At 59.6% G+C, this 56681-nt stretch carries 54 protein-coding genes, 1 tRNA gene and 1 pseudogene (1 of these 56 running past the window's edge); 21 read left to right on the plus strand and 35 right to left on the minus strand.

Annotated elements, in window-relative coordinates; genetic code table 11:
• Positions 1-175: 175 nt before the first annotated feature.
• The 3 genes from nadA to M2400_RS12525 form a co-directional block, all read right to left on the minus strand.
• On the minus strand, positions 176-1234 hold the full coding sequence (nadA, locus tag M2400_RS12515; RefSeq protein WP_177046069.1) for a quinolinate synthase NadA: 1059 nt from the start codon (positions 1232-1234) through the stop codon (positions 176-178).
• A gap of 219 nt (positions 1235-1453) precedes the next feature.
• Positions 1454-3028 carry a lactate dehydrogenase gene (locus tag M2400_RS12520; RefSeq protein WP_259196825.1) on the minus strand — a complete coding sequence of 525 codons (1575 nt, stop codon included), beginning with the start codon at positions 3026-3028 and terminating at the stop codon, positions 1454-1456.
• Positions 3029-3156: 128 nt separating this feature from the next.
• Entirely contained in the window at positions 3157-4443 is a 1287-nt protein-coding gene (locus M2400_RS12525; RefSeq protein ID WP_177046067.1) for an OmpP1/FadL family transporter, read from the minus strand.
• Positions 4444-4825: 382 nt separating this feature from the next.
• Between M2400_RS12525 and M2400_RS12530 the strand changes: the two genes are divergently transcribed.
• Positions 4826-6784, plus strand: a complete 1959-nt coding sequence (locus M2400_RS12530) for a PAS domain-containing sensor histidine kinase (RefSeq protein ID WP_259196826.1) — start codon at positions 4826-4828, stop codon at positions 6782-6784.
• Here M2400_RS12530 and M2400_RS12535 read toward each other — a convergent pair.
• Entirely contained in the window at positions 6750-7676 is a 927-nt protein-coding gene (locus M2400_RS12535; RefSeq protein ID WP_177046063.1) for a LysR family transcriptional regulator, read from the minus strand. The genes M2400_RS12530 and M2400_RS12535 overlap by 35 nt on opposite strands.
• 108 nt (positions 7677-7784) lie before the next feature.
• On the opposite strand from M2400_RS12535, the gene lldD reads away from it, so the two are divergent.
• The 5 genes from lldD to pstB all read left to right on the plus strand — a co-directional run bounded on the left by lldD (position 7785) and on the right by pstB (position 12825).
• Positions 7785-8927 (plus strand): FMN-dependent L-lactate dehydrogenase LldD, encoded by a 1143-nt coding sequence (lldD, locus tag M2400_RS12540; RefSeq protein ID WP_177046061.1) that lies wholly within the window; start codon positions 7785-7787, stop codon positions 8925-8927.
• Between the two features lie 170 nt (positions 8928-9097).
• Positions 9098-10114 (plus strand): phosphate ABC transporter substrate-binding protein PstS, encoded by a 1017-nt coding sequence (gene pstS, locus M2400_RS12545; RefSeq protein ID WP_177046052.1) that lies wholly within the window; start codon positions 9098-9100, stop codon positions 10112-10114.
• A gap of 67 nt (positions 10115-10181) precedes the next feature.
• Positions 10182-11177 carry a phosphate ABC transporter permease subunit PstC gene (gene pstC / locus M2400_RS12550; protein WP_177078775.1) on the plus strand — a complete coding sequence of 332 codons (996 nt, stop codon included), beginning with the start codon at positions 10182-10184 and terminating at the stop codon, positions 11175-11177.
• The gene (gene pstA, locus M2400_RS12555) at positions 11174-12046 is read left to right on the plus strand and encodes a phosphate ABC transporter permease PstA (protein WP_177046048.1); all 873 of its coding nucleotides are present in this window, start codon (positions 11174-11176) and stop codon (positions 12044-12046) included. The genes pstC and pstA overlap by 4 nt, the downstream gene beginning before the upstream one ends.
• On the plus strand, positions 12046-12825 hold the full coding sequence (gene pstB, locus M2400_RS12560; RefSeq protein WP_177046046.1) for a phosphate ABC transporter ATP-binding protein PstB: 780 nt from the start codon (positions 12046-12048) through the stop codon (positions 12823-12825). Before pstA ends, pstB begins: the two co-directional genes overlap by 1 nt.
• 119 nt (positions 12826-12944) lie before the next feature.
• Here the strand turns inward: pstB and M2400_RS12565 are convergent.
• The 18 genes from M2400_RS12565 to M2400_RS12650 form a co-directional block, all read right to left on the minus strand.
• Positions 12945-13020 (minus strand) — tRNA-Lys (locus M2400_RS12565).
• A 63-nt stretch (positions 13021-13083) separates the two neighbouring features.
• Complete coding sequence (queC, locus tag M2400_RS12570; RefSeq protein ID WP_259196828.1) at positions 13084-13761, minus strand: 7-cyano-7-deazaguanine synthase QueC; 678 nt, start codon at positions 13759-13761, stop codon at positions 13084-13086.
• Position 13762: 1 nt separating this feature from the next.
• A complete protein-coding gene (gene queE, locus M2400_RS12575) occupies positions 13763-14410 on the minus strand; it encodes a 7-carboxy-7-deazaguanine synthase QueE (protein ID WP_177046036.1) in 648 nt (215 codons plus the stop codon).
• 164 nt (positions 14411-14574) lie between these two features.
• Positions 14575-15408, minus strand: coding sequence for a tol-pal system protein YbgF (gene ybgF, locus M2400_RS12580; RefSeq protein WP_177046034.1), 834 nt, complete (start codon positions 15406-15408; stop codon positions 14575-14577).
• A gap of 6 nt (positions 15409-15414) precedes the next feature.
• A complete protein-coding gene (pal, locus tag M2400_RS12585; protein ID WP_003209827.1) occupies positions 15415-15915 on the minus strand; it encodes a peptidoglycan-associated lipoprotein Pal in 501 nt (166 codons plus the stop codon).
• Between the two features lie 55 nt (positions 15916-15970).
• The gene (tolB, locus tag M2400_RS12590; protein ID WP_032881902.1) at positions 15971-17251 is read right to left on the minus strand and encodes a Tol-Pal system beta propeller repeat protein TolB; all 1281 of its coding nucleotides are present in this window, start codon (positions 17249-17251) and stop codon (positions 15971-15973) included.
• Positions 17252-17268: 17 nt separating this feature from the next.
• A complete protein-coding gene (gene tolA, locus M2400_RS12595) occupies positions 17269-18342 on the minus strand; it encodes a cell envelope integrity protein TolA (protein ID WP_177046032.1) in 1074 nt (357 codons plus the stop codon).
• Complete coding sequence (tolR, locus tag M2400_RS12600) at positions 18342-18794, minus strand: protein TolR (RefSeq protein ID WP_161635741.1); 453 nt, start codon at positions 18792-18794, stop codon at positions 18342-18344. Before tolR ends, tolA begins: the two co-directional genes overlap by 1 nt.
• Before the next feature lie 23 nt (positions 18795-18817).
• Positions 18818-19513 carry a protein TolQ gene (gene tolQ, locus M2400_RS12605; RefSeq protein WP_003209819.1) on the minus strand — a complete coding sequence of 232 codons (696 nt, stop codon included), beginning with the start codon at positions 19511-19513 and terminating at the stop codon, positions 18818-18820.
• A gap of 1 nt (position 19514) precedes the next feature.
• Entirely contained in the window at positions 19515-19970 is a 456-nt protein-coding gene (gene ybgC, locus M2400_RS12610) for a tol-pal system-associated acyl-CoA thioesterase (RefSeq protein WP_177046030.1), read from the minus strand.
• 139 nt (positions 19971-20109) lie between these two features.
• Positions 20110-21168, minus strand: a complete 1059-nt coding sequence (gene ruvB, locus M2400_RS12615; protein ID WP_071484352.1) for a Holliday junction branch migration DNA helicase RuvB — start codon at positions 21166-21168, stop codon at positions 20110-20112.
• Positions 21169-21780 carry a Holliday junction branch migration protein RuvA gene (gene ruvA / locus M2400_RS12620; protein ID WP_177078776.1) on the minus strand — a complete coding sequence of 204 codons (612 nt, stop codon included), beginning with the start codon at positions 21778-21780 and terminating at the stop codon, positions 21169-21171.
• 115 nt (positions 21781-21895) lie between these two features.
• A complete protein-coding gene (ruvC, locus tag M2400_RS12625; protein ID WP_003209812.1) occupies positions 21896-22420 on the minus strand; it encodes a crossover junction endodeoxyribonuclease RuvC in 525 nt (174 codons plus the stop codon).
• Positions 22421-22590: 170 nt separating this feature from the next.
• Positions 22591-23337 carry a YebC/PmpR family DNA-binding transcriptional regulator gene (locus M2400_RS12630; protein WP_010169954.1) on the minus strand — a complete coding sequence of 249 codons (747 nt, stop codon included), beginning with the start codon at positions 23335-23337 and terminating at the stop codon, positions 22591-22593.
• 151 nt (positions 23338-23488) lie between these two features.
• Positions 23489-25264: an aspartate--tRNA ligase gene (aspS, locus tag M2400_RS12635; RefSeq protein ID WP_177046029.1), complete on the minus strand. Its 1776-nt coding sequence runs from the start codon at positions 25262-25264 to the stop codon at positions 23489-23491.
• 108 nt (positions 25265-25372) lie between these two features.
• On the minus strand, positions 25373-25594 hold the full coding sequence (locus M2400_RS12640) for an FmdB family zinc ribbon protein (protein ID WP_003209804.1): 222 nt from the start codon (positions 25592-25594) through the stop codon (positions 25373-25375).
• Positions 25595-25803: 209 nt separating this feature from the next.
• Positions 25804-26157, minus strand: coding sequence for a ribbon-helix-helix domain-containing protein (locus tag M2400_RS12645; protein WP_177046026.1), 354 nt, complete (start codon positions 26155-26157; stop codon positions 25804-25806).
• Positions 26158-26371: 214 nt separating this feature from the next.
• Complete coding sequence (locus tag M2400_RS12650) at positions 26372-26845, minus strand: Dps family protein (protein ID WP_003209800.1); 474 nt, start codon at positions 26843-26845, stop codon at positions 26372-26374.
• A 428-nt stretch (positions 26846-27273) separates the two neighbouring features.
• Between M2400_RS12650 and M2400_RS33400 the strand changes: the two genes are divergently transcribed.
• Positions 27274-27876 carry a cold-shock protein gene (locus M2400_RS33400; protein WP_177046024.1) on the plus strand — a complete coding sequence of 201 codons (603 nt, stop codon included), beginning with the start codon at positions 27274-27276 and terminating at the stop codon, positions 27874-27876.
• A gap of 83 nt (positions 27877-27959) precedes the next feature.
• Here M2400_RS33400 and M2400_RS12660 read toward each other — a convergent pair whose 3' ends face one another.
• Together M2400_RS12660 and M2400_RS12665 are read right to left on the minus strand one after the other, a co-directional pair.
• A complete protein-coding gene (locus tag M2400_RS12660; protein WP_169386128.1) occupies positions 27960-28166 on the minus strand; it encodes a SlyX family protein in 207 nt (68 codons plus the stop codon).
• Positions 28167-28169: 3 nt separating this feature from the next.
• Positions 28170-28595 carry an HIT domain-containing protein gene (locus tag M2400_RS12665; protein WP_177046022.1) on the minus strand — a complete coding sequence of 142 codons (426 nt, stop codon included), beginning with the start codon at positions 28593-28595 and terminating at the stop codon, positions 28170-28172.
• 882 nt (positions 28596-29477) lie between these two features.
• Between M2400_RS12665 and M2400_RS12670 the strand changes: the two genes are divergently transcribed.
• Complete coding sequence (locus M2400_RS12670) at positions 29478-30749, plus strand: OprD family porin (protein ID WP_177046020.1); 1272 nt, start codon at positions 29478-29480, stop codon at positions 30747-30749.
• Between the two features lie 191 nt (positions 30750-30940).
• On the opposite strand, the gene M2400_RS12675 is transcribed toward M2400_RS12670, so the two are convergent.
• Both M2400_RS12675 and M2400_RS12680 read right to left on the minus strand, forming a co-directional pair.
• Positions 30941-31783 (minus strand): mechanosensitive ion channel family protein, encoded by an 843-nt coding sequence (locus M2400_RS12675; protein ID WP_177046018.1) that lies wholly within the window; start codon positions 31781-31783, stop codon positions 30941-30943.
• Between the two features lie 134 nt (positions 31784-31917).
• Positions 31918-32403, minus strand: a complete 486-nt coding sequence (locus M2400_RS12680) for a YajQ family cyclic di-GMP-binding protein (protein WP_093205682.1) — start codon at positions 32401-32403, stop codon at positions 31918-31920.
• A 125-nt stretch (positions 32404-32528) separates the two neighbouring features.
• Between M2400_RS12680 and M2400_RS12685 the strand changes: the two genes are divergently transcribed.
• From M2400_RS12685 to M2400_RS12695, 3 genes are read left to right on the plus strand one after another with little or no spacing between them, the layout of a single operon-like run.
• A complete protein-coding gene (locus M2400_RS12685; RefSeq protein ID WP_259196835.1) occupies positions 32529-33446 on the plus strand; it encodes a putative 2-dehydropantoate 2-reductase in 918 nt (305 codons plus the stop codon).
• Between the two features lie 46 nt (positions 33447-33492).
• Entirely contained in the window at positions 33493-35529 is a 2037-nt protein-coding gene (locus M2400_RS12690; RefSeq protein ID WP_177120680.1) for an ATP-binding protein, read from the plus strand.
• A gap of 2 nt (positions 35530-35531) precedes the next feature.
• On the plus strand, positions 35532-36110 hold the full coding sequence (locus M2400_RS12695) for a cob(I)yrinic acid a,c-diamide adenosyltransferase (RefSeq protein WP_063027599.1): 579 nt from the start codon (positions 35532-35534) through the stop codon (positions 36108-36110).
• 156 nt (positions 36111-36266) lie between these two features.
• On the opposite strand, the gene M2400_RS12700 is transcribed toward M2400_RS12695, so the two are convergent.
• The 3 genes from M2400_RS12700 to secA form a co-directional block, all read right to left on the minus strand.
• Complete coding sequence (locus tag M2400_RS12700; protein WP_259196837.1) at positions 36267-37211, minus strand: Nudix family hydrolase; 945 nt, start codon at positions 37209-37211, stop codon at positions 36267-36269.
• 152 nt (positions 37212-37363) lie between these two features.
• Complete coding sequence (argJ, locus tag M2400_RS12705; RefSeq protein WP_003209777.1) at positions 37364-38581, minus strand: bifunctional glutamate N-acetyltransferase/amino-acid acetyltransferase ArgJ; 1218 nt, start codon at positions 38579-38581, stop codon at positions 37364-37366.
• A gap of 122 nt (positions 38582-38703) precedes the next feature.
• Positions 38704-41439: a preprotein translocase subunit SecA gene (gene secA / locus M2400_RS12710; RefSeq protein WP_177046008.1), complete on the minus strand. Its 2736-nt coding sequence runs from the start codon at positions 41437-41439 to the stop codon at positions 38704-38706.
• 305 nt (positions 41440-41744) lie between these two features.
• Here secA and M2400_RS12715 point away from each other — a divergent pair, with 305 nt between their 5' ends.
• The gene (locus M2400_RS12715) at positions 41745-42200 is read left to right on the plus strand and encodes a DUF721 domain-containing protein (protein WP_177046006.1); all 456 of its coding nucleotides are present in this window, start codon (positions 41745-41747) and stop codon (positions 42198-42200) included.
• A 60-nt stretch (positions 42201-42260) separates the two neighbouring features.
• Here M2400_RS12715 and M2400_RS12720 read toward each other — a convergent pair whose 3' ends face one another.
• Positions 42261-43739: a helicase HerA-like domain-containing protein gene (locus M2400_RS12720; RefSeq protein WP_177046004.1), complete on the minus strand. Its 1479-nt coding sequence runs from the start codon at positions 43737-43739 to the stop codon at positions 42261-42263.
• Between the two features lie 196 nt (positions 43740-43935).
• On the opposite strand from M2400_RS12720, the pseudogene M2400_RS33550 reads away from it, so the two are divergent.
• Positions 43936-44967 (plus strand): annotated as a pseudogene (locus M2400_RS33550) (cache domain-containing protein); the annotation flags it as partial.
• A gap of 93 nt (positions 44968-45060) precedes the next feature.
• Positions 45061-45825 carry a methyl-accepting chemotaxis protein gene (locus M2400_RS33555; protein WP_371318589.1) on the plus strand — a complete coding sequence of 255 codons (765 nt, stop codon included), beginning with the start codon at positions 45061-45063 and terminating at the stop codon, positions 45823-45825.
• A 10-nt stretch (positions 45826-45835) separates the two neighbouring features.
• Here the strand turns inward: M2400_RS33555 and M2400_RS12730 are convergent, their stop codons facing one another.
• Positions 45836-46036, minus strand: coding sequence for a hypothetical protein (locus M2400_RS12730; protein ID WP_177046000.1), 201 nt, complete (start codon positions 46034-46036; stop codon positions 45836-45838).
• A gap of 86 nt (positions 46037-46122) precedes the next feature.
• Entirely contained in the window at positions 46123-46971 is an 849-nt protein-coding gene (gene purU, locus M2400_RS12735; RefSeq protein WP_177078786.1) for a formyltetrahydrofolate deformylase, read from the minus strand.
• Between the two features lie 351 nt (positions 46972-47322).
• Here purU and mvaT point away from each other — a divergent pair, with 351 nt between their 5' ends.
• Positions 47323-47697: a histone-like nucleoid-structuring protein MvaT gene (gene mvaT, locus M2400_RS12740; protein ID WP_005790963.1), complete on the plus strand. Its 375-nt coding sequence runs from the start codon at positions 47323-47325 to the stop codon at positions 47695-47697.
• A gap of 90 nt (positions 47698-47787) precedes the next feature.
• On the opposite strand, the gene sbcB is transcribed toward mvaT, so the two are convergent.
• The gene (gene sbcB, locus M2400_RS12745; protein ID WP_259196860.1) at positions 47788-49215 is read right to left on the minus strand and encodes an exodeoxyribonuclease I; all 1428 of its coding nucleotides are present in this window, start codon (positions 49213-49215) and stop codon (positions 47788-47790) included.
• Positions 49216-49404: 189 nt separating this feature from the next.
• Between sbcB and M2400_RS12750 the strand changes: the two genes are divergently transcribed.
• From M2400_RS12750 to M2400_RS12775, 6 genes are read left to right on the plus strand one after another with little or no spacing between them, the layout of a single operon-like run.
• Entirely contained in the window at positions 49405-50097 is a 693-nt protein-coding gene (locus M2400_RS12750; RefSeq protein WP_177045994.1) for an RDD family protein, read from the plus strand.
• Positions 50094-51074 carry a stage II sporulation protein M gene (locus tag M2400_RS12755; protein ID WP_259196861.1) on the plus strand — a complete coding sequence of 327 codons (981 nt, stop codon included), beginning with the start codon at positions 50094-50096 and terminating at the stop codon, positions 51072-51074. The genes M2400_RS12750 and M2400_RS12755 overlap by 4 nt, the downstream gene beginning before the upstream one ends.
• Positions 51061-52590, plus strand: coding sequence for a DUF4129 domain-containing protein (locus tag M2400_RS12760; protein ID WP_259196862.1), 1530 nt, complete (start codon positions 51061-51063; stop codon positions 52588-52590). The genes M2400_RS12755 and M2400_RS12760 overlap by 14 nt, the downstream gene beginning before the upstream one ends.
• Entirely contained in the window at positions 52587-53744 is a 1158-nt protein-coding gene (locus tag M2400_RS12765; RefSeq protein WP_259196863.1) for a DUF4350 domain-containing protein, read from the plus strand. Before M2400_RS12760 ends, M2400_RS12765 begins: the two co-directional genes overlap by 4 nt.
• Positions 53741-54721 carry a MoxR family ATPase gene (locus M2400_RS12770; protein WP_177045986.1) on the plus strand — a complete coding sequence of 327 codons (981 nt, stop codon included), beginning with the start codon at positions 53741-53743 and terminating at the stop codon, positions 54719-54721. Before M2400_RS12765 ends, M2400_RS12770 begins: the two co-directional genes overlap by 4 nt.
• 7 nt (positions 54722-54728) lie before the next feature.
• Entirely contained in the window at positions 54729-56060 is a 1332-nt protein-coding gene (locus M2400_RS12775; protein ID WP_259196864.1) for a DUF58 domain-containing protein, read from the plus strand.
• A gap of 27 nt (positions 56061-56087) precedes the next feature.
• On the opposite strand, the gene M2400_RS12780 is transcribed toward M2400_RS12775, so the two are convergent.
• Together M2400_RS12780 and M2400_RS12785 are read right to left on the minus strand one after the other, a co-directional pair.
• Positions 56088-56447: a PilZ domain-containing protein gene (locus M2400_RS12780; RefSeq protein ID WP_177045981.1), complete on the minus strand. Its 360-nt coding sequence runs from the start codon at positions 56445-56447 to the stop codon at positions 56088-56090.
• Positions 56448-56672: 225 nt separating this feature from the next.
• Positions 56673-56681 carry the 3' portion of a tol-pal system YbgF family protein gene (locus M2400_RS12785; protein WP_177045979.1) on the minus strand. The gene runs 366 nt beyond the window's last position, so the window shows 9 of its 375 coding nt (coding positions 367-375); the start codon falls outside the window, past its right edge; it ends in the stop codon at positions 56673-56675.

The following is a 56681-nucleotide window of genomic DNA, read 5'->3' on the forward strand; positions in this document are numbered from 1 at the left end:
GTCCCAGGGCATGATGGATTTCCGGCGAAATTGGCTCGCCGAAAAGTGTCCACCATGTCCCCGTACACCCGTCAACCATGTGTCCGGTCCGTACACGCTTTTCAAAAGTGACCCGCTGTAAGAGCGGAACCAATAGCGGCCGTTACCGAAGAAACGGATATGTACCCAACCCAGATCAAGCGTTCCCAGCCAACCTCAACCGCGCAGCCTGAGTAAAATCCAGCATCCGCTTCAGCGGTCTAACAGCCTGCGGAATCACCGACGGCTCAACAAAAATCTCATTACTCCCCTCACGCAAACACTGCAGCGTACGCTCCAGGGTGTTCATCGCCATCCACGGGCAATGCGCACAACTACGGCACGCCGCCCCATTCCCAGCCGTCGGCGCCTCGACAAAAATCTTGTCCGGACACAACTGCTGCATCTTGTAGAAGATCCCGCGGTCAGTAGCCACGATAAACGTCTTGTTAGGCAACCGCTGCGCCGCCGCAATCAACTGACTGGTAGACCCCACCGCATCCGCCAGCTCGATCACCGACGTCGGCGACTCCGGGTGCACCAGAATCGCAGCGTCCGGGTACAGCGCCTTCATGTCCTCCAACTGCTTGGACTTGAACTCTTCGTGAACGATGCACGCACCGTCCCACAGCAGCATATCCGCGCCGGTCTGACGCTGGATGTAGGTACCCAGATGCTTGTCCGGCCCCCAGATGATCGTCTCGCCGTTATCCATCAGGCTTTCAACGATCTCCAGCGCACAACTGGAAGTCACCACCCAATCGGCCCGGGCCTTCACCGCCGCCGAGGTATTGGCATACACCACCACCGTGCGCTCGGGATGCTGGTCGCAGAACGCCGAGAACTCATCCACCGGGCAACCAAGGTCCAGGGAGCACGTAGCTTCCAGGGTCGGCATCAGGATGCGTTTTTCAGGGGTGAGGATCTTGGCGGTCTCGCCCATGAAACGCACGCCAGCCACCAATACGGTCTTGGCCGGGTGCGCCGCGCCGAAGCGGGCCATTTCCAGGGAGTCGGAGACACAGCCGCCGGTTTCTTCGGCCAGGGCCTGAATCACCGGGTCGCAGTAGAAGTGAGCCACCAGCACCGCGTCCTGAGCCTTGAGCTCGGCGGCAATGGCGGCACGGTAGCCCGCCTCTTCCTCGGCACTCAGCACCTTGGGCTGCTTGGCGTCGAGATGGGCTTGGACCAGAAGGCGTTCGGAAATTTGCGTCATGTTCGCAAGACCTGCAGGCGCAGTTGCGCGAAAGTCGAGTGTACCACCGGCTCTGGAGCCTTTCGGGCGCCGCCGGACGAAGTGATTGTGTTCATCAAGCACGGTGAAGCTGCGCAAGGCTACAGAATATCGAATGGATTCAAAAGCCTAATCTGGGAATCGGCGAGGCATAAAAAAGGGAAACCCACGCCGGGGTTTCCCTTTTTTACAACGTCCGGTTTAGCGCGGCAACGCGCCAGGATCGTCTTGCAGCAACACGCCCTGATGCATGTTCGCCAGCGCACCCTTCAGGATGGTTTCATCGGCGCCCTGGACCCTCTTGCCCTCTCGCGCCGCGTATTCCAGCAATATCAGGTAGTCGCGATGGCTGCTGGCCTGGTTGGGCTCCAGGGTGTCCTTAACCAGATTAGCCATCTCGTAGCGCTGGGTGCGGGTGTTCTGGATGGCGCTTTGATCGACGGAGGCGTTGGTCAGGAATCCATCCTTGTAAGTGATATTCGCCGCACTGCTGGCCTTGTCGTCGACCTGTACATAGAGATAGTTCTGTGACTCCCGGCGGGTGTCGAAAGCCGGCGGCTTCCCGCCATTGAGGTCCCGATGGAAACTGGCTTTGAGGCTTGATTGCTGGACCTGATCGATCGTGCGATTCGAGATGTCACTGCCGCCCACGCGGGTTTTCTGGGACACCGTATAGGCAAACGTGTCGGTTTCCCCAGGGCGCGCCGGGTTGGGGGAGCTGGCCGTCTGGCTGATGGAGGCCTTGAAATCTGCCAACCCCGTCAACAGGCCTTGATCCGCGGCATTGCGGGTCAGCGCCTGTGGCGCTTTGACGCCCTGCGGGTAGTTGCTGTTCATGGCGGTAAACGCATCCTTGAACATCGCCATCAGGTCCGCATCGGCTTTGCCCCGCGCCTGGGCCTTGTCGAACTGGGCCAGGTAGCTTTTCAGCGCGATTGCCTGCTGCTTGGCGTTGCCGAGGATGCCGGCGTTTTTCAGGTCGACCGAGAGATTCACCTCTCCCGCCGGGCTTTTCATGCGGGTGGTACGGCTCTGGCTGTCCGCATGAAACGCGAGGGTGATGTCATCCACTGCCCCCACTTTCAATTTGCCGCTGAGGTCTACCGAGGACAACACACGGGAATCAAACTGCGTCAGCTTGCTCAAATCGAGTTTCGGCGGCTGGGCAGCCAGGCCGTCGATGGCGCCTTGGAAGGCTTCGCCCAACTTGGCGATCTCCTTGAGCTCGGCGGCGCTGAGGGTACCGCCGTCCACCTTGGCCTGCGCGGCCAGGCCACCGGGCTGGCTGGCCAGGCTGAAGGTGACGGTCTTGCCGCTGGCGGTCTTGACGGTAAGGCTGACCCGGTTATCGGCTTCGCTGTGCAGCAGCGCTTGCTGAACCTTGAGTTCGGCCGGGCTTTGGATCTTGGACGACGCGGTGCCGAGCGCCGACTGGGAAATGTCCGTACCGCTCTTGGCGAATTGCTCGATCAGGGTAGCGCCCAAGCCGCTGAACCCGGTGGCTCTGGGCGTTGAGTCGATATTCGCGCCAATCGCCCGTGTCACGGCATCCTGGCTGTCATTTTCCCAGACCGTGATCGGTTCATGGACGGGTAATTGGCCGTTTCGGGAATAGGTCTGGGCCTGGACATCAACCGCCACGTTGCCGAGGCTCACCACCGAGGAGGGCCGCACGAGCGTGGCGTCCGTTTCTGGCGTCAGCGTCGTCGCTGGCGGCGTAACGGCCGGCCGATTGATAAGGGCAATGGCTGAGCTGATGGGAGAAAGCGTAGTCATGACGATCCCTGTCTTGAGCTGGATTGCTCCTAATTTAACCAAGACAGGGAGGGTTTAATAGCGCGATTGATACAATTGCTAGCAAAGAGCCATGTCAGAAAAATGACTCTTTGCCCTCTTTCAGTGCATCAGAAGCGGTAAGTTACCGAACCGCCAAAGCCGTTGGCGCTGTTTTCATACTTGGCGTCGTAGGTCAGTGCCAACTGCGGATTATTGTCGCGGACCTTGATCGGCTCTTCCTTCAGGTAGGAATAAGCGACGTCGAAGGTCAGGTTATCGACTGGCGTCCAGCCGGCACCCAGGCTGAATACCGTGCGGTCGCCAGTAGGAATACGCACGGAACGGTCGGTGTTGTTGGTAGGTGTCTGATCCACCGAGAAGCCGGTACGCAGCACCAGTTGTTTGTTCAACTGGTACGACAGGCCAATGGCGTGGGACCAGGTGTCATGCCAGTTCTGCTGCTCGGTGATGGAATTCAAGCCGCCAAACTGGGCCGCAAGCGCCGACACACCGTCGTTGTTGACGGTGATCTTCTTCAACTGGCTCCAGCGGGTGTAGGTACTGCCCAGGTATAAGGTCCAGTCGTCGTTCAGTTGATGAGTGACCGAGAAGTCCACCGACGATGGCGTCGTCACGTTCAGGCTTGCGTCATAGCGTTGCGGGCCGCCATCAAAGGCATCGGAAACCAGGCCCGAGGCATTGGTCTTGCCGGTCAGGTGGTAAACCACTTGCGAGTGGTAGGTCACACCGAAGCGCGTACTCTCAAACGGTTGCACCAGGATGCCGGCGTTAAAACCGGTGGCGGTATCATTCCCCTTGATCTTGACCTGTTCACCGGCGCCGCCGCCCAGCGGCACGTTGGAATCCAGTTCACCCGAGATGCGGTTGAAGGTGGGCCCGAAGCCTACCGAGACCTTGTCGTTGAAGGCATAGCTGACGGTTGGCTGGACAGTGACGACCTTGATCACGCTTTTGCTGCCAAAGCCGTTGCCCTGGAAGGCGTTCTCATAATCGGTTTCGAGGCCGAATGGCGCATAAACACCCAGGCCGAACGCCCAGTGCTCATCAATCGGCGTCACCAGGTAGCCCATCGGCACGGCAATGCCAGGCACCATGTCGCCCTTGTCGGTGCCCGGGTTGTTGGCACCAAATTGTGAGGAACTGGCATTCTTGATGTTCGATTTGGCATCCAGGTAGGTCGCCCCGATGCTCACTTCATTCTGCTTGATGCGGGCCATGCCGGCCGGGTTGCCGTACACCGTGCTGGCGTCATCGGCGGAAGAGGAACGCCCGGCGTAACCGGTGCCCATTGAACTGATACTTTGTTCATTGAGGGCAAAACCACCGGCAAACAGGGAAGTGGAGGCAAGGGAGATCGACAGCGCCAAAGCGCTCTTGAAGAGTTTTTTATTCATTATTAGAACTCGAATTATTGGGCTGCACGAGGAAGCTACCAATCTTCGAGCGGGCGAATTATGAAGAGTTTTTCATGCGAATAATTGTCCTACAATTCTACTGATTTCAAAGACTTCGGCGGTTTTTACGGTATTTATTCAGACCTGAAAACCGGAATGTGACTGATGGGTTTTAACCTTGATTTCCTCGTGACCATTGACCATCTGGCCAGGCTTGAAACATTACAGGCGACTACCGCCGAAAAAGCGTCAAGTCGCTGGTGATAAAGATGTCGCAATGACATGATAAAGGCCATTTAACACGCGCGGCCGCACTCAAATGAATAGCACTGTCGGGAAGGGTTCAGAGACAAACAGCCCATCCGATTCGGGTGCGAGCGATTTGTCCGCCGCCGGCCTCAACCATAGCGAAGCCTTCACCGAACGGGTGCTTGCCAGCATCAACGACTGCATCAAGGTGCTGGACCTCGACGCACGCCTGACTTTCATGAGCGAAGGCGGCAAGCAGATCATGGAGGTCAGCGACTTCAATGCGATTCGCGGCTGCCCCTGGCCCGACTTCTGGCAGGACCAGGGCAACGTCGACGCCAAGGCCGCCGTTGCCGCCGCCAAGGCTGGGCGCAACGCCAGCTTTGTCGGCGCCGCCAATACCTTGGCCGGCAACCTGAAATGGTGGCACGTGAATGTCAGCCCGATCATGGGCAGTGACGGCCTGCCAGAGAAAATCCTCTGCGTGTCCCGGGACATCACGCCCCTGCGCGAAGCCGAAGAGTCCCTGCGCAAGCTCAACGAATCCCTGGAACAGCGGGTGGTGGAACGCACCCGCGACCGCGATCGCATCTGGCGCCTGTCGCCGGACCTGATGCTGGTGGCGCAACTCGACGGCGTGATCTCTGCGGTGAACCCGGCCTGGACCCGCATGCTCGGCCACGCCGAAGGCGACCTGGTGGGCAGCCAATTGCTCGCGCTGGTTCACCCCGACGACCTGGCCGTCTCGTCATCGGCCGTCAGCCGTTTGGGCGACGGTAAAAACTTCCCCAACTTCAAGAACCGCTACCGTCACCAGGACGGCAGCTACCGCATGATCGCCTGGACGGCCGTGCCCGACAGCGACTACATCCATGCCGTGGGCCGCGACATCCAGGCCGAGGAAGAAGCCAAGGAAGCCTTGCGCCTGTCGGAAGATGCCCTGCGCCAGTCGCAGAAACTGGAAGCCATCGGCCAACTTACCGGCGGTGTCGCACACGATTTCAATAATCTGCTGACGGTGATCAAGTCCTGCGCCGACTTGCTGAAGCCGCCCTCCCTGAACGAAGCGCGCCGCATCAAATACGTGGAAGCCATCGCCAGCACTGTCGACCGTGCAGCCCGCCTGACCGCCCAGTTACTCACGTTCGCCCGTCGCCAGGCCTTGCGGCCAGAGGTGTTCAACGTCGGCGAAAGCGTCATGCGAGTAGGCGAGATGATGGACAGCCTGACCGGTTCACGGGTCAAGGTGAGCATCCAGGTGCCGGACGATGCCTGCTTTATCAACGCCGATGAAAGTCAGTTCGATACAGCGCTGGTCAATATGGTGGTCAACGCCCGGGACGCCATGGCCGGCAATGGGCATTTGACGATCAGCGTCTCGACGGCAAGCTGGCTACCATCGGTTCGCGCGCATCCGGTGCGCATCGCCGATTACGTGACGATCGAACTGGCCGACACCGGCTCCGGTATTCCGCCGGAAAAACTCGACGCGATCTTTGAGCCCTTCTACACCACCAAAGGCATCGGCCAGGGCACGGGGCTGGGCTTGTCCCAGGTGTACGGTTTCGCAAAGCAATCGGGAGGCGAGATCCTGGTGCAGAGCGAGTGCGGCAAAGGCAGCAAATTTACCCTGTACCTGCCCAAGGTCGAGCCAAGTGCCATGCCGGTACTTCAAGACACCAGCGCCTCGCCCATCGTCTCGAACCTGGGCGTATTGATGGTCGAAGACAACGCCGATGTCGGCCTGTACACCTCGCAAACCCTGGAACAGATGGGCTTTCACGTGCTGTGGGTGCCCGATGCCCAAAGCGCGCTGGAAGCGCTGGCCCCCAACCCGGAAAGTTTTCAGGTGGTGTTTTCCGATATCTCCATGCCCGGCATGAGTGGCCTGGAGTTACTGGAGGCCATCGAAGCCCTGTATCCGTGGCTGCCGGTGGTGCTGACTACCGGCTACAACGACGAGTACGCGCGTATTGCCCAGGAAGAAGCCAGTCGCTTCGTCCTTCTGCAAAAACCCTACTCCACCGAGGCGCTGGCCCTGCTGCTGCAAAAAGTCGTCAAGAGTCGTCTGACGCTGATAGCCCAAGGCTAGGCCGGGTGCCGGGAACGTTACCCATTTCCAGGGCCAGATCCAGCCAGGCCCGTGCAGCCGGTGGCAAATGTGCCTGCCGTCGCCAGGCCAGCGCGATGTGCCAATCAGTCTGGGGCTCATCCAGCTGAATCAAGGCAATGCCGGCATGCAGGTGCTTGTAAGCCAGCATGCTCGGCAAAAACGCGACGCCCAGTCCTGCGGCAACCAGGTCGACGATAAAGTCGATCTGGGCGCTGCGCGCGGTGATGCGTGGGACTACGCCTCTGCGCTCACAGGCCGTGAGAATAATCCGGTTAAGCGCAAACCCGGCTTCGAACAGTATGAAGGGTGAGTCGGCGAGGTCGGAAAAATCGACGCTTTTACGTCCAGCCAATGGATGGTCGATCGGCATCACCACCATCAGCGGCTCCACCCGCACATCCTGATATTCAAATTCCCCCGCCACCGGCACCAGCAACGCGGCCACATCCACCTCACCGGCTTCCAGGCATTCGCCCAGCTTCTTGCTGCCGTGCTCGATCAGCTCGATCTCAATCTCTGGATAACGCTGTCGGTACAGGGCGAACATCGCCGCAAACAACACACCACTGCCCACCGGCGGCAAACCGATGCGCAATACACCGCGCTTGAGCCCCAGCAAGTCATTGATCTCGGCCACCAGGTCACTGCGCTCGGCGAGCAACACCAAGGCGCGACGGTAGGCGATTTCGCCAGCAGCCGTCAGCTCGCTCTTGTGGCCGATGCGATTGAAGAGCGGCGTGCCCAATTCATCTTCCAGAGTCTTGACCGCCTTGCTGACGGTAGACTGGGTAAGTGACACCACCTCGGCCGCCTGTGAGAAGCTGCCTTGGCGTACCACTTCGACGAAGGCCAGCAACGTGCGAAGGTTCATGAGTATTCCATTTGCGACTTGAATCAAGTTGGAAAAGTTGTTTTTACCATGAAAGGCCTTTGTCTATCCTCACCCCACCGTTTTCTTCATTCCGGGGCATCACTGTTCATGATCATTTCGTCCGCATCGGATTACCGCGAAGCCGCCCGCCGCAAACTGCCACGTTTCCTGTTCGACTACATCGACGGCGGCGCCTACGCCGAACACACCCTGCGGGCCAACAGCTCGGACCTGTCGGATATCAGCCTGCGCCAGCGCATCCTGCGCAACGTCGAGAGCCTGAGCCTTGAGACCACCCTGTTCGACCAGCCGCTGGCAATGCCGGTGGTGCTGAGCCCGGTGGGCCTGACCGGCATGTTTGCCCGGCGCGGCGAAGTCCAGGCGGCGAAGGCAGCCGCGAACAAGGGCATTCCGTTTTGCCTGTCGACCGTTTCCGTGTGCCCGATCGAGGAAGTGGCGTCCCAGAGCCCACAGTCCATCTGGTTTCAGCTGTATGTGCTGAAAGATCGCGGCTTCATGAAAAACGCCCTGGAACGGGCGCAGGCCGCCGGGGTGAAAAACCTCGTGTTCACCGTCGACATGCCCACCCCGGGCGCGCGTTATCGCGACGCCCACTCGGGGATGTCCGGGGCCTACGGGCCGCAACGCCAAATCCTGCAGGCCATGACCAAACCGGCCTGGGCCTTCGACGTCGGCGTGATGGGCCGCCCCCACGACCTGGGCAACATCTCCAAATACCTGGGCAAGCCCACCCAGCTGAAGGACTACATCGGCTGGCTGGCCAACAACTTCGACCCTTCCATCAGCTGGAAAGACCTGGAGTGGATCCGCGAGTTCTGGAAAGGCCCGATGATCATCAAAGGCATCCTCGACCCCCAGGACGCCAAGGACGCGGTGAGCTTCGGTGCGGATGGCATCGTCGTCTCCAACCATGGCGGGCGGCAACTGGATGGCGTGCTGTCCACTGCCAAGGCACTGGCGCCTATCGCACAAGCCGTGGGCAGCGATCTGACGGTGCTGGTGGACTCCGGCGTACGCTCGGGGCTGGACGTGGTGCGCATGCTCGCCCTTGGCGCCAAAGGCGTGCTGCTGGGCCGTGCACAGGCATACGCACTGGCCGCTGACGGGCAGCGCGGGGTGGAGAACCTGCTGGATATCTTCGCCAAGGAAATGCGTGTGGCGATGACGCTGACTGGGGTGACATCGATCGCCCAGATCGATGAGTCGATTCTGGTGCGCAGCCAGGGTTGATGAGTGCTGCGACCTCAGAATTCCCCCTTCTGAGGTCGCCGGCAGATATTTCTAAATGTTTCTTCATAAAGCCAAACGGTCATCAAACAGAAACATCCCGGGAATTAAATCGTCACGTCTTAGACAGGTGGACCCTTCCACTTACCCCCTTCTTTTGAGGTGTCGTCGTGATGTTGCTGACCAAAAAGAGTCTGTCAGTCTTGTTGACCGCCCTGTGCCTGAGTGGTGTCGCTCACGCCACTGACGTAACGGGCGCTGGCTCCAGTTTCGTCTACCCGGTGCTGTCCAAGTGGTCCCAGGAATACAGCAAGAGCTCCAGTGACCGGATCAACTACCAGTCCATCGGTTCCGGTGGCGGCATCGCCCAGATCAAGGCAGCAACCGTCGACTTCGGTGCCTCCGACGCGCCGCTGTCGGCCGATGAACTGAAGGCCGGCGGCCTGGGCCAATTCCCAAGCGTGATTGGCGGCATCGTGCCAGTGATGAACGTTGAGGGCGTCGCGGCCGGCCAGTTGAAACTCGATGGCGATGTCCTGGCGAAAATCTTCCTGGGCGACATCAAGGCCTGGAACGACCCGGCGATCGCCGCACTCAACCCTGGCCTGAAACTGCCGGGCGCGAACATCACCGTGGTCCACCGCTCGGACGGCTCGGGTACCTCGTACAACTTCACCAACTACCTCGCCAAAGTCAGTGACGGCTGGAAAACCAAGGTCGGTTTCGGCACCACCGTGCCATGGCCAGTGGGCGTGGGCGGCAAGGGCAACGAAGGTGTTTCGGCCTACGTGAAGCAGATCAAGAACTCCATTGGCTTTGTTGAATACGCCTACGCCCTGCAGAACAAAATGACCTACGCCTCGCTGAAGAACGCGTCGGGCAAGTTTGTCGAGCCCAACGCGAAGGCCTTCCAGGCGGCAGCAGATACCGCCGACTGGGCCAACGCCAAGGACTTCAACCTGATCATGACCAACGCCCCGGGTGAGAACGCCTGGCCGATCACGGCGACCACCTGGATCATCATGTACAAGCAGGCGAAGAACGCCGAGCAAAGCCAGGCGGCCTTCAACTTCTTCAAATGGTCGCTGGAAAAAGGTCAGCAGCAGGCCGCGGCATTGGACTACGTAGCGCTGCCCGATTCCCTCGTGACCCGGATCGAAGGTTACTGGAAGTCTGACTTCGCCCACTGATCCGCCCTCCCATGATCCCCTTGCCCAGGCAGCGTCGTGCTTGAGCAAGGGGATGAGCACATCCGATATGAATGAAACTGTCCAACCCCTGGCCATGACCACTCACGCGAGCGATGTATCGGGTGACAGCCGCGCCGCTCGTGATCAACGCAACGACCTGTGGTTCAAACGCTCAATGTTCGGCGCGGCCATGCTCGTCCTGCTGTTGCTGGCAAGTATTGCCGCCTCGACATTGTGGGGCGGTGGCCTGGCCTTCAAGACCTTCGGTTTCGGCTTTATTACCAGCACCGAGTGGGATGCGGTCAACAACCACTTTGGCGCCCTGGTGCCGATTTACGGCACGCTGGTCACCTCCTTCCTGGCACTGCTGATTGCGGTGCCGGTGAGTTTTGGCATCGCGATTTTCCTCACCGAAGTGGCGCCGCCCTGGCTGAGAATGCCAGTTGCCTCCGCCGTCGAATTGCTCGCGGGCATTCCCTCGATCATCTATGGCATGTGGGGATTGTTTGTTTTCGGGCCATTCATGGCCGAGTACCTGTCACCCTGGATCAACGACTACCTGGGCGCACTTCCATTGATTGGCTCGCTGTTCCAGGGGCCGCCACTGGGCATCGGGATGCTGACCGCCGGCATCGTCCTGGCGATCATGATTACGCCGTTCATTACCTCGGTGATGCATGAAGTTTTTCGCAGTGTGCCGACTCAATTGAAAGAGTCTGCCTACGCTCTGGGTAGTACGACCTGGGAGGTGGTGTGGGACATCGTCCTGCCCTACACCCGCTCGGCAGTGGTCGGCGGTGTGTTTCTCGGCCTCGGTCGCGCCTTGGGCGAAACCATGGCCGTCACCTTCGTGCTGGGTAACGCCCAGCAGTTCTCCGCGTCGCTGCTGATGCCCAGCAGCTCCATCGCCTCCGTCATCGCCAACGAGTTCAGCGAGGCCTATACCGACCTGCATCGCTCAGCGCTGATTGCCTTGGGCTTCCTGCTGTTCATCGTGACATTCGTGGTGCTGGCATTGGCGCGACTGCTGCTCATGCGCCTGTCCCGCAAGGAGGGCTTATGAATAGCAGCGAACGCCTGTACCGCAGGCGTGCCTTCAAGAACCGCGTGGCCATGGTGTTGAGTTGTGGCGCCACGGTCTTTGGCCTGCTGTGGCTGGCGTGGATTCTGCTGACCACCATCATCAACGGCTTCCAGGCGCTCAACCTGCGCTTGTTCACTCAGATGACGCCGCCACCCGGAACCGACGGCGGCCTGGCCAACGCCTTTTATGGCAGCGCCCTGATGTCCGGGATTGCGCTGCTGATCGGCACACCCATCGGGCTGATGGCGGGCATCTGGCTGGCTGAGTTCGCACGTCACTCGCGCCTGGGTACCACGGTGCGTTTCATCAACGACATCCTGCTGTCTGCGCCATCGATCGTGCTGGGACTGTTCATCTATACCGGCGTGATCCTGCCGCTGAACCTGCTGACCAATCACCAGGTCGGCTTCTCCGCCATTGCCGGCGCCCTGGCGCTGGCGCTGCTGGTGATCCCGGTGGTGGTGCGCACGACCGACGAAATGCTCCAGCTGCAACCCTCCACCATGCGCGAGGCCGCCCTGGCCCTGGGCGTGCCGCAATGGAAGCTGACGTTGCAGATTGTATTGAGAGCGGCCAAGGCCGGGGTGGTGACCGGCATCCTGCTGGCGCTGGCGCGGATTACCGGGGAAACCGCCCCGCTGCTGTTCACCGCCTTCGGCAACCAGTTCTGGAGCAGCAACCTGCTCAAGCCGATTGCCAGTGTGCCGGTGGTCATTTTCCAGTACGCCATGAGCCCGTTCGATGACTGGCACGCCCTCGCCTGGGCCGGTGCCCTGGTGCTGACGATGTTCGTGCTGGTGCTGAGCTTGCTGTCTCGCCTGATTCTTTTGCGCAATAGGTCCCACTGATGCAATCGACCCGACTTGAACCTGAAAAAACCAAAATCCGTGTGCGTGGCTTGGAGTTTTTCTACAACAACCAGCGTTCGCTGAAATCCATCGACATCGATATTCCGGAAAAACGCATCACCGCGATCATCGGCCCGTCGGGCTGCGGGAAGTCGACCTTGCTGCGGGTATTCAACCGTATCTACTCGATGTACCCGAAGCAGGAGGCGCGCGGCGAGGTGCTGCTGAACGGCGAGAACATCCTGGCTCCCGGCTACTCGATGAACCGCCTGCGCAGCCACGTCGGAATGGTCTTCCAGAAGCCGGTGCCGTTTCCGATGTCGATCTACGACAACATCGCCTATGCCGTGCGCCACCATGAAAAACTGACACGCCGGGAAATGGATGACCGTGTCGAGCAGGCCCTGCGCGGCGGCGCCCTGTGGGACGAGGTGAAAGACAAACTCAAGCAAAGCGCCCAGAGCCTGTCAGGCGGGCAGCAACAGCGCCTGTGCATCGCGCGCACCATTGCACTGCGCCCGCAAGTATTGCTGCTGGACGAACCGACCTCGGCGCTCGACCCGATTTCCACCGGGCGCATCGAGCAGTTGATCACCGAGCTGAAAGAGCACTACACGGTGATCATCGTGACCCACAACATGCAGCAGGCCGCGCGGGTATCGGACAGCACCGCGTTCATGTTCATGGGGGAGCTGATTGAGCACGGCAATACGGATGAGATCTTCACCAAGCCGAAGATGAAGCAGACCGAGGACTATATAACCGGGCGGTTTGGCTAGGTTTAAAGAAAAAAGCCGATCACTCCCTGCCTTGGGAGTGATCGGCTTTTTACCGGGCAAAAAAAAACCCGGAAATCCTCACTTGCGTGGGCCTTCCGGATTTTCTAAACCGCCAAAAATGGTGGGTCGTGTGGGATTCGAACCTACGACCAATTGGTTAAAAGCCAACTGCTCTACCAACTGAGCTAACGACCCGCTGTGTGGTGGCGCGTATAATACTGATTTCTAAGGATTATTCAACACCTTATTTGAAATAAATCAGAAATAACGCGTTGGGTCAGTAATTCCGGCCGCCTGGAAGCCTTCTGCACGCAGTCGGCAGCTGTCGCATTTCCCACAAGCACGACCGTCATTGTCTGCCTGATAGCAGGAAACAGTCAGCGAGTAATCGACGCCAAGTCCTACGCCAGCCTTCACGATATCGGCCTTGCTGCGGTTCTGCAGCGGCGCCAGGATGCGAAAGCCCTGCCCTTCTACACCGGCCTTTGTCGCCAGGTTGGCCATGCGCTCGAATGACTCGATGTGCTCGGGACGGCAGTCCGGGTAGCCGGCGTAGTCCAGGGCGTTGACGCCAATGAAGATGTCACGGGCATTGAGCACTTCGGCCCAGCCAAGGGCCAGGGACAGGAAAACGGTATTGCGCGCCGGCACATAGGTCACCGGGATGCCTTCGCTGGGGCCTTGCGGTACATCAATGGAGCTGTCGGTCAACGCCGAGCCGCCAATGCCGTCGAGGTTCAGGCCAATCACCTTGTGCTCCACCACGCCCAGGTCGCGCGCGACGCGGGCGGCGGCGTCGAGTTCGGCGCGGTGGCGCTGGCCGTAGTCGAAGCTCATGGTGTAGCAGCTGTAGCCTTCGGCCCGGGCCATGGCGACCACGGTGGCGGAGTCGAGGCCGCCGGACAGCAGGATGACCGCACGCTTTTGTTCAGTCATCTCAGCGCCCCGGCTCGTCGTTCCACAGGTATTTGTGCAGTTGCAGTTGCAGGCGTACCGGCAGGTTGTCCGCGACAACCCAGTCGGCCAGGTCGCGAGCATTCAGGTCGTGATGGCTTGGGGAAAACAGCACTTCGCCGGCGCGGCGGTCCAGACCATATTGGATCAGCTTGGAGGTCGCCCAGTCGTAGTCTTCACGGGAACAGATGACGAACTTGACCTGATCGTTGGGCGTCAGCAGCTCGATGTTCTCGTAACGGTTGCGGTGCACTTCCTTGGAGCCTGGGGTCTTCAGGTCGACGACCCGACTGACCCGAGGGTCGACCGCAGCAATATCCAGGGCGCCGCTGGTTTCCAGGGACACTTCGTAGCCGGCATCACACAACTGCTTGAGCAAGGGAATGGCGTTAGGCTGCGCCAGTGGCTCGCCACCGGTGACACAGACATAACGCGGCCGGTAACCGGCCACTTGCTCGAGGATGTCTTCAAGGGTACGCACGGTGCCGCCGCTGAAGGCGTAGGCGCTGTCGCAGTACTGGCAACGCAGCGGGCAACCGGTCAGGCGCACAAATACAGTGGGCAGCCCGGCAGTGCGCGTTTCACCCTGCAACGAGTAAAAAACTTCGGTGATACGTAATGTGTCTTGCATAGTCGCCACGGGCGTAACAGCTAAACAGGCTGTCCGCCTCCGTCAGGCACTTCAAGGAATTGCGCCAACGCGTAAATCCCAGGAAGCGTGTTTCATAAAAGGGCGTGGATTCTAACGAAAAAACCCGCGCAGGGCGCGGGTTTCTTCTGAACGGGTTGCGACGCTTACATGCGTTGCAGATCCCGCTGGGCCAACTGGGCAGCGGAGGTACCCGGATACTGGGCCACCACCTGCTGCAGAATGCCTTTGACCTTGTCGGTATGACCCAGGCGGCGTTCTACGTCAGCGAGTTTGTACAGTGAGTCCGGCACCTTGGCGTGCTTGGGGTACAGCTGGCTGACCTTGGCAAAGGCCTGGCCTGCGCCCTGCAGATCGCCCTTGGCCAGGTTCACCTCACCCAACCAGTACTGGGCGTTACCCGCGTACTGGCTGTTGGGGTATTTGCGCAGGAATGCGGTAAAAGCCTGGCTGGCCTTATCGAAATCCTTGGCTTTGATCAGGTCGAAGGCTGCGTCGTAATACAGCTTCTCCTTCGCCGGATCACCCGGTTCGCTGCTGGCGGCAGGGGCTTGGCTGGCAGCCGCGCCTGCTGCTGCACCACCGGCGGCCGCACTTGGCGCGCCACCGGCAGAAGAATTATCAGGAGTAGCGGCTGGTGTAACGCCGGCTCCAATGCGTCGATCAAGATCCTGGTATCGCTCCAGGCCTTCTTGCTTCAGCTGGTTCACTTGATTCTGCAGAACTTCAATCGTGCCTTGTTGCTGCGACAATTGATCCTGCATGCGTTGCAGCTGGTTGAACAGCTCGCCCTGTGCCGAAGGTGCGGCCGTAGCCGCACCCCCGACATAGGCGCCGTTCGTGCCATAACCCGCTGGCGGATAACTGCTCCCGCTATTGTTATAGCCAGAGTTGCTATCTTCCACAGGAACCGCAGCCCACACCGCAAGCGGTGCCAGGCTGAGAGCCAATACAGTTAGAGCACGACGGCACGTTCGCATGACGAATTACTTACGCAGTTCGACGCGACGGTTTTGAGCCCAGGACTGCTCGTCGTGGCCAGTAGCAACTGGACGCTCTTTACCGTAGGAAACCAGTTCCAGTTGGCCTGGAGCAACACCTTGCAGTACCAGGTAGCGCTGAACGGCTTTCGCACGACGCTCGCCCAGTGCCATGTTGTACTCACGAGTACCACGTTCGTCGGTGTTACCTTCCAGAACAACGCGAGCGCCGTTAGCTTTCAGGTCCTTCGCGTGAACGTCCAGAGCGCGCATGGCTTCTGGCTTCAGGTCCGAACTGTCGTATTCGAAGTAGAAAGTGGTGATAGCGCGCAGAGCAGCTTCTTCGCTCAGGGAGCCGTCAACTGCACCAGTGTTAGCGCCGTAACCAGCGTTTGGATCAACAGCTGCGCCTTCACCGGCATTGTCGCCGCCTTTAGACGAGCAACCAACGGCTACGGACAGAGCCAGAGCCAGAGCAGCAAACTTACCAAACTTCAGCATTTCCATCGTGAAACTCCTAATGAACCCCAGTGTGTTAAGTACTTCTTTTTGTAGCGCCGCGTCAGTTCAGGTAAGGGGACCAGGACGGTTCTCTGACTTCGCCTTGTGCGGTAGGAAGCGGGAGCCTTACGCGTCCATTAATGGACACGAGCATCAAGACTCCCCGGCCCTGCTGGCGGGTGGCGTAGATTACCATGGTGCCGTTGGGCGCAACAGTGGCTGACTCATCAAGGTTGGTATCTGTGAGGATTTTTACGGTTCCGCGCTGCAAATCCTGGGCCGCAACCCGGAAATTAGTGAAACCATCCTGACGGTGAATCATCACCAACGTCTTTTCATCGGCCGAAAGCTTCGGTGCAGCGTTGTAGTTACCAATAAAGGTCACACGTTCGGCGCCGCCGCCGTTGACGCTGGTTTTGTAGACTTGCGGCTTGCCGCCACGGTCGGAGGTGAAGTAGATGGTCGAACCATCCTTACCCCAGAACGGTTCGGTGTTGATGCCCGGGCCGCTGGTCACACGGCTCAGCTGGCGCGAGGCCATGTTCATCACGTAGATGTCCGGGTTGCCATCTTTGGACAGTACGAACGCCAGGCGCGAACCATCGGGCGACCAGGCTGGCGCGCCGTTCAGGCCTTCAAAGTTGGTGATCTGCTCACGGCGACCGGTATCGATGTGCTGAACGAAGATCCGTGGACGCTTCTGTTCAAAGGACACGTAGGCGATACGCTTGCCATCCGGTGCAAAGCGTGGCGACAGGATCGGCTCACGGGATTGCAGCAACGTCACTGCACGAGCGCCGTCATAGTCGGAACGCTGCAAAGTGTAACGAGTGTTGTCTACCGAAAAACGCTCGGCCGTTACATAAAGCAGGCGAGTCGAGAAGGCACCCTTGATCCCGGTCAGTTTTTCAAACGACTGGTCGGAGATGTAGTGCGCCATGTCCCGCAGTTGGTCCGTGGTGCCCGACACGCTGCCGGTCAGCACTTGCTGCTCGGTCGCGACGTTGAACAACGCGTACTGGATCTGCAGGCGGCCGCCGGCCGGCGTGATGCTGCCCACCATCAGGTACTGGGCGTTCAACGCTTTCCAGTCGCGGAAGATGACTTCGCTGGCCTGGGTCGGCTGGCTGATCATGTTGCCTTTGTCGATCGGTGCGTAGTAACCGGAGTTACGCAGGTCATCGCTGATGATCTGCGCCATGTCGTCCGGCAGCACGCTGCCGCCCTGCCAGCCAAACGGTACAACGGCGATCGGGGTGGCCCGATCGCTACCGCTGGTGACCAGAATGTTCTTTTCATCCGCCGCCGCTATCCCTGCCATGCAGCAAATAACGACAAGCATTCCTCGAAGAAGGTTTCTCACAAGGCTAGATCCTCAGGTGTGAATGTCATCTTGAATGAACGGTAGGGAGCGAAGTCGCTTGGTTTCATTCCCTGCATCTCGGTCAACCGGCCAATGTTCTTGACCGCTGCTACCGCCGAACTGTCGAACGAACCATCGCCACTGGACTTGGCCACGCTGACCGAAGTCACCGTACCGTCCGGCAACATGCCGATCTGCAGCACTACTGTCATGCCTTTGCGTGCCGAAGGAGGACGGGTCCACCCTTCTGCTGCCCGTGAGCGAATCAGGTCATCGAAACTGCCCGCGACTTCATCACCACGTTCATCGGCCAAGGCTTGCTGGCGCTGCGGCGTGTCGGAAAGCAAATCGGCCAAGGCCTGGGCCTTTTTGTCTTCGGTCGATTTACGTGCTGCTTCCTGAGCCTTTTTCTTGGAGGCATCGGCGGCAGCTTTCTTCTTCGCATCGTCGGCGATTTTCTTCTTCGCCTCGTCAGCTTCAGCTTTCTTCTTGGCGTCGTCCGCAGCTTTCTTCTTCGCGTCTTCGACGATCTTTTTCTTCGCGTCTTCAGCGGCCTTTTTCTTGGCCTCTTCTTCGGCAGCCTTCTTGGCTTCTTCTTCAGATTTCTTCTTGGCTATATCAGCCAATTGTTTCTCTTCGGCCTTTTTGGCTTCGGCAGCTTTATCGGCTTTCTTGGCTTCATCAGCCTTCTGCGCCTCTTCCGCTTTCTTCGCCTCGTCAGCCTTTTTCGATTCCTCGGCCTTTTGAGCCGCCTCTTCTTTCTTTTGTTCCGCAGCAGCCTTCACCGCTTCCTGCTCGACCTTCTTCTGTTCCATCTGCTCGACTTCAGTCTGGCGCGCAGCCGACTTCTGGGCCTCACCCGCAATCTTCTGATTGGTCTGGGTGGTGGCCTGGCTTTTCGATTTCAGCTGATACAGGGTCGCCTGCACGATCGGCTTGGCTGGCGGCAGGTCCGGGGTCATGGCAAAGCTGACGAACAGCAGGCCAAACACCAGGACGTGCAGGGCAATTGCCCAGACGCTAGGCCAGAAGAAGCTTTCCGAGGCGGACGGCTCTCGCTGTTGGTGCATCAGGGCGCCTCGGTAATCAAGCCAACATTACCGACTCCGGCCTTCTGCAGCCCGCCCATGGCGCCCATCACGGAGCCATAGTCGACAACCTTGTCGCCGCGGATGAACACCTGGGTGTGCTTGCCGCCTTCGTTGCCGGCGCGAATGATCTTGGTCACGGCATCAGTCATCTGCGGCAAGGTCATGGCCTTGTCCTGTTGTTTCTGAGTGTCGACTTCGCTGCCAAGGTTCCAGTAATAGGTCTTGTCAGCCTTGATCGAAATGGTCAGGACCTGGGTGTTGTTGTCCTGCGGCAAGGCTTCGCTGGAAACCTTGGGCAGATCAACCTTCACGCCCTGATTGAGCATCGGCGCGGTCACCATGAAGATAACCAGCAGCACCAGCATCACGTCGATGTAAGGCACTACGTTCATCTCGGCGACCGGCTTGCGCTTTTTGCGAGCTCGAGCGATTAAAGCCATTGGGAATTACCTGCTTATTCTTCGCTGGTGTGCACTTTACGGTGCAGGATCGCCTGGAATTCATCGGCGAAGGTGTAGTAACGGCTGATCAAGGTTTCGCCACGAGCGGCAAAACGGTTGTAGGCGATTACTGCGGGAATAGCTGCGAACAGGCCGATGGCGGTGGCGATCAGCGCTTCGGCGATACCCGGGGCCACGGTGGCCAGGGTCGCTTGCTGGGCCTGGGCCAGGCCGCGGAAGGAGTTCATGATCCCCCATACGGTACCGAACAGGCCGATGTAAGGGCTCACGGAACCTACGGTGGCGAGGAACGGCAGGCTTTGCTCAAGCTTTTCCTCTTCGCGGGAAATCGCGACGCGCATGGCACGGGCCACGCCTTCCATGACCGCTTCCGGGTCAACACCTGGCTGCTGGCGCAGACGGGAGAATTCCTTGAAGCCGGCGCGGAAGATCTGCTCGACGCCCGAATCCGGGTCCGGGTTGCTGCCCGCCTGGCGGTACAGCTTGGACAGGTCGATACCCGACCAGAAGCGCTCTTCGAAGCTCTCCAGGGCACGTCGACCGGCACGCAGCAAGTTGCTGCGCTGAAAAATCATGACCCAAGAGGTAACCGATGCGGCTACCAGGACCAGCATCACCAGTTGAACCACGACACTGGCATTGCTGACCAGGCTCCACATGGAGGAATGGTCGACGACGGTAGGTTCCACGCTAAATCTCCTGCTCTGAATGTTTACCCGCGCCGCTCACGCCGGCAAAGGCCGTGCGTAGAGTTTCGGGAATGGCCCGGGGTTTCAAACTATTGGTGCGAACACAGGCCACCAGGAACTGCCCCTCACAGAGCAGCGTTGCATCCGTAGCCCGCCTGACCTGCTGTTTAAAGCGCAGGCTGGCACGGTTCAATTCGGTTATTTCTGCGCTGACCAGCAGTTCGTCGTCCAGTCGCGCCGGCGCGTAGTAACGCGCCTCGCTGGAATGCACGACAAACAACAGGTCCTCCCCTGCAAGCGTGGATTGGGCAAAGCCCAGCTCCCGTAGCCGCTCGGTTCGAGCCCGTTCCATGAACTTTAGGTAATTGACGTAGTAAACGATGCCGCCAGCATCGGTGTCCTCGTAATAAACGCGACAGCGATGTGCGAACGACTGATCCCCGTTTTGCGCGCGCATACTCTAGTGCTTACTCCTCAGGTTGCCAATCCGGCCAGGCAACTGTTTTTCATTCTCTGGCACATTTCTAACGAAAGAATGACGACGCCAGCCACTAGGACAGCACAAACGCCGAATAAATCGAATCGCCAAGCCTTTTTTAATCGTCTACTGCATCGAGGAATTCGTCTACTACGGGCATCTCGCCCAATCGTGACGGAATGTTTAACCCAAAGTGCAGATAGGCATGCCGGGTGACCACGCGGCCCCTTGGTGTACGCATGATGTAGCCCTGCTGGATCAGGTACGGTTCCAGCACATCCTCAATCGTGTGCCGCTCTTCACTGATGGCTGCCGCGAGGCTGTCCACGCCCACCGGACCGCCGTCGAACTTCTCGATCATGGTCAACAGCAGACGCCGGTCCTGGTGATCAAAGCCGTGTTCGTCGACATCCAGCAGGTTCAGCGCCAGGTCTGCCACCGGCTTGGTGATATGCCCCTTGGCCCGCACCTCGGCAAAGTCGCGTACCCGGCGCAGCAAACGGTTGGCAATCCGTGGTGTACCACGGGCGCGGCGGGCGATTTCAAACGCGCCTTCCGGGTCCAGGGGCAAACCGAGGATATTCGCCGAACGGCTGACGATGGTGGCCAGGTCCGCCGTGCTATAGAACTCCAGACGTTGAACAATCCCGAAACGGTCTCGCAACGGGTTGGTCAGCATTCCCGCCCGGGTGGTGGCACCCACCAGCGTGAACGGTGGCAGGTCGAGCTTGATCGAGCGCGCCGCCGGGCCTTCGCCGATCATGATGTCCAGCTGGAAGTCTTCCATGGCCGGGTACAGCACTTCCTCGACGATGGGCGAAAGCCGGTGAATCTCGTCGATAAACAGTACGTCGTGAGGTTCGAGGTTGGTCAGCAGCGCCGCCAGATCGCCCGGGCGCTCCAGCACGGGGCCCGAGGTGGACTTGATCGACACGCCCATTTCCTGGGCGATGATGTTGGCCAGGGTGGTCTTGCCCAGCCCCGGAGGGCCGAAGATCAACGTGTGGTCCAGTGACTCGCTGCGCCCGCGCGCGGCCTGGATGAACAGCTCCATCTGCTCGCGCACGGTGGGCTGGCCGATGTATTCGGCAAGGCTCAGGGGGCGAATCGCCCGGTCCTGGACTTCTTCACGATCACGCGGGCCGGTGGCCGCGATCAGACGATCAGCTTCAATCACTTAAATCATTCCCTTCAGGGCGCGGCGGATCATGTCTTCGCTGCTCAGGTTCTTGTCCTTGATGGCCGACACGGCTTTGCTCGCCTCTTGCGGTTTGTAGCCCAGGGAGATCAGCGCACTGACCGCATCGCTTTCCGCGCTGGCCACCGGCGCACCCGGTGCGTCCGGCTGGTTAGGCACCAGGGCGAACATGCTCGGCACCACTTCCCAGGCCTTGAAGCGATCCTTGAGTTCCACCAGCAAACGCTCGGCGGTTTTCTTGCCGACACCCGGCACCTTGGTCAGCGCCGACGTATCCTGGGCCGACACACAGCGCACCAGCTCATCCACTTCCAGGCTCGACATCAACGCCAGCGCCAGCTTCGGCCCCACGCCATTGAGACGGATCAGTTCGCGGAAGAAATCCCGGTCACGCTTGCCAATGAAACCATAGAGCAATTGCGCATCTTCGCGCACCACCAGGTGGGTGTGCAGGGTCAGCGGCTCACCGACCGACGGTAGGCGGTAGAGGGTGGTCATGGGCACTTCCAGCTCATAGCCCAGCCCGTTTACATCCAGAATCAGGTGCGGCGGCTGTTTCTCAGCCAGGGTGCCGCGCAAGCGTCCAATCACGTTCGAATCCTTAAGAATCGGCTCAGATCAAGGCCTGGCCGGTAATAACGCGGGCATGTCGGCCGACAGCACAGGCCGTTCATGCACCCCACGCAGAATGATTGCGCTGATGCTATCAGAGACGCAGCCGGCCGCCACGACTGCGTGCCGTACCCAAGCCGTGCGGCATAAGGCTGGAACGGGTATGGGCGTGGCAGATGGCAATGGCCAGGGCGTCGGAGGCGTCGATTTGCGGCTTGGCGGTGAGTTTGAGCATGTGCATGACCATCATCATCACCTGCTCCTTATTGGCCGCACCGGTGCCGACCACGGCTTGCTTGACCTGGGTCGCGGTGTATTCAGCGATCTCCATGCCCTCCTCGGCACCGGCGACGATGGCCGCACCACGGGCCTGGCCGAGCTTGAGGGCCGAGTCGGCGTTTTTTGCCATGAACACCTTTTCGATGCCCATGGTGACCGGGCCGTAGGTCTGGATCACTTCACGCACGCCGCGATAAACGATCTGCAAGCGCTCGGCCAACTCGCCGGCGCCGGTACGGATACAGCCCGAGGCCACGTACACGCAGCCTCGCGGGGTCTGTTGGACCACGCCAAAGCCGGTGATTCGCGAACCGGGGTCGATACCTAGGATTAGAGTCATAACGCCTGCGAGATGGATTTAAAGCGGATGCGCCAGGCACATGGTTTGTGTAACAGCATAGAACCCTGTAGGCGCTGGCTTGCCTGCGATAAAGACACCTCGGTACATCAGTTACACCGAGTTGATGCCATCGCAGGCAAGCCAGCTCCCACATTGGATCTCCGGCGCTCTTAAGTGAGCTGTTCGGCAACCGACTCCGGGATATCGGCGTTGGAATAGACGTTCTGCACGTCATCCAGGTCTTCAAGCATATCGAGCATCTTGAGCACCTTCTGCGCCCCATCCAGGTCAAGCTCGGCACTGGTGGTCGGCAGCATCACGATTTCCGCGTCGGTGCCTTTGAAACCGGCTGCTTCCAGCGCGTTACGCACCGAGTAAAAGCCCGCAAACGAGGTAAACACGTCGATGGAACCGTCTTCGTTGGTCACCACGTCGTCGGCATCCGCCTCCATCGCCGCTTCAATCAGCGCATCCTCATCAACGCCCGGCGCGAAAGAAATCTGCCCCTTGCGCTCAAACAGGTAGGCCACCGAACCGTCGGTGCCAAGGTTGCCGCCACACTTGCTGAACGCATGGCGCACAGCCGCCGCGGTACGGTTGCGGTTGTCGGTCATGCACTCGACCATCACCGCCACGCCACCCGGGCCGTAACCTTCGTAGCTCAATTCGACCATGTCATCGGTATCGGCCGCGCCGGCACCACGAGCCACCGCGCGATCGATGATGTCACGGCTCATGTTGGCACCGAGAGCCTTGTCCAGGGCCAGGCGCAGACGCGGGTTGGAACCCGGGTCACCGCCACCCTGGCGCGCGGCAACAGTCAGCTCGCGAATCCACTTGGTGAAGATCTTGCCTTTCTTGGCATCCTGACGCTCTTTGCGGTGCTTGATGTTCGCCCACTTGGAATGGCCAGCCATAACACAACTCCGAAATTCTGTAGAAACCTGTCGATCCCGCCCCAGGCGGGACTTCCCTCTTAGACGTACAGCCCTTGTAACGCAAAGGCGCATCCGAAGATGCGCCCTTAGCTGACAATGTAAAACCTTATCGCGCTTTCACGCTGCGGCCTTACTCAGCCTTTGGTGTCTCGCGCAGACGGATATGCAGCTCGCGCAGTGCCTTGGCGTCCACCACACCCGGTGCTTGCGTCATCACGTCGGCAGCACTTTGGGTTTTCGGGAAGGCGATCACTTCACGGATCGACTGGGCACCGGTCATCAGCATCACCAGACGGTCCAGGCCGAAGGCCAGGCCGCCATGGGGTGGTGCGCCGTACTTCAGGGCGTCGAGCAGGAAGCCGAACTTCTCTTGCTGCTCATCTTCGTTGATGCCCAGCAGGCGGAAGACCGATTGCTGCATTTCCTTGCGGTGGATACGGATCGAACCGCCACCCAGCTCGGTGCCGTTCAGAACCATGTCGTAGGCACGGGACAGAGCGCCAGCCGGGTTGGCTTCCAGCTCTTGCGGCGTGCACTTGGGCGCGGTGAACGGGTGGTGCAGCGCACTGAAGCTGCCGTCGTCGTTCTCTTCGAACATCGGGAAGTCGACCACCCACATCGGTGCCCACTTGCAGGTCAGCAGGTTCAGGTCGTTACCGACCTTGATCCGCAATGCACCCAGCGCTTCGCTGACGATCTTGGATTTGTCGGCGCCGAAGAACACGATGTCGCCGTCGACCGCGCCAACACGATCCAGGATCACGTTGAGGTTGGCTTCGGGGATGTTCTTGACGATTGGCGACTGCAGGCCTTCAACACCCTTGGCGCGCTCGTTGACCTTGATGTACGCCAGGCCCTTGGCACCGTAGATACCGACGAACTTGGTGTAGTCGTCGATCTGCTTGCGCGGCATGCTCGCAGCGCCAGGAACGCGCAACGCGGCAATACGGCATTTAGGGTCGTTGGCCGGGCCGCTGAACACCTTGAAGTCGACATCTTTGAGTTGGTCTTCAACGTCAACCAGTTCCAGCGGGTTACGCAGGTCCGGCTTGTCGGAACCGTAACGACGCATGGCTTCTTCGAAAGTCATGTGCGGGAATTCGCCGAACTCCAGGTCCAGCACTTCCTTGAACAGGTTGCGGATCATCTGCTCGGTGATGCCCATGATCTCTTTTTCATCGAGGAAGCTGGTCTCGATGTCGATCTGGGTGAATTCCGGCTGGCGGTCAGCCCGCAGGTCTTCGTCACGGAAGCATTTGGCGATCTGGTAGTAACGATCGAAGCCGGCAACCATCAGCAGTTGCTTGAACAGCTGTGGCGATTGCGGCAACGCGAAGAAGGAACCGGCGTGGGTACGGCTCGGCACCAGGTAGTCGCGGGCGCCTTCCGGGGTTGCACGGGTCAGGATCGGCGTCTCGACGTCGAGGAAGCCGTTCTCGTCCAGGAAGCGACGGATGCTGGTGGTCATGCGCGAACGCAGGCGCAGCTTCTCGGCCATTTCCGGGCGACGCAGGTCGAGGAAGCGATAACGCAGGCGGGTTTCTTCGCCCACATCGGAGAACTCGTTCAGCGGGAACGGCGGGGTTTCCGACTCGTTCAACACTTCCAGCTCGTAGCCCAGCACTTCGATCATGCCCGACGCCATGTTGGCGTTGGTGGCACCGGCCGGACGCAGGCGAACCTTGCCGGTGATCTTCACGACGTACTCGCTGCGCACGCGATCGGCGGCGGCGAAGCTCTCGGCGCGGTCCGGATCGAACACCACCTGGGCCAGACCATCACGATCACGGATATCGAGGAAGATCACCCCGCCGTGGTCGCGGCGACGGTGAACCCATCCGCAAAGGGTGATTTCCTGACCTTCCAGGGTCTCGTTCAGTTGGCCGCAATAGTGGCTGCGCATCATGATAGTGGTTTCGCTTCTCGTAATTCGAAATTCGGTGGAGGCCTGCCTCATCACCGTACAGCTAAGTCAGGTGACGGATAATGCAGGAGCCTGCGCGTAGAGTTCAACTCAGTCTGCTTTGTCGCCGCCGGCCAGATTCTTCTTCGACCCGGTCTTGAAGTCGGTCTCGTACCAGCCATTGCCACTCAGGCGAAAGCCCGGCATGGACAACATCTTTTTAAGCTCCGGTGCCTGGCAGGCAGGGCAATCGACCAGCGGCGCGGCGCTGATCTTTTGAATGGCTTCCAACTGATGACCACAGGAAGCGCATTGATAGTCGTACATGGGCATGAAGATGTCTCGGCGATCAGATCACGGCATACGCCGCGCCCTGCCCTGACTCCAACCCTTGGGAAAGTCCCGGCATGCGCAGCAAAGCCCGGGATTATATCTGGTAAATCGAGGCTGTGCAGCCGTGGCGGCGCGCTGCTCTTTATATAGGTGCCTGCGACAGGCTCCTGCCGGGCGCCAGACCCGGGAGAAGCCCGGGCCCGACAGGATCAAGCCTGCCCCGGATGCACAGTGGGTGCGGTAATACGCCCTTTCAATACATGAACCACGCAAACCACCCTGACCAGGCCGCTGAAGTTCTTTACACCGCCATAACGCAAGTGCACTTCCCGGTCCACGTAAGACAGCAGCGCGCTGACCGAACAGGTATTGATCCTGGCTATCTCCGCAAGGATATTCCAATAAACCTCTTCGAGTCGCAAACACGTCGAAAACCCATTAAGCCGAACGGATCGGGACAATGGCCTGGCCAGGTTCATATCAAACCCTTTAGCAAAAGGATCCACCTTTATTTTGTGCAAGCCGCACGTTTCCATAACTCCATTACCTGTTCCGCGAGACATACACTTGACACTCCATTGCCTGACGGCCACCCATCAATCGTTGTTGTTGGCCGTTGGGCCTATAAAACATCAAGAAGACAAGTGCAGCCAGAAGACGGGGAGCCGAGCGCCGTAGGACAAGCCAACGCGCGTATCGGGAAGCTCGCAAGGGAAGGGAGTCGCAGAGGAACAAGCACGCGAGGGGCATCAGCTAGACGCCCACCCGCATCCGGTGTTACTTGTTTTCGAGCAGGGAACGCAGCATCCACGCGGTCTTTTCATGAACTTGCATACGCTGGGTCAGCAAGTCGGCAGTCGGCTCATCGCTGACTTTATCCAACAACGGGAAGATGCCGCGTGCGGTACGGGTAACCGCTTCCTGGCCTTCGACCAATTGCTTGATCATGTCTTCAGCGCTCGGTACGCCCTCTTCTTCCTTGATCGAAGAAAGTCGCGCGTATACCGAGTAGGCACCCGGTGCCGGAAAGCCCAGGGCACGAATGCGTTCGGCAATGGAGTCCACCGCCAGCGCCAGTTCGTTGTATTGCTCTTCAAACATCAAGTGCAGTGTACGAAACATGGGGCCCGTTACGTTCCAATGGAAGTTATGGGTCTTCAGGTAAAGTACATAGGTATCGGAAAGCAGTCGCGAAAGTCCATCAACGATTGATTTACGATCTTCTTCACTGATACCAATATCGATTGCCATGTTTTTCCCCTTCAATTGATAAAAAATTCATTGATCAGGTGCTGGACCACTCTAGCAAGAGTGCCGGCCTTGCGCAGCCCGCACGGGCCTCCCGAGGTGCGGCAAATCGCCCCTTGCAGAGCGAATCTACACAGCAGGCCGGGCTTCACGCCCAGCGAGAAAAATTACCCAACACCTGCGAAAAGGCCTGCACCTGTCTAGGACAAGCGTTTGCCGCAGAAATGCCGTGCCCCTTGTAACAGCCTGAAATGCTTGATTTGAGTAGGCACAGGCTTTGCTGTTAAATAGGCAGCGTGTCGCCACCGTTATTTTTCACGGCAGCGACATAGGCTGATACCCGCGCACGTGCCCAACGCCTCCCATTGTTCAGAAGCGAACCGTGCCAGTCAGCTCTTCCTTGTGATCCGTCTTAACGTGAGTTAATCAAAATGTTGAAAATCGTCCACCTGCTAACGGGCGCAGCAGCTTTGCTGCTGTCCTTTATACCCAGCCTGCGATCAGAAACCCTGCCTTACCTGCAACAACCTGACGCTCTCTACCTGACCTTCTTTGGTCTTCTTAACCTGACACTGGCTCCAGTCATTCCTTACTGGAACAAAGGCCCGCGTCATCAACTGCAAAACCTGGTCAGCGCCCTGCTGGTCCTGGCTGTTGTCGTGCAAACCCTCACCCTGCTGGCGCCTATGCCTGAAGTCGGTGGCCACCCGGCCGTCCTGCTCAGCCTGGCAATAGCACTGATTGCCATCGTTCTTCATCTGGCCATCAGTTTTTACCGCTCCTCCCCGGCCGCTGCGTCGCAAAGCTACGACATGACCAACCGGGATACCGGTACCGTCAAGTGGTTCAACACCTCCAAGGGCTTCGGCTTCATTTCCCGGGATTCGGGCGACGATATCTTCGTCCACTTCCGGGCGATTCGCGGCGAAGGCCATCGCGTCCTGGTGGAAGGCCAGCGCGTGGAGTTCTCCGTGATGAACCGTGACAAGGGCCTGCAAGCTGAAGATGTGATCGCCGCGTTGCCGCGTCGCTGATTCCAGCACCCCGAAAAAAGAAACCGCGATGCAGCCTGGCTGCATCGCGGTTTTTTTATGCCCGGGGATTTCCCCCTGCCTCATTAATAATGAGGCGGTGGCGCTTCTTCCTCGGAGGACTCGAACTGGCCGCCCATTTCTTCCTGGCGCTTGAGTAGCGCCGTCATCTGCATCTGCAGGCGTTCGACCGCCCGTTGCTGGGTAACCAGGATGTCATTGAGGGTCTCGATGGTGTCGTCTTGAAAGGCCAGGCGACTCTCCAGGTCCATCACACGGTCTTGAAGGTCCATGGCTCAAGCCTCCAGGAACGTAAAGTCAGCCGGCAGGATCTCGCGCAGACGTGCACGAATCACCGCCACTTGCTCGTCGCTGTAAGGCTTCGCCGGATGCTTGCCCCAGACCGGCGCCGGCCAGGCGGCGTCGTCGCGCTTGCGTACGATCACATGCACGTGCAGTTGGCTGACAACATTACCCAGGGCGCCAATGTTCATCTTGTCGGCGCCGAAGCCTTCATTCAGCAACTGCGCCAGCGCTGTGCTTTCCTGCCACACCCGCTGCTGGTCAGCGACATCCAGTTGAAACACTTCGCTGATAGCTTCTATGCGCGGCACCAGGATGAACCATGGGTAATTCGAGTCATTGGACAGCAGCAGCCGGCACAGGGGGAAATCCCCGATGGGCAAGGTGTCTTGTTGAAGACGTGGATCTAAGGCGAACACAGCAGTCACTCCCGTTCGGCGGGTCAGGTTTCAGGCGCCCAGCATACCTGCGAATGCCTGGCGCTTCACGGCGAATGCACCGGGCCAAATACGCGCCCTAACAGGACGCCACAAAAAAAAGCGCACCATTTCGAGACAGGCCAATATTTCGGCTACGCTAAATGACCAATGCAACCGAACCTGGTCAAAGTCGGAACACAGAACCCGCTTCAATACCCTGATCCAGAGGGCTTGCAAGGCACAAACAGAGAGTTGGAGCAAAAAACCCGGCCGGGAACAACTGCACCAAAATGACCCATTTGTGCCTCAAAGGGATCCGCCGACTACCCACCGAACGGGGTGAACCGGTAACGTTTTGCCCTGGTGCAGATTTTATGCACCACCGAACAGGAGTACAGCAGGCGAGTCAAGGCCAAACCAAACGGCGTAAAAAGCCCGTGCTTATGCGGTTTTTACAGGGCTTTGACAATTTTCACGAAAAAATCACATTCGGTTTCCGGTTTGTGCACGCTTGTTGCATTCACACCCATATGGTCGACAACAGCACCGGCGGGAAGCAGGTGTTTCGCGACAGAAAACAACAGCGGGTCAATGCTTTTCAGGGAAGTGTTAAAACTTTTAAGGGTGACTTTCCACCCTGATTCCAAGGTTTTAAAACAGTATTGAAGTTGTCAGTTCGGTTACATTCGGACTGTAAATTTGCGACATGGACATAGCAATTTACGACAGGCTCGTAAAGAAGCTGAAAGGATAGATGGGCAAGTATCGCCAATATTGTCAGCGTGATATAAGTTTGCGCCGACACAAAAAAGAAAGAGCCGCCCAGACAAAAATATAGGTGGGACGGCAGTACTCTTCCTAAAACCAAAGGAGCAAATCACGATGCGCGTGATGAAGTGGAGCATGATCGCCCTGGCTGTTTCAGCAGGCACCTCGCAGTTCGCAATGGCGTCCTCCCAGGACGATTCCAAGGGCTTTGTTGAAGACAGTACCTTCAGCATCAACACTCGCCTCCTGAACTTTAGCCGCGACTTCCGTAACAATGACACCGGCAAAAGCCGCGTCGACGAAACCGGCCTGGGCTTCAACGGCCTGTACCAGTCGGGCTTCACCCAAGGCACCATCGGTGTGGGTGTCGACGTGATCGGTCTGTTGGGCGTCAAACTGGACAGCGGCAAGGGTCGTTCCGGTACCGGCCTGTTTCCTACCGGCTCCGACGGTCGCTCGCAGGATGACTACTCCAAAGGCGGCGGCGCAGTTAAGTTCCGTATCTCCGATACGGTCCTGAAAATCGGCGACCAGTACACCACCGCGCCTGTATTCGCTTCCGACGACAGCCGTCTGCTGCCTGAATTGCCACAGGGTATCTCGCTTGTCAGCAACGAGATCAAAGGCCTGAAACTTGAAGGCGGTCACTTCACGTCGAGCGTGGCGCAAGCCCAGACCTACCGCGACAGCCTGGGCCTGACAAAAACCGACTTCATCGGTGGCGTCTACGCCCTGACTCCAGAAGTCAGCGCCAGCCTCTACTACGCGAAGACCGAAGACTACTGGAAGAAAACCTACGCCAACCTGAACTGGACCCATGCGCTTAGCAATGAACAGTCCCTGGCGGTCGACTTCAACATCTACAGCACCAAAAGTGATGGCGCTGGCCTGCAACGGGCTGAGAAAGACGGCACCACCAAACTGGATAACCGTGCATACAGCTTGCAAGGCGCGTACACCATCCAGGCTCACACCTTTACCCTGGCCTACCAGAAGGTTAGCGGTGACGGTGACTACGGCTACGGCGTAGACGGCGGCGGCACGATCTTCCTTGCCAACTCCATCGCTCGTTCCGACTTCAACGCTGAAGACGAGAAGTCCTTCCAGGCTCGCTACGACCTGAACATGGCGACTTTCGGCGTACCAGGCCTGAGCTTCATGACTCGCTACGTTAAAGGTACCGGCGCCAACACCGCCGACACCTCGAACGGTAAAGAGTGGGAACGTGACATCGAAGCCAAGTACGTGATCCAGAGCGGCCCAGCCAAAGACCTGAGCCTGCGCGTGCGTCAAGCCACTTATCGCTCCAGCGATGGTGTGTACTACGGTTCGGCGTCCATCGACGAACTGCGTCTGATCGCACAATACCCGCTGAACATCTTGTAATTGGCAGTTTGATTACAACGATGACTTAGGGCTTCGGCTCTAACTAAAAAGCCGCTCACTTGTTCGCAAGTGAGCGGCTTTTCTATTGCAACTTGATCTCAACAACCACATAACTAGCAAGCTAACTATCTAGTTTAATCCTACACATCAAACCTGACACATCGGACAAGTTTGATCCGCAAGTCACACCCTCACTTCGTAGCGCTTTCCTGCATTACTCGAATAACCCGCTGGGGAAACGGAATATCGATTCCCGCGCCTTTCAAACGATCACGTGCCAGTTCATTGAACATGAACATCACATCCCAATAATCCGAAGTCTTGGTCCAGACTCGCAGGGAAACGGTGATTGAACTGTCGCCCAGGGTCGAAACCACGGCTGCCGGCGCAGGATCAGCCAGTACCCGTGGGTCCTTGGCCAGTTCCAGCAGCACTTCGCGCGCTTTCTGCAGGTCGGCTTCGTAGTCGACACCCACATCAAACACCACTTTGCGGGTCGGCTGACGGTTGGTGTTGGTGATGAGGCCGTTGGACAGGCTGCCGTTCGGGATGATCACCGTCTTGTTGTCGCCGGTGCGCAACACGGTGTGAAAGATCTGGATGCTGTCGACGGTACCGGAAGTGCCCTGGGCTTCGATCCAGTCACCAATGCGGAACGGACGGAACAACAGAATCAGCACGCCGCCGGCGAAGTTCGCCAGGCTGCCTTGCAATGCCAGACCGATGGCCAGGGTAGCGGCGCCAATCGCGGCAACGAACGATGTGGTTGCGACGCCGATCATCGAGGCCACGTTGACCACCAGCATGACCTTGAGCGCAATGTTCGCAAGGCTGGTAATGAAGTGTTGCAACGCCAGGTCAGCATTACGCAGTGCCAGCAAACGCCCCACTCGGTGGGTCAAGACGTTGATCAGCCACCAACCGATGGCCAGGGTGACCAAGGCCAGCAAAAACCGGCTGCCGTATTCCATGATCATCGGTAACCACGACTCCGAGGTCTTGATCAGGTGATCCACTTCAGCGTTCAAATCCATCTACATTCTCCTGTTTACCGGATGCTCGGCATATTGAGTGGCCATAAATGCAATGAGCCCCGTAGGGCTCAATGGTGGGCGCAGGCTCTGGGGCGTGGGACGTCAAAAACGCCCGCAGGTTCCCCAAAGAGCCATCAGTCGCGGAAGTTATTGAACTGCAGCGGCATGTCGAAAGTCTTGGCGCGCAAGGCGGCAATGGCCTCTTGCAAGTCATCACGCTTCTTGCCGGTGATACGCACCTGCTCGCCCTGGATCGCGGCCTGGACCTTGAGCTTGGCGTCCTTGACATGAGCGACGATTTTCTTCGCCAGCTCCTTGTCGATGCCTTCTTTGAACACGACTTCCTGTTTCATCAGCTTGCCGGAGGCATAAGCGTCCTTGATTTCAAGGCACTGTGCATCGATCTTGCGCTTGACCAGCGACAGCTTGAGGATCTCAATCATCGCTTCAAGCTGGAAGTCGGCTTCTGCGGTCAGGTTGACGGCGAGGTCTTTTTCCTTGAACTCGAAGCTGCCCTTGCCCTTCAAGTCATAGCGACGATCCAGCTCCTTGACGGCGTTCTCGACGGCGTTGGTGAGTTCGTGCTTGTCCAGTTCGGATACCACGTCGAACGACGGCATGTAATTTCTCCAATAAAAAGGGGCGCGGCTCAGTAGAGATGGAGCACGCCCAGGCTAAAATGCCCGGGCATTATAGCGGTTCTTTCGCCTCGTTCACTGCGGGCAGCCTTACGGAGTAAAAACTGATGTCGACCACCTGGCATGTCCTCGGTGCTGGCAGCCTCGGAACACTCTGGGCCACCCGCCTGGCCCGTGCCGGGCTGCCCGTACGGCTGATCCTGCGGGACCACGCGCGGCTGGCGAGCTATCAGGCGGCTGATGGACTGACCCTGGTTGAGCAAGGCGTGGCCCACACCTACCCGGTCGTTGGCGAAACCTGCGACAGTCCTGGGCCGATTCATCGCCTGCTGGTGGCGTGCAAAGCCTACGACGCCCAAGAGGCCGTCGCACAGCTTGAACACCGGCTGGCGCCCGACGCCGAACTGATCCTGCTGCAAAACGGCCTGGGCAGCCAGGACGCGGTCGCCGCCCAACTGCCCCAAGCCCGCTGTATTTTTGCCTCCAGCACCGAAGGCGCGTTTCGCGAAAGCGACTGGCGGGTAGTGTTTGCCGGCCACGGTTATACCTGGCTCGGGGACGCGAGCCACCCTACTCCACCGATATGGCTGGATGACCTGCAAGCCGCCGGCATTCCCCACGAGTGGAGCACCGATATCCTCACCCGCCTGTGGCGCAAACTGGCGCTGAACTGCGCAATCAACCCGCTGACCGTGCTGTATGAATGCCGCAATGGCGACCTGCAAGCCCATCAATGCGAGGTCGCCACCCTGTGCGCCGAACTCGCCGAGCTGCTTGAGTGCTGCGGCCAACCGGCTGCCGCACAGGATTTGCAAAACGAAGTGGAGCGTGTGATCCAGGCCACCGCAGCCAATTACTCGTCGATGTACCAGGACGTGGCCAGTGGCCGACGCACCGAAATCAGCTACCTCCTGGGGTACGCCTGCCAGGCGGCGGCTCGCCATCAACTGAGCTTGCCGCACCTGCAGCAACTCCAGGTGCGATTGGTACAGCGACTGTCTGCACGCGGATTGCCCAGCGACTGAAGCACGCGCTACCCTGCCTGCTTGTTCCTTTGCAGCGAAAACCTTGATGCCACTGCGCCAGCGTCTCGAAAATCTACCGGTTGGGCAGAAACTGCTGGCGGCCCTGCTGGTTTTGTTGACCACCGTGTTGCTGGTGGCCAACCTGACCTTTATCAGCGCCGCCTACTGGATCTCCCAGGAAAGCATGGCGCCCCAGGCCTTGCAGGCCATCGGTCGGCTGGTGTCCAACCCGTCACTGTCTGCCGAGGCGCTGGACTCACCGCTCAAGGCACAAACCCTGCTGGATGAACTCACCAGTTATTCGCCATTACGGGCTGCGGCCTTGTATGACGGCGACGGGACACGCCTGGCCCAGTTGCAACACGCCAATCGCCTGCACCTGCCAGACAATTACCAGGAGATTGAAATCTGGCGCGCCACCGAGTTTCGCAGCAATCAAGTGATCACCATTCCCCGGGCCGGCCAACCGTCCGGGCATCTGTTGCTGGTGGCCAGCAGCGAACTGCCGGTGGCGTTCTACACCGGCACCTTCACCGCCAGCCTGGGCATCCTGATTTTCAGCGTACTGCTATGGCTGGTGATTGCCCGGCAGATCAAGCGCCTGATTACCCGGCCGATCCATGAGCTGGAAGAGTTGTCGCGCCAGGTCACCCGGGAAGAGAACTACGCCCTGCGCGCCGGTCGCGGTAACCATGACGAAATCGGCAGCCTGGCCGAAGCCTTCAATACCATGCTCTCGCGCATTGAAGCCCGCGAACAGCAACTCAAGCGCGCGCGGGACGATTCCCAGGCCGCCTACGATCAAGCCCAGGGCCTGGCGGAAGAAACCCGCCACACCAACCGCAAGCTGGAGCTGGAAGTGCAGGTGCGCAGCAAGATCGAGAAAAAACTCACCGGTTTCCAGAATTACCTCAACAGCATCATCGACTCGATGCCCTCGGCGCTGATCGCCCTCGATGAACAGCTCTACGTCACCCAATGGAACCAGGAAGCCAGTGCGCTTTCCGGCACCCGCCTGGACGAGGCGCTGAACCAGCCGATCTTCCTCGCCTTCCAGCCGCTCAAGCCCTTCCTGCCGCAGATCAAGGCCACAGTGGAGCAACACACCGTGGAACGGATCGAGCGGGTAACCTGGGTCAAGGATGACGAGGCCAAACACTACGCCCTGACGTTCTACCCGCTGATGGGCGGTGCCGGGCGCGGCGTGGTGATCCGGATCGACGACATCACCCAGCGCCTGTCCCTGGAAGAAATGATGGTGCAGTCCGAGAAGATGCTCTCGGTCGGCGGCCTGGCCGCCGGCATGGCCCACGAAATCAACAACCCGCTGGGGGCGATCCTGCATAACGTGCAGAACATCCGCCGCCGGCTGTCCAACGAACTGCCTAAAAACCTCGAGCATGCCGAGCAGGTGGGCATTGACCTGGACACGGTCAACCGCTACCTGCAAAGCCGCGAAGTGCCGCAATTGCTCGATGGCATCCAGCAAGCCGGCGCCCGAGCGGCAAAAATCGTCACCCATATGCTCAGCTTCAGCCGCCGCAGCAACCGCCAGATGGCGCCCTGCGACTTGCCGGCCTTGATCGACCAGGCGGTGGAAATTGCCGGCAACGATTTCGACCTCACCGTCGGCTTCGACTTCAAGGGCCAGGCGATCATCCGCCAGTTCGATCCGCAGTTGGGCCCGGTGCCCGGCACCGCCAACGAACTGGAACAGGTACTGCTCAACCTGCTGAAAAACGCCGCCCAGGCGATTCACCAGCGCGAAGACGACAGCGAGCCCGGGCGCATCATCCTGCGTACCCGGCTCAACCCGCCCTGGGCGGAAATCCAGGTGGAAGACAACGGCATCGGCATGAGCGAAAACGTGCGCAAACGCACCTTCGAACCGTTCTTCACCACCAAGGAAATCGGCCAGGGCACGGGGCTTGGGTTATCGGTTTCGTATTTCATCATCACCAACAATCACAAGGGGCAGATGGAGGTCCAGTCGACCCTCGGCCAAGGCACCTGCTTCACCCTGCGGCTACCTTTGGCGGGCAGCCAATTGCCCCCCAACGAACTCACTCAACTGGAGCGCTAACCATGGGCTTTCGCCTGTCGAAGATTTATACCCGTACCGGCGACAAGGGCGAAACCGGCCTGGGCGACGGCCGCCGCGTGCCCAAGGACCATCCACGGGTGGAGGCGATTGGCGAAGTGGATGCGCTGAACAGCCAGCTAGGCTTGTTGTTGGCGGGCCTTGAGGAACAGAGCGGGCAACATCCGGCGCTTAAGGACGTGATCGAAGTACTGACGCCTTGCCAGCATCGACTGTTTGATCTGGGCGGTGAGTTGGCGATGCCCGTGTATAAGGCGCTGAATGCGGCGGAAGTCGACCGTCTGGAAGCGGCGATCGATCGCTGGAATGAAGAGGTCGGGCCGCTGGAAAACTTCATTCTGCCGGGCGGTTCGGCGTTGATTGCCCAGGCCCATGTATGCCGCAGCCTGGCCCGCAGTGCAGAACGGCGGTGTCAGCACCTGAATGCGGTGGAACCGCTGGAAGGCGTGGGGTTGGCGTATATCAACCGGCTGTCGGACTTGCTGTTCGTGGCGGCCAGGGTGATTGCCAAGCGCCAGGGCGTTGCGGAGATTTTGTGGCAGGCGGCCGCAAAGCCGCACTAATGCTTACTGACTGATTGAACCTGTGGTGAGGGAGCTTGCTCCCGCTGGAGTGCGAAGCGCTCCCAATATTTTGGGTCTGCTGCGCAGCCCAGCGGGAGCAAGCTCCCTCGCCACAACAAGCTGCCTTGGCCATTGGCCATTGGCCGAGGTTATGCCTCAAACCTCAGGCCAGAACGCCCGAATCCCCGCCACACCTTGAGCCCCGGCTTCCCAGGCCTTTTCCAGCTCGGCAGGCCCAACCCCACCGAGCAAGAATACCGGCTTGCTGAAACCGCTGATCAACTGCTGCGCCTGCTCCCAACCCAACGGCTGCGCGTCAGGATGAGTCTGCGTCGGCTGCACTGGCGACAGCGTGACGAAATCCACGTCCATCAACTCCGCCAACGCCAGCTCTTCAGCATTATGGCAAGACGCCGCCAACCAACGATCCTTGGGTAAAGGTCGCCCCTTGCTGGCGTACTTGCGCAGTTGCGCCGAGGTCATATGCCAACCGGCCGCGGGGAAATCCCCCAGCCACTCAAACGGCCCCTTGAGCATCAACTGAGCCTTACCCGCACACAGGCCCACGGCGTCCACCGCCAGGTCACGGTACTTGGGGTCGTAACCGTTGGGGGCACGCAACTGAACCAGCTTGATGCCGCCCGCGATGGCTTTTTGAATACCGCGCAACAGCACCGGGGTTTCCAGCTCACCGGGCGTGATGAGGTACTGCGTCGGCAACCGCGCCGCCGCAACGATCGGCGCATTGGCCGCCGGAAACTCATAGTTCGGCAGGTCCCGCGGGGCGACCCATTCAAGGGGCTGGCCTTCGGCACCGTGGGGCTCGCCGGTAAAGGCCGAGACTTCCCAGACATCCAGCAACACCTGCTTGTCCGGGTAATCATGTTGCACCTTGATCAACGGGCGAGCCGTGGTGACCTGGATGCCCAGCTCTTCCTGCAATTCACGGGACAGCGCGGTAGCGACCGATTCATCGGCCTCCACCTTGCCACCGGGAAACTCCCAGAGGCCGCCCTGATGCTGGGTATCGGCGCGGCGCGCCAGCAGAATCCTGCCGTCGACACCCCGGATGACCGCTGCTGCTACATGAACTCGTTTCACCGCACTGTTCCTCTAAACGTAAATCCACCTGTAGGAGCGAGCTTGCTCGCGAAAGTCGTTAACGATAACGCGGGCTTGCTGGTTCAAAGAGGCGCCCTCTGGTTTTTCGCGAGCAAGCTCGCTCCTACAGTGATACCCGCCATACCTGTGTATCAGGTGCGGTATTCCGCGTTGATCTTCACGTACTCGTGGGACAGGTCAGTGGTCCAGATGGTTTCGCTGCACTCGCCGCGACCCAGCTCGATACGGATGGTGATTTCTTCCTGCTGCATCACCGCAGAACCCTGGGCTTCGGTGTACGTCTCGGCACGGGCGCCACGGCTGGCGATGCACACTTCGCCGAGGAACACGTCGATCTTGCTCACATCCAGGTTCGGCACACCGGCACGGCCAACAGCAGCCAGGATACGGCCCCAGTTCGGGTCAGAGGCAAACAGCGCAGTCTTGATCAACGGCGAGTGAGCCACGGTGTAGCCCACATCCAGGCATTCCTGGTGGTTGCCGCCGCCGTTGACTTCAACCGTCACAAACTTGGTGGCGCCTTCGCCGTCACGCACGATGGCCTGGGCCACGTCCATGCAAACTTCAAACACCGCCTGCTTCAAGGCTGCGAAATACGCGCCGTTGGACGAGGTGATTTCCGGCAGGTCGGCCTGGCCGGTAGCGATCAACATGCAGCAATCGTTGGTCGAAGTGTCGCCGTCGATGGTGATGCGGTTGAACGACTTGTTGGCGCCATCGAGCATCAGGTTTTGCAGCACATCGCGGGAGACTTTGGCGTCGGTGGCGATGTAGCCGAGCATGGTCGCCATGTTCGGGCGAATCATGCCGGCGCCTTTGCTGATGCCAGTGACGGTAACGGTCACGCCTTCGTGCACAAACTGGCGGCTCGCGCCTTTTGGCAGGGTGTCGGTAGTCATGATGCCGGTGGCCGCGGCCGCCCAGTTATCCACCGACAGGTCATCCAGTGCAGCTTGCAGCGCGCCTTCGATTTTCTCTACCGGCAGCGGCTCACCGATCACGCCGGTGGAGTACGGCAGCACCTGGCTGGCGTCCACGCCGGTCAGCTCGGCCAGCTTGGCGCAGGTGCGGGCAGCGGCAGCCAGGCCTGGCTCACCGGTGCCGGCGTTGGCATTGCCGGTGTTGGTCAGCAGGTAACGCACCGGGCCTTCAACCCGCTGCTTGGCCAGGATCACGGGAGCTGCGCAAAACGCGTTCAGGGTGAACACACCCGCGACGGTCGAGCCTTCGGCACAGCGCATCACCACCACATCCTTGCGCCCCGGGCGCTTGATGCCGGCCGAAGCGATACCGAGTTCAAAACCGGCAACCGGGTGCAACGTGGGCAAAGGACCAAGACCAACAGCCATGAATGCGCTCCTAAAAATATTGGATGTGTACCCCGTCGCTATCGACGGTGATGAAATGGCAAAACGCCGCGACGGCTGATGCCGGTCGCGGCGCGGGGGTGTTGCAGCGTCAGGCGAAAATCTTAGTTGATTTCGCCGTGGCAGTGTTTGAACTTCTTGCCCGAACCGCACCAGCACAGCTCGTTGCGACCCAGCTTCTGCTCATTGCGCACCGGGGCTTGGGCCAGGGCCACATCGACCTCTTCGCCCAACACTTCCGGAGCCTCAAGACCAGGCGCTTCGTCGTGCTGGAACTGCATGCGCGCAGCCAGTGCCTCGGCTTCCTGGCGCAGGCGAGCCTCTTCCTCGATCGGGTCTTCGCGACGCACCTGAACGTGGGACAGCACACGAATCGAATCGCGCTTGATCGAATCCAGCAGCTCGGAGAACAGCGTGAACGACTCGCGCTTGTACTCCTGCTTCGGGTTCTTCTGGGCGTAGCCACGCAAGTGGATGCCGTGACGCAGGTGGTCCATGGTCGACAGGTGGTCTTTCCACAGGTCGTCCAGCACGCGCAGTACGATTTGCTTCTCGAAGGTGCGCAGTGCTTCAGCACTCGCCTGCTCTTCTTTTTCGTTGTACGCGGCCAGCAGCTCGGTCATGAGCTTCTCGCGCAGGGTTTCTTCGTACAGGTGATCGTCTTCGTCGAGCCATTGCTGGACCGGCAAGTCGACACCGAAGTCGCTCTTCAGCGCCGCTTCCAAGCCGGCAACATCCCACTGCTCAGGCAGCGATTGTGGCGGAATGTGTGCGCTGACGGTGGCGTTGAGCACGTCCTGGCGGAAATCGGCAATGGTCTCGCCGATGTTGGTGGCGGCCAACAAACTGTTACGCATGTGATAAATCACTTTACGCTGTTCGTTGTTGACGTCATCGAACTCGAGCAGTTGCTTACGAATGTCGAAGTTGCGGCCTTCTACCTTGCGCTGGGCCTTCTCGATGGCGTTGGTCACCATGCGGTGTTCAATCGCTTCACCGGACTGCATGCCCAGGGCTTTCATGAAGTTCTTCACCCGGTCCGAGGCGAAGATGCGCATCAGGCTGTCTTCCAGGGACAGGTAGAAACGGCTGGAACCGGCGTCGCCCTGACGACCGGCACGACCACGCAGCTGGTTGTCGATACGGCGCGATTCATGGCGCTCGGAAGCGATCACCTGCAAGCCACCGGACTCCAGCACTTGCTGGTGACGCTTCTGCCAGTCGGCCTTGATCTGTGCGATTTGCTCAGGCGTTGGATCTTCCAGGGAAGCCACTTCCACTTCCCAGTTACCGCCCAACAGGATGTCGGTACCACGACCGGCCATGTTGGTGGCGATGGTCAATGCACCCGGGCGACCGGCCTGGGCGATGATCTCGGCTTCTTTTTCGTGGAACTTGGCGTTGAGGACCTTGTGCTCGATGCCTTCCTTGTTCAGCAAGCTGGACATGTGCTCGGAAGTTTCGATGGTGGCCGTACCCACCAGCACCGGACGGCCCTGGGCCATGCATTCCTTGATGTCGGCGACGATGGCCGCGTATTTCTCGTCGGCGGTCAGGAACACCAGGTCGTTGAAGTCTTTACGCGCCAGTGGTTTGTTCGGCGGGATAACCATTACCGACAGACCGTAGATCTGGTGGAATTCGAACGCTTCGGTGTCGGCTGTACCGGTCATGCCGGACAGTTTGTTGTACAGACGGAAGTAGTTCTGGAAGGTGGTCGAGGCCAGGGTCTGGCTTTCAGCCTGGATGTTCAGGACTTCCTTGGCTTCGATCGCCTGGTGCAGGCCTTCCGACAAACGGCGGCCCGGCATGGTACGACCGGTGTGTTCGTCGACCAGTACGACCTGGCCGTCCTGCACGATGTATTCAACGTTGCGATGGAACAGCTTGTGAGCGCGCAGGCCTGCATACACGTGGGTCAACAGGCCCAGGTTGTGCGCCGAGTACAGGCTCTCGCCTTCAGCCAGCAGGCCGATCTGGGTCAGCATGTCTTCGACGAACTGGTGACCGGCTTCGTTGAGCTCGACCTGACGGGTCTTCTCGTCGATGGTGAAGTGACCTTCTTTGGTCACCACGCCTTCCACTTCCTCGATGTGTTGCTCAAGGCGCGGGATCAGCTTGTTGATCTCGGTGTACAGGCGCGAGCTGTCCTCGGCCTGACCGGAAATGATCAGCGGGGTACGGGCTTCGTCGATCAGGATGGAGTCGACTTCGTCGATCACGGCAAAGTTGAGTTCGCGCTGGAATTTTTCTTCCATGCTGAACGCCATGTTGTCGCGCAGGTAGTCGAAACCGAATTCGTTGTTGGTACCGTAGGTGATGTCGGCAGCGTAGGCGGCGCGTTTCTCTTCCGGCGGCTGGAACGGCGTGACAACACCGACGGTCAGGCCGAGGAATTCATACAGCGGACGCATCCAGTTGGCATCCCGGCGAGCCAGGTAGTCGTTCACCGTCACAACGTGCACGCCCTTGCCGGACAGTGCGTTGAGGTAAACGCCCAGGGTTGCCACCAGGGTCTTGCCTTCACCGGTACGCATTTCGGCAATCATGCCTTCATGCAAGGTCATGCCGCCGATCAACTGGACGTCGAAGTGGCGCATGCCCATGACACGCTTACCGGCTTCGCGGGCGACCGCAAAGGCTTCGGGAAGCAGCTTGTCGAGGGTTTCACCTTTGGCTATGCGGGCCTTGAACTCTTCGGTCTTGGCGCGCAATTGCTCGTCCGAAAGGGCAACCATCTGCTCTTCGAAGGCATTGACCAGCTGCACCGTCTTGAGCATGCGTTTGACTTCGCGCTCATTCTTGCTTCCAAAAAGTTTCTTTAACAAAGGCGCAAACATATCGGCAGGTTCTTCCACACATAGGGATGGAGGGCGCCCCGTGAGTCGCCCGAGCAGCCCTCACGGCCGCATGCGAACGAGCATTCTACCCGGAAACGTGGGTGAGGAAAGTGGCGTTATTCCACGATGCTGGCACGGCGCTCTTAGAGGGCTTGTTTAAAATAAGGGCTTTTTGCTGAACTTCAACCCATTCGGGTAATAAGTTACTCGTTGATTTAATGGATAAACTGCCGGCAATGCAATGGCCGCGGCGTCGCAGACGCTTTCTGCTACCATGGCGGCTCTGTTACTTAAGGTGTCCAGTCATGGCATTTCGCCCTCTTACGGCCCGTGCTCCCGCCGTGTTGCTTCGCGAAGCCAAGCCTTTAAAAGCCATCTTCGGCCATGCGCAACGTCTTGGTCATCTGCAACGCCTGGTAGAAAGCCAACTGCAACCCGCCGCCCGCGAACACTGCCATGTGGCCTCGTGGCGCGAAGGCAATCTGCTGCTGATCGTCACCGACGGTCACTGGGCGACACGCCTGCGCTATCAGCAAAAGCGGCTGCAGCGCCAATTGATGGCTTTCGACGAATTCGCCAGCCTGACGCGCATTCAGTTCAAGGTACAGCCGCCCACCGTGCAGCAAGGTGCGGTGGGGCATACCATGGACCTGTCGGAAGTTGCGGCCGAAACCATTCAGGCCACCGCAGACGGGATTACCGATCCGAACTTGCGCGCTGCGCTGGAGCGGCTGGCTGCTCACGCCAAGCCCAGAACCTGACACCTTACACAAAACTCATTGTGGGAGCGGGCTTGCTCGCTCCCACATTTGACCGCGTCGCTATTTACGCTTGCTGCCGCCCAACAAAGACCCCAACAACCCGCGCACCAACTGCCGGCCCATCTGATTGGCCGCCTGCTGCATCGCTGATTTCAGCGCCTTGCCTGCCGTAGTCCCCAGGAACGCACCAGCCTTGTCGGTGAAGCTCGGTTCTTCAGCCGCGGGCGTCGCTTCGGCTTGCGGCCCCAGGTCCTTGCGGGCCATCAACACTTCGTACGCCGACTCCCGGTCTATCGGCTTGTCATAGCGCCCCAGCAACGGCGAACCGGCAATCAATGCTGCCCGCTCGGCTTCGCTCAGCGGCCCGATCCGCGATTGCGGCGGCGCCACCAGTACGCGTTGGACTACTTCAGGCGTCCCCTTTTCCTGCAAGGTTCCCACCAATGCCTCACCTGTACCCAACTCGGTCAGCACCGCCAGCGCATCAAACGCCGGATTGGGTCGGAAGCCATCGGCCACGGCCCGCAGAGACTTCTGCTCTTTGGTGGTGAACGCCCGCAGCCCATGCTGGATACGCAAGCCCAACTGCGCCAGCACGGTGTCCGGCAAGTCTCCCGGAGACTGGGTGACGAAATACACACCGACGCCTTTCGAGCGAATCAGCCGCACCACTTGTTCCAGGCGATCCTGCAGGGCCTTGGGGGTGTCGGCGAACAACAGATGCGCCTCATCGAAAAACAACGCCAGCAGTGGCTTGTCGGCATCACCGCGCTCCGGCAATTGCTCGAACAGTTCGGCCAGCAGCCACAACAAGAACGTCGCATAGACCTTCGGCGCCTCATGCACCAGGCGGCTGGCATCCAATAGATGAATACGCCCGCGCCCATCACTGGCCGGTTGCAGGATGTCTTCCAGTTGCAGCGCCGGCTCGCCGAACAACGCTTCGGCGCCCTGCTGCTCCAGCACCGCCAGGCGCCGCAACAGTGCCTGGCTGGAACCGGTGGTCATCAAGGCCGCGTCCTCCCCCAGCAGCTCCGGGTGATAGCGCAAATGATTCAGCAGCGCCTTGAGGTCCTTGAGGTCCAGCAACAACAAGCCTTCGCGGTCGGCCACCTTAAAGGCGGCGTAGAGGGCCGATTGCTGGCTGTCGGTGAGCTCCAACAGACTGCCGAGCAACAGCGGGCCCATTTCACTCATGGTGGTACGCAACGGATGGCCGGACTGGCCGTGGATATCCCACAACGTCACCGGATAAGCCTTGGGCGTGTAATTAAGGAACGGCATGCCGGCAATGCGCTCGGCGACCTTGCCCTGAGGGTTGGCCGCCGCGCCCAGGCCACACAGGTCGCCCTTGATGTCGGCGGCAAATACCGCCACGCCTGCATCACTGAAGGCTTCCGCCAGGCGCTGCAAAGTGACGGTCTTGCCGGTACCGGTGGCACCCGCGATCAGCCCATGGCGGTTGGCCAGGCGCATCGCCTGGGCGATCGGCTGGCCTTCGAGATCTGCACCAATAATGAGTTGCGAGGAGTCAGGCATTTTGTCACCCATGGTTAATCTTTAGCACTGCATGGTCGATACAGTTAACGCGAGAGACCCAAAAAGTCTTAGAAAAATGGGCCGGATAATTCCTGCAGGAGCAGATGGAAATATCACACTTTTTTTGACGCAGCCATTTTGCGCGCCTCAAAAGGACGCGCATCGGATATTAAGACCATAGCGGACACCACAAGCCATGAATAAAAATCTGCGTTTCAGCCATAAAATCCTGCTTGCCGCCGCTCTTATCGTCATAGCCGCCTTTGCGTTGTTTACCCTCTACAACGACTACTTGCAGCGTAATGCGATTCGCGACGACCTGAACAACTACCTGCATGAAATGGGCGATGTCACCGCCAGCAATATCCAGACCTGGCTGGCCGGGCGCATTGTGCTGATAGAAAGCGCCGCGCAGAACATCGCCATCAACCCCGACTCAAGCACCGTCGCCAACCTTCTGGAACAGAAAGCCCTGACGTCTTCATTCATGGCGACCTACCTTGGCGACAGCAAAGGCGGCTTCGTGATCCGCCCCGACACCAAGATGCCCGACGGCTTCGACCCGCGTGTGCGCCCCTGGTACAAGGGCGCCCAGAGCAGCAACGGCTCAACCCTCACCGAACCTTATATTGATGCGGCCACCGGCCAGTTGATCATCTCCATCGCCACCCCCAGCAGCAAAGCGGGCCAGAACGTCGGCGTGGTGGGCGGCGACCTGAGCCTGCAAACCCTGGTGGACAACATTGGCGCCTTGAACTTCGGCGGTATGGGGTATGCCTTCCTGGTCAGCGCCGACGGCAAAGTGCTGGTGCACCCCGACAAAAGCCTGGTGATAAAAACCCTGGCCGATGTCTATCCGAACAACACCCCGAAGATCAGCAGCGACTTCAGCGAGGTCGAGGTCAACGGCAAAACCCGTATCGTCACGTTTACCCCGATCAAGGGCCTGCCCTCGGTGAACTGGTACCTGGGCCTATCGGTGGATAAAGACAAATCCTTCGCAATGCTCAGCGAATTCCGCACCTCGGCGATCATTGCCACGATCATCGCGGTGGTCATCATCATCGCCCTGCTGGGCATGCTGATCCGCATCCTCCTGCAGCCACTGCACATCATGACCCGCGCCATGGAAGACATCGCCGACGGAGAAGGCGACCTGACGCGCCGCCTGACCATCCAGAACCATGACGAGTTCGGTGTACTTGGCAGCGCGTTCAATCGCTTCGTGGAGCGCATTCACACCTCGATTCGCGAAGTGTCCTCGGCCACCGAGCAGGTCAATGAAGTGGCCCTGCGGGTAGTCAGCGCCTCCAACTCCTCGATGGTCAATTCCGACGAGCAGGCCAACCGTACCAACAGCGTCGCCGCCGCCATCAACGAACTGGGGGCCGCCGCTCAGGAAATCGCCCGTAACGCCGCACAAGCCTCCAACCAGGCCAGCGATGCCCGGCACCTGGCAGAAGACGGCCAGCAGGTGGTCGAGCGCAATATCAAGGCAATGAACCAGTTGTCGCAGATGATCAGCGCCTCCAGCACCAATATCGAAGCGCTTAACAGCAAGACGGTGAACATCGGGCAGATCCTGGAAGTGATCACCAGCATTTCCCAGCAAACCAACCTGCTGGCCCTCAACGCGGCGATTGAAGCAGCTCGGGCCGGGGAAGCCGGGCGCGGGTTCGCGGTGGTGGCCGATGAAGTGCGCAACCTGGCGCACCGCACCCAGGAGTCGGCGCAGCAGGTGCAGAAGATGATCGAGGAGTTGCAGGTCGGCGCCCGGGATTCGGTCAGTACCATGAGCGAAAGCCAGCGTCACAGCCTGGACAGTGTGGAAATCGCCAACCTGGCGGGCGAACGCCTGAACAGCGTGACCCAGCGAATCGGCGAAATTGACGGGATGAACCAGTCGGTGGCCACCGCCACCGAGGAACAGACCTCCGTGGTGGAGTCGATCAACATGGACATCACCGAGATCAACACCCTCAATCAGGAAGGCGTGGAAAACCTGCATTCGACCTTACGGGCCTGCTCCGACCTGGAACAGCAGGCGGCGCGGCTGAAACAGCTGGTGGGCAGTTTCCGGATCTGATCCGGCCGGGTCAGTCGCTGCCTTGCGCAGTGGCTGACGTCTTTTCTTCCGGTGACTCGGACGTTTCCTGCAACTGCTCCCACAACTCGACGGCGCCAGGAAACTCGGTGCCGTCCTCACTGCTCAGGTCATCCGGGTCATAGCGACTCAAACAACCTTCTCCCAACGTCGCGGGGGCTTTGGAAGTGGCTTTATCCAGCGGATCACTCATTCTCCAATCCTCACCTGTCGCCAAAGAAAAAGGGCCTGTCGCGATTTAACGCCCAGGCCCTTCATTCTTCAATCAAAACACTTCAATCAGAAGACGACAGTCTTGTTGCCGTGCACCAGCACCCGGTCTTCCAGGTGATAGCGCAGGCCGCGTGCCAGCACCATCTTCTCGACGTCACGGCCAAAACGCACCATGTCTTCGATGCTGTCGCTGTGGCTGACGCGCACCACGTCCTGCTCGATGATGGGGCCCGCATCCAACTCTTCGGTGACGTAATGGCACGTTGCGCCGATCAGCTTCACACCTCGCAGGGACGCCTGGTGATACGGCTTGGCGCCTACAAACGAGGGCAGGAAACTGTGGTGAATGTTGATCACCTTGCCGGCATATTCGCTGCACAGGTCCGGCGGCAGGATCTGCATGTAGCGCGCCAGTACCACTACGTCCGCGTCGTGCTGCTTGACGAGGCGCGAGACCTCGGCAAACGCCGGTTCCTTGTCCTGCGGGTTGACCGGGACGTGGTAGTACGGGATGCCGTGCCATTCGACCATGCTGCGCAGGTCGTCATGGTTGGAAATCACGCAGGAGATTTCGCAGTCCAGCTCGTCGCTGTGCCAGCGGTGCAACAAGTCAGCCAGGCAGTGGGACTCACGGCTGGCCATCAGCACCACGCGTTTTTTCTGCTCTGTGTCGGTGATGCGCCAGGTCATCGAGAACTCTTCAGCGATCGGCGCAAATGCCTCGCGAAATGCTTCAAGACCAAAGGGCAGCGTGTCGGCACGAATTTCGTGACGCATGAAAAACCAGCCGCTGAGATTGTCCGAGTGATGGCTCGCTTCGGTGATCCAGCCGTTGTGGGAAGCCAGAAAGTTACTGACCTTGGCAACGATGCCAACCCGGTCCGGGCAAGCAATCACCAGCCGAAAAGTGCGCATTAGGGGGAAACTCCAGAACTTCGCAAAGGCCGCCATTCTAGCGATTGCGCAGAAAAACTGCAGTATTCCTCCACGCTTATTCTGATCCCGAGCGTCAGCCCTGCCCCTTAATAGCGTAAGGTTTTACCCACTATATGTGTACAAACCGATGGACTGGGGCAGTAAGCCAAGACTTAACGAGAGTATCTTTAAGGCCTTAAGCCTTACTAATTAACTCAATTCCACGCTTTTGCCACAAACAACCAAAGTAAATTACATAAATGCGACCTTAAATGTTTACTTGGGCAAACCGTCTGACTATTATTGGGCCACTATCCCCTTTCACCCAGCGCCCTACATAAGGTAGTCCCCATGTCCCTGATCAACGAATACCGCGCCACCGAAGAAGCTATCAAAGAGCTGCAAGCCCGTTTGAAGAACCTGTCCCAAGACGACAAACTGCAAACCGAGCTGGAATTCGAAGGCAAACTGCGCACCCTGATGGGCGAATACTCCAAATCCCTGCGTGACATCATCGCGCTGCTGGATCCAGAGTCGAAAGTTAAGGCTCCACGTGGCGCCGTGAAAACTACCGGCACCAAGCGCGCACGCAAGGTTAAACAATACAAAAACCCGCACAACGGCGAAGTGATTGAAACCAAAGGTGGCAACCACAAGACTCTGAAAGAGTGGAAAGCCAAGTGGGGCGGCGACGTGGTTGAAGGCTGGGCTACCCTGCTGGGCTAAGCCTCGCCAGGACGCTGCGTGATACGCAACGCAATAAAAAACGCCAGCTTGCTGGCGTTTTTTATTGTCCATCTTTTACCCTGGCACCGATTACAGGCTCATTCGAGCTGCTAAAGCGTCAACATACTCCTGCCACTCATCAAGCACCTGCCGCTGAAACGGTGTAGCACTAACAGCCAACTCAACACGCGCCTGTTTAAAATCCTCAAGGGTGTTTGGTGCGCCCCATTGCGGGTCTGACAAACGCTGCTGACAGAAAACTCTCCAGCGCTGTTGCTCCTCACTACTCAAGGTTTCAGGGAAGTTACGGGCGCGATAGCGAAATAATAATTCAGGCAAACGTTCGTCATCAAAAGGCCATTGCTGCCGTGCTAATTGCTCAGGCTCGGCGACTCTCACTTGTTCACATAAACGTCGATCACGATCACCGATAAAACCATCGTACAACTGCTGCTCCGGATCGGCACTCGACGCAAAATCTTCCTCGGCATAAATCGCCGCTAATTTATCGCGCCATAGTTCTTGTGCGTCGCTTAGCCGCAGGGCGCGCGCCGCATACTCATCCATATCCAGTTGCAGCCGCTCGCGGTCTTGCGCCCGAAGCACACTTAACGGCGCGACCACCGGGCAGCGATTGATGTGCAGCAATTTGAGCGGTACCGGCAACTCACCTTCGGCAAGGTCGTCACGACGGGAATATAGACGCTGGCGCAAGGTCTGCGCGTCCTCGTCCAACAGGCCCTGGGGATCGAGCCCCAGGTCGCAGACGATCAATGCATTGCGATTGCGCGGGTGCCACGCCAAGGGCAGCACCACGCCCAGGTAATGACGCTCTGCAGAAAAACGCCCGGAAATATGCACCATCGGCTGCAACAACCGCACCTGGTCCATGACCCGTTGCTTGCTGCGCAGTTGAAACAGCCAGTCATAGAGCTTGGGTTGCTTTTCGCGGACCAACCGGGCCAATGCGATGGTGGCGCGCACGTCGGACAAGGCATCGTGAGCCTGCCCGTGGTCGATACCATTGGCGGCGGTCAACCGCTCAAGCTTGAGGGTGACGCGCCCGTCCTGTTCCGGCCAGACGATTCCGTCCGGGCGCAGGGCATAGGCGGTGCGCACCACGTCGATCAGGTCCCAGCGGCTGTTACCGCCTTGCCACTCGCGGGCATAAGGGTCAAAAAAGTTGCGATACAAGCTGTAGCGCGTCATCTCATCGTCAAAACGCAAGGTGTTGTATCCGGCCCCGCAGGTGCCCGGGGCTGCCAGTTCAGCGTGCACCCGGGTCATGAAGTCGGCTTCGGCCAGGCCCTTCTCCGCCAGCACGCCAGGGGTGATGCCGGTGATCGCGCACGCTGCCGGGTGCGGCAGGATATCGTCACTGGGCTGGCAATAGAGGTTGACCGGCGGCCCTACCTCGTTGAGTTCAAGGTCGGTGCGAATACCGGCTACCTGCAGCGGGCGGTCGGTACGCGGGTTGATGCCGGTGGTTTCATAGTCGTACCAGAAAATGGTGGTCACGGGCTATTCCTGTGCTGAAGACCGACAAAGTCTAGGCGCTGGAAGGCACCGGCGGCCAGCGCTGTGTTCACTGTACAAACATTCAGTAAATCGTTGGGTGGTTGCTTCCACCGTCGACACTGCTAGCATCGGTCTTTCCAACCCCGCCGCTGCCGCCCAGGCGCCAGCGCCGCACTGCCAAGGAACGCGATGCCACCTGCGCCACTGGATACCCGCTACCAGATCGAGACCCCGGAGGGCATCGACCTGCCCCTGCGCCCGGCCGGCCTGCTGGTCCGCTCGCTGGCCTTTGCCTTCGACCTCGGGTTGCGCGGCCTGATTCTCGGCATTCTTTTTATTGCGCTGGCCTTCCTCGGTAACCTGGGCATAGGCCTGGGTTCGCTGCTGCTGTTTCTCGTCAGCTGGTGGTACATGGTGCTGTTCGAGGTGCTCAACCAGGGCTGCTCGCCCGGCAAGCAGATAATGGGCCTGCGGGTGGTACAGGACGATGGCACGCCCATCGGCTGGTCCGCCTCGCTGATCCGTAACCTGCTGCGTTTTGTCGACATGCTGCCGTTCGGCTACTTCCTCGGCGCCATCAGTTGCCTGCAACACCCCAACTTCAAGCGCCTGGGCGACCTGGCCGCCGGGACCCTGGTGATCTATCGCGAACAGCCGCTTCCCCGCCCGCAAGTACCACAAGCCCCCGCGCTGCGCCTGCCGTTCGCCCTCGAGCTGAACGAACAACGGGCCATTCTCAGCTTCGCCGAACGCCAGGGCGAACTGTCCGCCGAACGCGTCAACGAACTGGCCGCGATCCTGGCTACGCCCCTGCAGGTCTCCCCTGCCCGCGCCGTGGCGGAACTCAATGGCGTGGCCCGCGGACTGTTGGGGCCAGCATGAAGCAGAGTCTTTTCGAAAGCCGTCACCAACCACAATGGCAAGCCTTTGCCGAGCAGTTGACGCAGTTGGAGAAAGGCAAAGCCAAAGGCACCGACTTCGCCGACTTCCCTCATCAATACCGGCAGCTGTGCCAGCACCTCGCCCTGGCCCAGGAACGCGGCTACAGCAGTTATCTGGTGGACCCGCTGCAGCAACTGGCCTTGCGCGGCCATCAACAGTTGTATCGAAACCGCAGCCAACTGGGAGCAAACGTGCTGAGCTTCCTGCTGGCCGACTTCCCCAGGCTGGTTCGCGCGCAATGGCCATTCGTGCTGGCCGCCAGCCTGCTGTTCTTTGGCAGCCTGATCGGCATCGCCTTGCTGGTGTACCTGTTTCCGGACTTGATCTACAGCATCGTCAGCCCCCAACAGGTGGCCGAGATGCAGGGTATGTACGACCCCGATGCCAGCCGTCTGGGCCGGGCCGCCGAACGCGCCTCCAGCGAAGACTGGATGATGTTTGGCTACTACGTGATGCACAACATCGGCATCGCGTTCCAAACCTTTGCCGCGGGGCTGCTGTTTGGCCTGGGCAGCGTATTTTTCCTGTTCTTCAATGGCCTGATCATTGGTGCCGTCGCCGGGCACCTGACTCAACTCGGCTACGGCCAGACCTTCTGGTCATTCGTGATTGGCCATGGCGCCTTCGAACTCAGCGCTATCGCCCTGGCTGGTGCCGCGGGCCTGCAACTGGGCTGGGCATTGATTGCGCCGGGGCAACTGACAAGAGGCGAATCCCTGCGACTGGCCGCGCGCAAAAGCGTGCAAATGATTTGTGGAGTAATGGTGTTCCTGCTGATCGCTGCGTTTATCGAAGCGTATTGGTCCTCCACCACGGCCGTGGCGCCGTGGATCAAGTACCTGGTGGGTGCCGCCCTGTGGTTGCTGATGGCCACCTACCTGCTGTTTGCCGGACGCGATCGCCATGCGCCTGAGTGATGCCAGCGTCGTGATCCGCCCACGCAACGCCTGGGAAGCCATGGACCTCGGTATCCTGCTGGCCCGCGAACACCGGCTGCTGCTGATGAGCAGTTGGGCCCTCGTGACCTTGCCGGTCTTCGCTCTGTTCAGCCTGCTGCTGTGGAATCACCCGTCCACCGCACTGCTGCTGTTCTGGTGGTTGAAACCGGCATTCGACCGCCTGCCGCTGTATATCCTGTCCAAGGCCCTGTTCGGCGAAACACCCAGCCTCAAGCAGGCCCTGCGCCAATGGCCGCGCCTGCTCAAGGGCCAATTGCTGGCCAGCCTGACCTGGCGGCGCTTCAGCCTGAGCCGCAGCTTCGTGATGCCGGTGGTCCAGCTCGAAGGCCTGCGAGGCCAGGCACGCCAGCAACGTCTTGGGGTACTGCAACAACGCAACGCCAGCGCCGCCCGCTGGCTGACCCTGATCGGAGTGCACCTGGAAATCGCCTTGTGGTTCGGGCTGATGGCGGTGTTCTATTTCTTCCTGCCGCAAGAGGTCGAACGGGACTGGGATTGGCAACAGCTGGTACTCACCGCCGGGCACGACTGGCTATGGCTGGAGCACCTGACCAACGCTTTCTATGCCTTGATCCTGGTGTTCTGGGAGCCTATCTACGTCGCTTGTGGTTTCAGCCTGTACCTGAACCGCCGCACCGTACTGGAAGCCTGGGACCTGGAGTTGGTGTTCCGCCGACTGCGCCAGCGCCTGAGTGGCGTGGCACCGGCCCTGCTGCTGGTGATCGGGCTGATGCTGGTCCCGGCGATTCCACCGGTGTGGGCCGATGAGCCGCCGCCGCAAAAGCCCCTGAGTACGCAATCGGCGAATCAGTCGATCAAGGCGCTGCTGGAGCAGCCACCGTTCAAGAATCCGGAAACCGTCACCCGCTACCGGTTCGGTGACGAAAAAACAGCAGACAAAAACAAGCCCGCAGCCGACGCCAAGCTACCGGCCTGGCTGGAAGCATTGCTGAAAAACCTCAACAGCGACTCGTTCAAGTACATCGCCAAAGCCCTTGAAGTGCTGCTCTGGGGATTGCTGGTGGGTGGGCTGGCACTGGTGATCTGGCGTTATCGCGACTGGCTGCATGCATTTGTCAGCCGACGCAGCCCGCGCCAGCCCAAGACAGCCACACCTGCTCCCGCTCAAATGTTCGGCCTGGAACTGGGCGCAGAAACCTTACCCGAAGATATCGCCAGCACCGCCGAACAACTCTGGGCCACTCAACCCCGGGAAGCCCTCGGTTTGCTTTACCGGGGCTTGCTCAGCCGCCTGTTACACGACTTCAACCTGCCACTGAAAAACGCCGACACGGAAGGCCAGGTCCTGGAGCACATCCGCCAATTGCAACAACCGCAGTTGCTTGCATTCAGCGATGAGCTGACCCGTTATTGGCAAAACCTCGCCTATGGCCACCGCCTTCCGCCGGCCCTGGCGCAACAACAGCTATGCAGCCGTTGGCGAAGCCTGTTCGGCCCGGGAGCAGCACAATGAACCGGCCACTGCTGTGGGTCGCAGTGCTTGTGGCGTGTTTGCTGGCCGCAGGCGGTTTTTATGCCTGGCACAAGGCGATTCCGTATCAGGAAGTGGTGGATCGTGGCGCTTCGCCCGAGGCCCTGGCCAATCCTTACCTGGCAGCGGAACACTTTCTGCGCAGGCAAGGCCTGGTGGTGGAACACGCCAACAGCCTGGAGCGGCTGGCCAGCCTTTCGCCCATAGGTAACAGCCTGCTGTTGCTCGGCGAGCGCAGCAACATGAGCCCGCCCCAGGTGGATCAACTGCTGCAATGGACCCGGGCGGGCGGCCATCTGTTGCTGGTAGCCGAAGCGCTGTGGGATGAGGACACCGGCAAAAGTGGCGACCTGCTGCTGGATCGCGTGCAGATACACCAGTCCTTCAGTGAAACGTTCGATGCTCCGGCACCCGCGCGCAAAAAGAAAACGCCGGACCTGACCAAGCTCTATGTGGACAACGAAACGGCCCCGGCCTACTTCAGCTTCGACACCGACTTCAATCTCACCGACCCCAAACACCTCGCGCAATTCTCGGCCAACAGTGCCAAGTCGACGCATCTGATGCAGGTCAACCTCGGGCAAGGCCGTGTGACGGTGGTCACCGACAGCGATCTGTGGAAAACCCCGGCCATCGGCCTGCACGATAACGCCTGGCTGCTCTGGTACCTGAGCCAAGGCACCCACGTCACACTGCTGTCCAACACCGATGTCGAGGACCTGTTCAGCCTGCTGCTGCGCTACTTCCCCCAGGCACTGGTGGCACTTGCCGCACTGATTGCCCTGGGGTTGTGGCACGCCGGCATGCGCCAGGGCCCGATCCGGCAGCCGGCCCCCAAGGCGCGCCGCCAACTGCATGAACACTTGAAAGCCAGTGCCGACTTCCTGCTGCGCCGCAGCGGGCAAAACAGCCTGCTGCTCGCCTTGCAGCACGACATCCAGCGCACAGCCCGACGCCGTCATCCCGGGTTCGAATACCTCGACGCCACCGAACAATTGCGGGTTCTTGAACACCTGACTCGCCAACCCTCCCTCGTCATCAGCCAGGCCCTCGGCCCACTCCCGGTGAAGCGGCTCTCCAGCGCCGATTTCAGCCGCCAGGTGGCCTGCCTGCAAACCCTCAGGAATGCCCTATGAGCGAATTTCCCGCCACTGACCCGCTTCAGCGTGCCAGCCAACTGGCCCAGGCCTTGCGCATCGAACTGCGCAAGGCGGTCATCGGCCAGGATCAGGTGATCGATGACGTGCTCACCGCGTTGATCGCGGGCGGCCATGTGCTGCTCGAAGGTGTTCCCGGCCTGGGCAAGACCTTGCTGGTACGTGCCCTGGCGCGCTGTTTTGGGGGCGAGTTCGCGCGCATCCAGTTCACGCCGGACCTGATGCCCAGCGACGTGACCGGCCATGCCGTATACGACCTGCATACCGAGCAGTTCAAGCTGCGCAAAGGGCCGCTGTTTACCAACCTGTTGCTGGCCGACGAGATCAACCGCGCCCCGGCGAAAACCCAGGCGGCGTTGCTGGAAGCCATGCAGGAACGCCAGGTAACCCTCGAAGGCGAGGCACTGCCCATTGGCCAACCGTTCATGGTGTTGGCCACCCAGAACCCCATCGAGCAGGAAGGCACTTACCCTTTGCCTGAAGCCGAACTGGATCGTTTCATGCTCAAGGTGCGCATGGACTACCCCGAGGCGCAGCAGGAACTGGACATGGTGCGCGAAGTCACCCGCTCGTCCCGGGCCGACATGCTCGACGTACAACCGCTGCGCACGGTGCTGCACGCTGAAGATGTGCTGCTGTTGCAACAGATCGCCAGCGAGCTGCCCCTGGACGAACAAGTACTCGACTACGCCGTGCGCCTGGCCCGTACCACCCGCAGTTGGCCGGGCCTGACCATCGGTGCCGGGCCCCGGGCCTCCATTGCCCTGGTTCGTGGCGCACGGGCACGGGCCCTGCTGCGGGGCGGCGAATTCGTGACTCCGGACGACATCAAGGGCTGTGCCCTGGCAGTGTTGCGCCATCGGGTGCGCATTGCCCCGGAGCTGGATATCGACGGGCTGGAAGTCGACCAGGTGCTCAGGCAACTGCTGGACCAAGTCCCGGCGCCACGGCAATGACACGCCCATGAGACCGACTCGCCTGCTATTGATCTGGCTCGGTGTGCTGCTGGGCCTGGGTATTCTGCTCGGCACGTTGATGGCGCTGCAGGTCAAGGTGCCAGACACCCTGCACTCCGTGACCTGGGGCTTGCTGCTGGCTCTGTTGCTGCTGGCCCTGCTGGATGCCATCCGCCTGCGCCGCCGACCGTCCCCGCGCGTGCGACGGCAGATGCCCGGCAGCCTGGCGTTGGGGCGCTGGGGAGACGTGCGGGTGACACTGGAGCACGATTATCCCCAGCCGCTGATGGTCCAGGTATTCGATCATGTGCCCGAGGGTTTGGCGGTGGAGAACCTGCCCCAATCCATCGAACTTCGCCCGGGTGAGCACAGTGAGCTGGGCTACCGGCTGCGGCCGCTAAGACGCGGGCATTTCAGTTTTACCCGGTGTGAAATCCATCTTCCCAGTGCCCTGGGGCTGTGGTCCGCACGGCGCCTGATAGACGTCAACGATGCCACCCGCGTCTACCCGGACTTCGCACGCCTGTACGGTGCGCAGTTGCTGGCAGTGGACAACTGGCTCAACCAGCTTGGTGTACGCCAGCGGCAACGACGCGGGCTGGGCCTGGAGTTTCATCAACTGCGCGAGTTTCGCGAGGGCGACAGCCTGCGCCAGATCGACTGGAAAGCCACCGCCCGGCAACGCACGCCGATCGCCCGGGAATATCAGGATGAACGTGACCAGCAGATTATGTTCATGCTCGATTGTGGAAGGCGCATGCGCAGCCAGGACGCCGAACTGTCGCATTTTGACCACGCCCTCAATGCCTGCCTGCTACTCAGTTACGTGGCGTTGCGCCAGGGCGATGCCGTGGGGCTCTGTACGTTTGCCTGCGACCAGCCGCGCTACCTGGCACCGGTCAAAGGCAGTGGCCAGCTCAACTTGCTGCTGAATGCGGTGTATGACCTGGATACTTCCCGTCGTACCGCTGATTACCAGGCGGCCGCCAGCCAACTGCTGGCCCGGCAGAAACGTCGCTCGCTGGTGATCGTGGTAACCAATTTGCGCGATGAGGATGATGAAGAGTTGCTGAGCGCCGTCAAACGCATCAGCCGCCAGCACCGGGTATTGGTTGCAAGCCTGCGGGAGGAAATCCTTGACCAGTTGCGCCAGGCCCCCGTGCAAACCCTGCCCGAAGCCCTGGCCTATTGCGGCAACATCGACTATCTCAATACCCGGGATGAACTCCACGGCCGCTTGAACGCCCATGGTCTGTCGGTACTGGACACACTGCCTTCGGAACTCGGAGCCTCCCTGGTGACCCGCTACCTGGGCTGGAAAAAAGCCGGAGCGCTATGAAACCTCGCGCGCAGCGCTGCACAGAACCTAGGCAGAGGCCTGCAATGGATCAAAGCTGAAGTAATTCAACAGGGCGCTGATCACCTCCCCATATTCGGCGGGCGCCTGTGACACGCTGAACCCGGAGTCGTAATGCTGCGGGTTTATATCCTCATGGCACCACAGGCAGGTGGCCGTGAGGTCTACCGCCTGTACCTCGCCCTCGGGGCCGGGAATTTTCAGGCGCAGCTCGAATGCCACATCGACCATCATGGGCAATTGGCTGATCAACATCAGCCCTTTCTCGGAAACATTGCCCAAATAGCCAATGGGTTTGTCCGTCAGGCGATTGAAGACTTGAAGGAAGCAAGGTAACTGATGTCGCTCGATCCGCCGCTGCGTAAACATGATGAGGTCGCCATCCAATGGCCATGAGTGTGGCCGCTCCAGTGATTCGGAACGAGCCCAAAGGCCCGCTCTCCCCGGATCTCGGTGCGACAACAGCCGATGCTTTGTCACCTTACAGCTGCCAAATCCGGGTATTCCATCCGTTCGAATAGAAACCTATACAAACCGATATTCAAAGATTAGCCCAAGACTGGCAACGAGCCAGCCATAGCATGACAAATATCATCAGAGTGA

Source organism: Pseudomonas sp. BIGb0558 (assembly GCF_024807515.1).
In the GTDB taxonomy this organism is placed as follows: domain Bacteria; phylum Pseudomonadota; class Gammaproteobacteria; order Pseudomonadales; family Pseudomonadaceae; genus Aquipseudomonas; species Aquipseudomonas yamanorum_A.

What these genes read in the sequence shown, in the direction of transcription:
- M2400_RS12630 (WP_010169954.1), bottom strand. Translation starts at nt 23,337, where the DNA reads ATGGCTGGCCATTCCAAGTGGGCGAACATCAAGCACCGCAAAGAGCGT.
- pstS (WP_177046052.1), top strand. Translation starts at nt 9,098, where the DNA reads ATGTTGCTGACCAAAAAGAGTCTGTCAGTCTTGTTGACCGCCCTGTGC.
- lldD (WP_177046061.1), top strand. Translation starts at nt 7,785, where the DNA reads ATGATCATTTCGTCCGCATCGGATTACCGCGAAGCCGCCCGCCGCAAA.
- purU (WP_177078786.1), bottom strand. Translation starts at nt 46,971, where the DNA reads ATGCGCACTTTTCGGCTGGTGATTGCTTGCCCGGACCGGGTTGGCATC.
- M2400_RS12690 (WP_177120680.1), top strand. Translation starts at nt 33,493, where the DNA reads ATGCCACTGCGCCAGCGTCTCGAAAATCTACCGGTTGGGCAGAAACTG.
- ruvC (WP_003209812.1), bottom strand. Translation starts at nt 22,420, where the DNA reads ATGACTCTAATCCTAGGTATCGACCCCGGTTCGCGAATCACCGGCTTT.
- M2400_RS12775 (WP_259196864.1), top strand. Translation starts at nt 54,729, where the DNA reads ATGAGACCGACTCGCCTGCTATTGATCTGGCTCGGTGTGCTGCTGGGC.
- M2400_RS12670 (WP_177046020.1), top strand. Translation starts at nt 29,478, where the DNA reads ATGCGCGTGATGAAGTGGAGCATGATCGCCCTGGCTGTTTCAGCAGGC.
- M2400_RS33555 (WP_371318589.1), top strand. Translation starts at nt 45,061, where the DNA reads ATGGTCAATTCCGACGAGCAGGCCAACCGTACCAACAGCGTCGCCGCC.
- queC (WP_259196828.1), bottom strand. Translation starts at nt 13,761, where the DNA reads ATGACTGAACAAAAGCGTGCGGTCATCCTGCTGTCCGGCGGCCTCGAC.
- pstB (WP_177046046.1), top strand. Translation starts at nt 12,046, where the DNA reads ATGCAATCGACCCGACTTGAACCTGAAAAAACCAAAATCCGTGTGCGT.
- queE (WP_177046036.1), bottom strand. Translation starts at nt 14,410, where the DNA reads ATGCAAGACACATTACGTATCACCGAAGTTTTTTACTCGTTGCAGGGT.
- ybgF (WP_177046034.1), bottom strand. Translation starts at nt 15,408, where the DNA reads ATGCGAACGTGCCGTCGTGCTCTAACTGTATTGGCTCTCAGCCTGGCA.
- M2400_RS12520 (WP_259196825.1), bottom strand. Translation starts at nt 3,028, where the DNA reads ATGACTACGCTTTCTCCCATCAGCTCAGCCATTGCCCTTATCAATCGG.
- aspS (WP_177046029.1), bottom strand. Translation starts at nt 25,264, where the DNA reads ATGATGCGCAGCCACTATTGCGGCCAACTGAACGAGACCCTGGAAGGT.
- M2400_RS12770 (WP_177045986.1), top strand. Translation starts at nt 53,741, where the DNA reads ATGAGCGAATTTCCCGCCACTGACCCGCTTCAGCGTGCCAGCCAACTG.
- M2400_RS12765 (WP_259196863.1), top strand. Translation starts at nt 52,587, where the DNA reads ATGAACCGGCCACTGCTGTGGGTCGCAGTGCTTGTGGCGTGTTTGCTG.
- secA (WP_177046008.1), bottom strand. Translation starts at nt 41,439, where the DNA reads ATGTTTGCGCCTTTGTTAAAGAAACTTTTTGGAAGCAAGAATGAGCGC.
- M2400_RS12660 (WP_169386128.1), bottom strand. Translation starts at nt 28,166, where the DNA reads ATGGACCTTCAAGACCGTGTGATGGACCTGGAGAGTCGCCTGGCCTTT.
- M2400_RS12650 (WP_003209800.1), bottom strand. Translation starts at nt 26,845, where the DNA reads ATGGCAATCGATATTGGTATCAGTGAAGAAGATCGTAAATCAATCGTT.
- M2400_RS12720 (WP_177046004.1), bottom strand. Translation starts at nt 43,739, where the DNA reads ATGCCTGACTCCTCGCAACTCATTATTGGTGCAGATCTCGAAGGCCAG.
- M2400_RS12715 (WP_177046006.1), top strand. Translation starts at nt 41,745, where the DNA reads ATGGCATTTCGCCCTCTTACGGCCCGTGCTCCCGCCGTGTTGCTTCGC.
- M2400_RS12645 (WP_177046026.1), bottom strand. Translation starts at nt 26,157, where the DNA reads ATGTCTCGCGGAACAGGTAATGGAGTTATGGAAACGTGCGGCTTGCAC.
- tolB (WP_032881902.1), bottom strand. Translation starts at nt 17,251, where the DNA reads ATGCTTGTCGTTATTTGCTGCATGGCAGGGATAGCGGCGGCGGATGAA.
- M2400_RS12695 (WP_063027599.1), top strand. Translation starts at nt 35,532, where the DNA reads ATGGGCTTTCGCCTGTCGAAGATTTATACCCGTACCGGCGACAAGGGC.
- pal (WP_003209827.1), bottom strand. Translation starts at nt 15,915, where the DNA reads ATGGAAATGCTGAAGTTTGGTAAGTTTGCTGCTCTGGCTCTGGCTCTG.
- M2400_RS12685 (WP_259196835.1), top strand. Translation starts at nt 32,529, where the DNA reads ATGTCGACCACCTGGCATGTCCTCGGTGCTGGCAGCCTCGGAACACTC.
- M2400_RS12535 (WP_177046063.1), bottom strand. Translation starts at nt 7,676, where the DNA reads ATGAACCTTCGCACGTTGCTGGCCTTCGTCGAAGTGGTACGCCAAGGC.
- M2400_RS12525 (WP_177046067.1), bottom strand. Translation starts at nt 4,443, where the DNA reads ATGAATAAAAAACTCTTCAAGAGCGCTTTGGCGCTGTCGATCTCCCTT.
- argJ (WP_003209777.1), bottom strand. Translation starts at nt 38,581, where the DNA reads ATGGCTGTTGGTCTTGGTCCTTTGCCCACGTTGCACCCGGTTGCCGGT.
- M2400_RS12675 (WP_177046018.1), bottom strand. Translation starts at nt 31,783, where the DNA reads ATGGATTTGAACGCTGAAGTGGATCACCTGATCAAGACCTCGGAGTCG.
- M2400_RS12780 (WP_177045981.1), bottom strand. Translation starts at nt 56,447, where the DNA reads ATGTTTACGCAGCGGCGGATCGAGCGACATCAGTTACCTTGCTTCCTT.
- nadA (WP_177046069.1), bottom strand. Translation starts at nt 1,234, where the DNA reads ATGACGCAAATTTCCGAACGCCTTCTGGTCCAAGCCCATCTCGACGCC.
- M2400_RS12760 (WP_259196862.1), top strand. Translation starts at nt 51,061, where the DNA reads ATGCGCCTGAGTGATGCCAGCGTCGTGATCCGCCCACGCAACGCCTGG.
- M2400_RS12755 (WP_259196861.1), top strand. Translation starts at nt 50,094, where the DNA reads ATGAAGCAGAGTCTTTTCGAAAGCCGTCACCAACCACAATGGCAAGCC.
- pstA (WP_177046048.1), top strand. Translation starts at nt 11,174, where the DNA reads ATGAATAGCAGCGAACGCCTGTACCGCAGGCGTGCCTTCAAGAACCGC.
- pstC (WP_177078775.1), top strand. Translation starts at nt 10,182, where the DNA reads ATGAATGAAACTGTCCAACCCCTGGCCATGACCACTCACGCGAGCGAT.
- M2400_RS12680 (WP_093205682.1), bottom strand. Translation starts at nt 32,403, where the DNA reads ATGCCGTCGTTCGACGTGGTATCCGAACTGGACAAGCACGAACTCACC.
- M2400_RS12640 (WP_003209804.1), bottom strand. Translation starts at nt 25,594, where the DNA reads ATGCCCATGTACGACTATCAATGCGCTTCCTGTGGTCATCAGTTGGAA.
- M2400_RS12730 (WP_177046000.1), bottom strand. Translation starts at nt 46,036, where the DNA reads ATGAGTGATCCGCTGGATAAAGCCACTTCCAAAGCCCCCGCGACGTTG.
- mvaT (WP_005790963.1), top strand. Translation starts at nt 47,323, where the DNA reads ATGTCCCTGATCAACGAATACCGCGCCACCGAAGAAGCTATCAAAGAG.
- M2400_RS33400 (WP_177046024.1), top strand. Translation starts at nt 27,274, where the DNA reads ATGTTGAAAATCGTCCACCTGCTAACGGGCGCAGCAGCTTTGCTGCTG.
- M2400_RS12750 (WP_177045994.1), top strand. Translation starts at nt 49,405, where the DNA reads ATGCCACCTGCGCCACTGGATACCCGCTACCAGATCGAGACCCCGGAG.
- ybgC (WP_177046030.1), bottom strand. Translation starts at nt 19,970, where the DNA reads ATGCGCGCGCAAAACGGGGATCAGTCGTTCGCACATCGCTGTCGCGTT.
- tolA (WP_177046032.1), bottom strand. Translation starts at nt 18,342, where the DNA reads ATGCACCAACAGCGAGAGCCGTCCGCCTCGGAAAGCTTCTTCTGGCCT.